At 67.7% G+C, this 57,671-nt stretch carries 44 protein-coding genes and 1 pseudogene (2 of these 45 cut by a window edge); 25 read left to right on the top strand and 20 right to left on the bottom strand.

Features of this window, described 5'->3' with window-relative positions; all coding sequences use genetic code 11:
• A protein-coding gene (locus OHA40_RS16650) for an NAD(P)H-quinone oxidoreductase (RefSeq protein WP_330233937.1) crosses the window boundary here: on the top strand, positions 1-115 show its final stretch. It extends 890 nt beyond the left edge of the window; 115 of the gene's 1,005 nt are visible here — the last part of the coding sequence; its start codon lies off the left edge, out of view; its stop codon occupies positions 113-115.
• Positions 116-143: 28 nt separating this feature from the next.
• Here OHA40_RS16650 and OHA40_RS16645 read toward each other — a convergent pair whose 3' ends face one another.
• Complete coding sequence (locus OHA40_RS16645; RefSeq protein WP_330233936.1) at positions 144-1,346, bottom strand: cysteine desulfurase-like protein; 1,203 nt, start codon at positions 1,344-1,346, stop codon at positions 144-146.
• A 251-nt stretch (positions 1,347-1,597) separates the two neighbouring features.
• Here OHA40_RS16645 and OHA40_RS16640 point away from each other — a divergent pair, with 251 nt between their 5' ends.
• From OHA40_RS16640 to OHA40_RS16610, 7 genes are all read left to right on the top strand, one after another.
• Positions 1,598-2,200: a bacterial proteasome activator family protein gene (locus OHA40_RS16640; RefSeq protein ID WP_330233935.1), complete on the top strand. Its 603-nt coding sequence runs from the start codon at positions 1,598-1,600 to the stop codon at positions 2,198-2,200.
• A gap of 228 nt (positions 2,201-2,428) precedes the next feature.
• Positions 2,429-3,310, top strand: a complete 882-nt coding sequence (gene wzm / locus OHA40_RS16635; protein ID WP_442944020.1) for a galactan export ABC transporter permease subunit Wzm/RfbD — start codon at positions 2,429-2,431, stop codon at positions 3,308-3,310.
• Between the two features lie 10 nt (positions 3,311-3,320).
• Positions 3,321-4,157 (top strand): galactan export ABC transporter ATP-binding subunit Wzt/RfbE, encoded by an 837-nt coding sequence (gene wzt / locus OHA40_RS16630; RefSeq protein WP_330233934.1) that lies wholly within the window; start codon positions 3,321-3,323, stop codon positions 4,155-4,157.
• A gap of 70 nt (positions 4,158-4,227) precedes the next feature.
• On the top strand, positions 4,228-5,142 hold the full coding sequence (glfT1, locus tag OHA40_RS16625) for a galactofuranosyltransferase GlfT1 (RefSeq protein WP_330233933.1): 915 nt from the start codon (positions 4,228-4,230) through the stop codon (positions 5,140-5,142).
• A gap of 219 nt (positions 5,143-5,361) precedes the next feature.
• Complete coding sequence (rsgA, locus tag OHA40_RS16620; RefSeq protein ID WP_330233932.1) at positions 5,362-6,408, top strand: ribosome small subunit-dependent GTPase A; 1,047 nt, start codon at positions 5,362-5,364, stop codon at positions 6,406-6,408.
• 56 nt (positions 6,409-6,464) lie between these two features.
• Positions 6,465-7,169: a hypothetical protein gene (locus tag OHA40_RS16615; RefSeq protein WP_330233931.1), complete on the top strand. Its 705-nt coding sequence runs from the start codon at positions 6,465-6,467 to the stop codon at positions 7,167-7,169.
• 143 nt (positions 7,170-7,312) lie between these two features.
• Complete coding sequence (locus OHA40_RS16610) at positions 7,313-8,164, top strand: SDR family oxidoreductase (RefSeq protein ID WP_330233930.1); 852 nt, start codon at positions 7,313-7,315, stop codon at positions 8,162-8,164.
• Between the two features lie 217 nt (positions 8,165-8,381).
• Here OHA40_RS16610 and OHA40_RS16605 read toward each other — a convergent pair whose 3' ends face one another.
• The gene (locus tag OHA40_RS16605; protein ID WP_330233929.1) at positions 8,382-10,289 is read right to left on the bottom strand and encodes a glycosyltransferase; all 1,908 of its coding nucleotides are present in this window, start codon (positions 10,287-10,289) and stop codon (positions 8,382-8,384) included.
• Positions 10,290-10,408: 119 nt separating this feature from the next.
• The gene (locus OHA40_RS16600; protein ID WP_330233928.1) at positions 10,409-10,960 is read right to left on the bottom strand and encodes a GtrA family protein; all 552 of its coding nucleotides are present in this window, start codon (positions 10,958-10,960) and stop codon (positions 10,409-10,411) included.
• Between the two features lie 147 nt (positions 10,961-11,107).
• Here OHA40_RS16600 and OHA40_RS16595 point away from each other — a divergent pair, with 147 nt between their 5' ends.
• The 3 genes from OHA40_RS16595 (at position 11,108) to OHA40_RS16585 (ending at position 14,714) form a co-directional block, all read left to right on the top strand.
• Positions 11,108-12,085 carry a glycosyltransferase gene (locus OHA40_RS16595; RefSeq protein ID WP_330233927.1) on the top strand — a complete coding sequence of 326 codons (978 nt, stop codon included), beginning with the start codon at positions 11,108-11,110 and terminating at the stop codon, positions 12,083-12,085.
• Positions 12,082-13,668 carry a DUF2142 domain-containing protein gene (locus OHA40_RS16590; protein WP_330233926.1) on the top strand — a complete coding sequence of 529 codons (1,587 nt, stop codon included), beginning with the start codon at positions 12,082-12,084 and terminating at the stop codon, positions 13,666-13,668. The genes OHA40_RS16595 and OHA40_RS16590 overlap by 4 nt, the downstream gene beginning before the upstream one ends.
• A gap of 338 nt (positions 13,669-14,006) precedes the next feature.
• Positions 14,007-14,714, top strand: coding sequence for a hypothetical protein (locus tag OHA40_RS16585; protein ID WP_330233925.1), 708 nt, complete (start codon positions 14,007-14,009; stop codon positions 14,712-14,714).
• A 184-nt stretch (positions 14,715-14,898) separates the two neighbouring features.
• On the opposite strand, the gene rfbB is transcribed toward OHA40_RS16585, so the two are convergent.
• On the bottom strand, positions 14,899-15,915 hold the full coding sequence (gene rfbB, locus OHA40_RS16580; RefSeq protein WP_330233924.1) for a dTDP-glucose 4,6-dehydratase: 1,017 nt from the start codon (positions 15,913-15,915) through the stop codon (positions 14,899-14,901).
• Positions 15,916-16,221: 306 nt separating this feature from the next.
• On the opposite strand from rfbB, the gene OHA40_RS16575 reads away from it, so the two are divergent.
• Positions 16,222-16,929: a hypothetical protein gene (locus OHA40_RS16575; protein ID WP_330233923.1), complete on the top strand. Its 708-nt coding sequence runs from the start codon at positions 16,222-16,224 to the stop codon at positions 16,927-16,929.
• A gap of 304 nt (positions 16,930-17,233) precedes the next feature.
• On the opposite strand, the gene OHA40_RS16570 is transcribed toward OHA40_RS16575, so the two are convergent.
• Positions 17,234-18,226 carry an alpha/beta hydrolase gene (locus OHA40_RS16570; RefSeq protein ID WP_330233922.1) on the bottom strand — a complete coding sequence of 331 codons (993 nt, stop codon included), beginning with the start codon at positions 18,224-18,226 and terminating at the stop codon, positions 17,234-17,236.
• 226 nt (positions 18,227-18,452) lie between these two features.
• Here OHA40_RS16570 and rfbA point away from each other — a divergent pair, with 226 nt between their 5' ends.
• Both rfbA and OHA40_RS16560 read left to right on the top strand, forming a co-directional pair.
• On the top strand, positions 18,453-19,325 hold the full coding sequence (gene rfbA / locus OHA40_RS16565; protein WP_330233921.1) for a glucose-1-phosphate thymidylyltransferase RfbA: 873 nt from the start codon (positions 18,453-18,455) through the stop codon (positions 19,323-19,325).
• A 2-nt stretch (positions 19,326-19,327) separates the two neighbouring features.
• On the top strand, positions 19,328-19,876 hold the full coding sequence (locus tag OHA40_RS16560) for a dTDP-4-dehydrorhamnose 3,5-epimerase family protein (protein ID WP_330234216.1): 549 nt from the start codon (positions 19,328-19,330) through the stop codon (positions 19,874-19,876).
• Between the two features lie 407 nt (positions 19,877-20,283).
• On the opposite strand, the gene OHA40_RS16555 is transcribed toward OHA40_RS16560, so the two are convergent.
• Positions 20,284-21,747, bottom strand: a complete 1,464-nt coding sequence (locus tag OHA40_RS16555) for an MFS transporter (RefSeq protein ID WP_330233920.1) — start codon at positions 21,745-21,747, stop codon at positions 20,284-20,286.
• Positions 21,748-21,832: 85 nt separating this feature from the next.
• On the opposite strand from OHA40_RS16555, the gene OHA40_RS16550 reads away from it, so the two are divergent.
• Entirely contained in the window at positions 21,833-22,261 is a 429-nt protein-coding gene (locus OHA40_RS16550; RefSeq protein WP_330233919.1) for a MarR family winged helix-turn-helix transcriptional regulator, read from the top strand.
• 18 nt (positions 22,262-22,279) lie between these two features.
• On the opposite strand, the gene OHA40_RS16545 is transcribed toward OHA40_RS16550, so the two are convergent.
• Both OHA40_RS16545 and OHA40_RS16540 read right to left on the bottom strand, forming a co-directional pair.
• Positions 22,280-23,158: a helix-turn-helix domain-containing protein gene (locus tag OHA40_RS16545; RefSeq protein WP_330233918.1), complete on the bottom strand. Its 879-nt coding sequence runs from the start codon at positions 23,156-23,158 to the stop codon at positions 22,280-22,282.
• 209 nt (positions 23,159-23,367) lie between these two features.
• Positions 23,368-23,949 carry a DUF4282 domain-containing protein gene (locus OHA40_RS16540; RefSeq protein ID WP_330233917.1) on the bottom strand — a complete coding sequence of 194 codons (582 nt, stop codon included), beginning with the start codon at positions 23,947-23,949 and terminating at the stop codon, positions 23,368-23,370.
• 433 nt (positions 23,950-24,382) lie between these two features.
• On the opposite strand from OHA40_RS16540, the gene OHA40_RS16535 reads away from it, so the two are divergent.
• The 3 genes and pseudogenes from OHA40_RS16535 to OHA40_RS34735 form a co-directional block, all read left to right on the top strand.
• On the top strand, positions 24,383-24,901 hold the full coding sequence (locus tag OHA40_RS16535) for a hypothetical protein (protein WP_330233916.1): 519 nt from the start codon (positions 24,383-24,385) through the stop codon (positions 24,899-24,901).
• A 229-nt stretch (positions 24,902-25,130) separates the two neighbouring features.
• Positions 25,131-27,317: a molybdopterin-dependent oxidoreductase gene (locus tag OHA40_RS16530; RefSeq protein ID WP_330233915.1), complete on the top strand. Its 2,187-nt coding sequence runs from the start codon at positions 25,131-25,133 to the stop codon at positions 27,315-27,317.
• A 623-nt stretch (positions 27,318-27,940) separates the two neighbouring features.
• Positions 27,941-28,417, top strand: a pseudogene (locus OHA40_RS34735) (pyridoxamine 5'-phosphate oxidase family protein); the annotation flags it as partial.
• A gap of 143 nt (positions 28,418-28,560) precedes the next feature.
• Here OHA40_RS34735 and OHA40_RS16520 read toward each other — a convergent pair.
• Positions 28,561-29,037: a GtrA family protein gene (locus OHA40_RS16520; protein ID WP_442944055.1), complete on the bottom strand. Its 477-nt coding sequence runs from the start codon at positions 29,035-29,037 to the stop codon at positions 28,561-28,563.
• 214 nt (positions 29,038-29,251) lie between these two features.
• On the opposite strand from OHA40_RS16520, the gene OHA40_RS16515 reads away from it, so the two are divergent.
• The 6 genes from OHA40_RS16515 (at position 29,252) to OHA40_RS16490 (ending at position 39,525) form a co-directional block, all read left to right on the top strand.
• Positions 29,252-30,727, top strand: a complete 1,476-nt coding sequence (locus OHA40_RS16515; RefSeq protein ID WP_330233913.1) for an FAD-binding oxidoreductase — start codon at positions 29,252-29,254, stop codon at positions 30,725-30,727.
• The gene (locus tag OHA40_RS16510) at positions 30,724-31,485 is read left to right on the top strand and encodes a decaprenylphospho-beta-D-erythro-pentofuranosid-2-ulose 2-reductase (protein ID WP_330233912.1); all 762 of its coding nucleotides are present in this window, start codon (positions 30,724-30,726) and stop codon (positions 31,483-31,485) included. The genes OHA40_RS16515 and OHA40_RS16510 overlap by 4 nt, the downstream gene beginning before the upstream one ends.
• Positions 31,486-31,693: 208 nt before the next feature.
• Positions 31,694-33,658 carry a galactan 5-O-arabinofuranosyltransferase gene (locus OHA40_RS16505; protein WP_442944054.1) on the top strand — a complete coding sequence of 655 codons (1,965 nt, stop codon included), beginning with the start codon at positions 31,694-31,696 and terminating at the stop codon, positions 33,656-33,658.
• 142 nt (positions 33,659-33,800) lie between these two features.
• Positions 33,801-35,654: a glycosyl transferase gene (locus OHA40_RS16500; RefSeq protein WP_330233911.1), complete on the top strand. Its 1,854-nt coding sequence runs from the start codon at positions 33,801-33,803 to the stop codon at positions 35,652-35,654.
• Between the two features lie 37 nt (positions 35,655-35,691).
• Entirely contained in the window at positions 35,692-39,036 is a 3,345-nt protein-coding gene (locus OHA40_RS16495) for an arabinosyltransferase domain-containing protein (RefSeq protein ID WP_330233910.1), read from the top strand.
• A gap of 330 nt (positions 39,037-39,366) precedes the next feature.
• The gene (locus OHA40_RS16490) at positions 39,367-39,525 is read left to right on the top strand and encodes a hypothetical protein (protein ID WP_169333839.1); all 159 of its coding nucleotides are present in this window, start codon (positions 39,367-39,369) and stop codon (positions 39,523-39,525) included.
• 85 nt (positions 39,526-39,610) lie between these two features.
• Here OHA40_RS16490 and OHA40_RS16485 read toward each other — a convergent pair whose 3' ends face one another.
• From OHA40_RS16485 to OHA40_RS16470, 4 genes are all read right to left on the bottom strand, one after another.
• Entirely contained in the window at positions 39,611-39,766 is a 156-nt protein-coding gene (locus tag OHA40_RS16485) for a hypothetical protein (protein ID WP_330233909.1), read from the bottom strand.
• 7 nt (positions 39,767-39,773) lie between these two features.
• A complete protein-coding gene (locus OHA40_RS16480) occupies positions 39,774-40,151 on the bottom strand; it encodes a type II toxin-antitoxin system VapC family toxin (RefSeq protein ID WP_330234214.1) in 378 nt (125 codons plus the stop codon).
• 35 nt (positions 40,152-40,186) lie between these two features.
• Positions 40,187-40,405 (bottom strand): type II toxin-antitoxin system CcdA family antitoxin, encoded by a 219-nt coding sequence (locus OHA40_RS16475; protein ID WP_330233908.1) that lies wholly within the window; start codon positions 40,403-40,405, stop codon positions 40,187-40,189.
• Between the two features lie 116 nt (positions 40,406-40,521).
• Positions 40,522-43,878, bottom strand: a complete 3,357-nt coding sequence (locus OHA40_RS16470; protein WP_442944019.1) for an arabinosyltransferase domain-containing protein — start codon at positions 43,876-43,878, stop codon at positions 40,522-40,524.
• A gap of 298 nt (positions 43,879-44,176) precedes the next feature.
• Between OHA40_RS16470 and OHA40_RS16465 the strand changes: the two genes are divergently transcribed.
• The gene (locus OHA40_RS16465; RefSeq protein WP_330233907.1) at positions 44,177-44,674 is read left to right on the top strand and encodes a peptidylprolyl isomerase; all 498 of its coding nucleotides are present in this window, start codon (positions 44,177-44,179) and stop codon (positions 44,672-44,674) included.
• A 69-nt stretch (positions 44,675-44,743) separates the two neighbouring features.
• Here the strand turns inward: OHA40_RS16465 and OHA40_RS16460 are convergent, their stop codons facing one another.
• The 7 genes from OHA40_RS16460 to OHA40_RS16430 all read right to left on the bottom strand — a co-directional run.
• Positions 44,744-46,288 (bottom strand): acyl-CoA carboxylase subunit beta, encoded by a 1,545-nt coding sequence (locus OHA40_RS16460; RefSeq protein ID WP_330233906.1) that lies wholly within the window; start codon positions 46,286-46,288, stop codon positions 44,744-44,746.
• Positions 46,285-51,534 carry a polyketide synthase Pks13 gene (pks13, locus tag OHA40_RS16455; protein ID WP_442944053.1) on the bottom strand — a complete coding sequence of 1,750 codons (5,250 nt, stop codon included), beginning with the start codon at positions 51,532-51,534 and terminating at the stop codon, positions 46,285-46,287. The genes OHA40_RS16460 and pks13 overlap by 4 nt, the downstream gene beginning before the upstream one ends.
• 219 nt (positions 51,535-51,753) lie before the next feature.
• On the bottom strand, positions 51,754-53,670 hold the full coding sequence (gene fadD32 / locus OHA40_RS16450; RefSeq protein WP_330233904.1) for a long-chain-fatty-acid--AMP ligase FadD32: 1,917 nt from the start codon (positions 53,668-53,670) through the stop codon (positions 51,754-51,756).
• A 190-nt stretch (positions 53,671-53,860) separates the two neighbouring features.
• On the bottom strand, positions 53,861-54,904 hold the full coding sequence (locus OHA40_RS16445; RefSeq protein WP_330233903.1) for an LLM class F420-dependent oxidoreductase: 1,044 nt from the start codon (positions 54,902-54,904) through the stop codon (positions 53,861-53,863).
• Positions 54,905-55,071: 167 nt separating this feature from the next.
• Entirely contained in the window at positions 55,072-56,076 is a 1,005-nt protein-coding gene (locus OHA40_RS16440) for a cutinase family protein (RefSeq protein ID WP_442944018.1), read from the bottom strand.
• A complete protein-coding gene (locus OHA40_RS16435) occupies positions 56,073-56,591 on the bottom strand; it encodes a DUF732 domain-containing protein (protein ID WP_330233902.1) in 519 nt (172 codons plus the stop codon). The genes OHA40_RS16440 and OHA40_RS16435 overlap by 4 nt, the downstream gene beginning before the upstream one ends.
• Positions 56,592-56,905: 314 nt before the next feature.
• Positions 56,906-57,671: the end of an alpha/beta hydrolase-fold protein gene (locus OHA40_RS16430; protein WP_330234211.1), read on the bottom strand. It continues 1,034 nt past the right edge of the window; the window shows 766 of its 1,800 coding nt (coding positions 1,035-1,800); its start codon lies off the right edge, out of view — the gene reads right to left on this strand; its stop codon occupies positions 56,906-56,908.

The following is a 57,671-nucleotide window of genomic DNA, read 5'->3' as shown; positions in this document are numbered from 1 at the left end:
CGTCGTCCCGGTCATCGCCGCGGAACTGCCGATCGAAGAGGCGGCCGAAGCCCATCGGCTGCTGGACTCCGGCGAGGTGTTCGGCAAAGTGGTTTTGCGGGTGAAGGAACTCTGAGCGGCTGCGTCGCCTCCGCTCGGACCGCTCACTCCAGCGCCAGCAGCGTCCTGCCGAGCTGATCGATCTCGAATTTCGTGGTGTAGGGCGCGAGGCCGATGGTGACCGCGCCGCCCTCGTCGTTGACGCCGAGCGCGTCCAGCAGCCTGCTGCCGCCGTGCACGCCGCTCACCGTACCGATGCGGTTGTCGGCCAGCTTGGCCGCGACCTTCTCCGCTTGCATGCCGGCCAGGGTGAAGCTGACGGTGGGGATTCGGGTGGACGCACGGCCGATCACGGTGAGGCTCGGAATCGAGTCCAGCACCGCCATCAGGTGCTCGAACAGCTCGTCGTGATAGTCCTGCAGCGAGGTGATCGACATCTCCAGGCGCTCGCGCCGGGTACCACGCGCCCGTTCGTCGAGCCCGGCGAGGAAGTCGATCGAGGTGGTCATGCCGGCGAGCAGCGCGTATTGGTGCCCACCCACCTCCAGCCGTTCGGCGCCCTTCGCATAGGGGTTCAGCGACATCGACGGGATCCGGTCCAGGAACGCCGGGTCGCGAAAGACCAGCGCCCCGATCTGCGGACCACCCCATGCCGGTGCGCTCAGCGCGACCACGTCGGCATTCAATTCATCGATGTCGATCAGCGCGTAGGGGGCGGCGCCGAACGCGTCGGCCACCAGTAGCCCGCCCACCTCGTGCACCCGGTCCGCGGCCACCCGCACTGCGGGCGCCGAGCCGACGATGGGTGAGGCGGCGGTGAGCGCGACCAGTCGCGCCGTGGGGCCGATCAGTTCCTCGAACTGCCAGGACGGCATCTCGCAGGTCTCGATCTCCACCTCGGCCCAGCGCACATGCGCGCCGTAGCGATTGGCGATGCGCAGCCACGGCGCGACGTTGGCCTCGTCGTCCAGCCGGGACAGCACGATGCCGGTGCCGAGCCCGAGCCGGGAGCTCAGTGATTCGGCGAGCCAGGCCAGCAGGACCGCGCGGTCGGGGCCGAGCACGACGCCCGCCGGATCACCGCCCACCAGATCGGCCACCGCCTCGCGGGCGGCGTCCAGGATCGCCGCGCTGCGCACCGCGGCGCTGGTGCGGCCGATATGCGAAAACGAAGAAGTTCGGAAACCCGTTGAGACGGCACGGGATACCGCATCCGGAACCAGCATGCCCGCTTGCGGGTCGAGGTGGATCCAGCCGTCGCCCAGGGACGGTATCAGGCCCCGAACCCTCGCGACGTCGTATGTCATGTTGGCCACTCTAAGGGCAGCGGGCGAGCCTGTGTAACCGCGTTCCCCTCAGCGATCCGGTGGGAGCACAGCAACCTGGCACTCAGCATGGCGACCGACTTTCGACAAATCCGAACCACACGACCCGAACAGAATAGAACGCCGAGGCCACGCCGCGGCGTCGACCGAGCAACCCCTGGCGAGCCCTCCATACGCTGGGCCGGGGAGCACCGGCTTAGCGCGTTCGCGGCGGACACGACATGATAGGGACCATGACGCACTCGGACGAGGCACCGGACCATATCGTCGTTGTCGGACCCGACGGCAGGCCGTTGGCTATCCCGGCGGCAGCCGGATCGGAGGCGCCCTACACCGCGCAGGTGGTGACCGACGATAATAAGGGCGACTCGGACGACCTGGACGACTCCGGCGAGTCGCTCGCCGACATGGTCGAGCAGCCCGCGAAGGTCATGCGGATCGGCACCATGATCAAGCAGCTGCTCGAAGAGGTCCGGGCGGCTCCGCTCGACGACGCCAGCCGGAATCGGCTCAAGGAGATCCACAAGTCCTCGGTGCAGGAGCTGGAGCAGGGGCTCGCCCCCGAGCTGCGGGAGGAGCTCGAGCGGCTCACCCTGCCGTTCACCGACGACGCCGTCCCGTCCGACGCCGAGCTGCGGATCGCGCAGGCGCAGCTGGTCGGCTGGCTGGAGGGCCTGTTCCATGGCATCCAGACCGCCCTGTTCGCCCAGCAGATGGCCGCACGCGCCCAGCTCGAGCAGATGCGTCAGGGCGCCCTGCCACCCGGCATCCACGCCACCGACCCGCGCGGCAGCCAGGCGAGTCATGTCACCGGTGGTTCCGGCCAGTACTTGTGAGACCGGCGACGCGCGTGTGCCACGCGGTGACGGGAAGCCGCAAGGGTAGTCTCGTGCACCGTGCCCGCCGCTGCCGCTCGCCCCGACTCCGCATCCGACCCGAGTGCGGTGCGTCCCGAAGAGAGCTCAGTTGGTTCCGATGACCAAGCGTGTACAGACGACAGCTCACCGACCTCCCCGACCGAGCACGTCGTGCGCTCCGGCGACGACTCGACGCAGGAGAATACGGTGAGCGCGGCCACGCCGGAGGCCGAGGCCGCACGCGCCGGGGCAACCGCGGCGAAGATCGTGCCGGACTCGCAGACGTTCCGGCGCGCGTTCCAGGACTTCGCGGGCGGATTCGCCCAGCGCGAGCTGTGGCTGTCGCTCGGCTGGCAGGACATCAAGCAGCGCTACCGCCGCTCAGTGCTCGGCCCGTTCTGGATCACCATCGCCACCGGTCTGCAGGCCATAGCGATGGGCGTGCTCTATGCGGCGCTGCTCGGCCAGCCGCTGCGGGAGTATCTGCCCTACGTGACGGTCGGGCTGATCATCTGGAACGTGATCAGCGCGAGCATCCTGGAAGGCTCGGAGGTCTTCATCGCCAACGAGGGCCTGATCAAACAGCTGCCCTCCGCGCTGAGCGTGCACGTCTACCGGCTGGTGTGGCGACAGCTGTTGTTCTTCGCCCACAACATGGTCATCTACTTGGTGATGCTCGCCGCGTTCGGCGTGTGGCGCAATCTCGGCCCGGCGACCCTGCTCGCCATTCCGGCGATCGTGCTGATCTTCCTCAATTGCGCGTGGGTGTCGATCGTGTTCGGTATTTTCAGCACCCGCTACCGCGATATCGCGCCGATTCTCGGCAGCACCACGCTGATGCTGTTCGTACTGACGCCGGTAATGTGGACGACCAAGACCCTGGAGTCGCAGGTCGGCACCGGCGACCGCGCCAAGCTCGCCGAGCTCGTACCGACGTTCCACTATCTCGAAATCGTCCGGGCGCCCCTGCTCGGCGACCCGCAGGAACTGCGGCACTGGCTGGTCGTCGGCGTGATCACCCTGCTGGGCTGGATCGTGGCGATCTTCGCCATGAAGCAGTACCGTTCGCGCGTACCGTACTGGGTATAGGAGCGCCCCGATGAGCCGTGTGAGTATCGAAACCCAGGAGGCGTGGGTCGAATTCCCGATCTTCGACGCCAAATCGCGGTCGTTGAAGAAGGCGTTCCTCGGCAAGGCCGGCGGCGCGATCGGACGCAACCAGTCCGACGTCGTCGTGGTCGAGGCATTGCGGGATATCACGCTCTCGCTGAAAGAGGGCGACCGAATCGGCTTGGTCGGACACAACGGCGCGGGCAAATCGACGCTGCTGCGGCTGCTTTCGGGCATCTACGAACCCTCCCGCGGAAGTGCGCGCATCCGCGGGCGGGTGGCGCCGGTCTTCGATCTCGGCGTCGGCATGGATCCGGAGATCTCCGGTTACGAGAACATCATCATCCGCGGTCTGTTCCTCGGGCAGACCCGCAAGCAGATGCTCGCCAAAATCGATGAGATCGCCGATTTCACCGAGCTGGGCGAATACCTGTCCATGCCACTGCGCACCTATTCCACCGGTATGCGGGTCCGACTCGCGATGGGCGTGGTGACCTCGATCGATCCGGAGATCCTGCTGCTCGACGAGGGCATCGGCGCGGTGGACGCGGAGTTCATGAAGAAGGCCAGGATCCGGTTGCAGTCACTGGTCGCGCGTTCCGGCATCCTGGTTTTCGCCAGCCATTCCAACGAATTCCTCGCGCAGCTCTGCGACACGGCCATGTGGATCGACCACGGCCAGATCCGCTTGCGTGGCGGGATCGAAGAAGTGGTGCGAGCCTATGAGGGGCCCGAAGCGGGGAATCACGTGGCGACTGTGCTGCGCGAAATGGAGGCCGAACGGGCCGTGGGAACCGAACGAGAATTGGAGCGGAATCAGGCATGAGTGGTCAGGCCCGGAGGCGGCAGCGAAGCGTGACCATGGAGGGCCCCGCTCATGCCAGAAAGGCCACAGCATGAGTGGTCAGGCCCGGGTCGGCTCGGACGCGCGCATCGTGGCGATCGTCGTCACGCACAAGCGCCGCGAGCTGCTCGCCGAGTCGCTGAAAATCCTTGCCTCCCAATCACGGCCGGTGGACCACCTGATCGTCGTCGACAACGGCAACGAACCGGAGGTCGCGGCCCTGGTCCGTGACCAGCCAGTGGAATCCACCTATCTGGGTTCGGCGCACAATCTCGGCGGCGCGGGCGGGTTCGCGCTCGGCATACTGCACGCGCTGAGCATCGGCGCGGACTGGCTGTGGCTCGCCGACGACGACGGCAGGCCCGAAGGTCCCGATGTGTTGTCCACCCTGCTGGATTGCGCGGACCGGCACGGGCTCGTCGAGGTGTCCCCCGTGGTCTGCGATATCGATGAACCCGACCGCCTCGCGTTCCCGCTGCGCCGTGGCGTGGTGTGGCGGCGGCTGCGCTCGGAACTCGGCGACGAGGACTTCCTGCCCGGTATCGCCTCGCTGTTCAACGGCGCGCTGATCTCCGCGAAGGCGGTCGACGTGATTGGCGTGCCGGACCTACGCCTGTTCGTTCGCGGCGACGAGGTCGAGGTGCATCGCCGCTTGGTCCGCTCCGGCCTGCCGTTCGGCACCTGCCTGCAGACGGCGTACCTGCATCCCAACGGTGCGGCCGAGTTCAAACCGATCCTCGGTGGCCGGATGCACACCCAGTACCCCGACGACCCGGTGAAGCGTTACTTCACCTACCGCAACCGCGGCTACCTGATGTCCCAGCCCGGTATGCGCAAACTGCTGCCCCAGGAATGGATCCGCTTCTCCTGGTTCTTCCTTGTCACTCGCCGCGACCCGGCGGGCCTGCGCGAGTGGTTCCACCTCCGCTCCCTCGGCCGCCACGAACAGTTCGGCAAACCCGAGTGATCACCAATCGGTGAGGTCGGATATTCGGTTGCGCGGGTGAGGGGCTGGGTGCAAGGGTAGGGCGACTGCGAGAGAAGCAAGGAGGTGTGGACCGTGACGAGGAACGTTCGGATTGTCGTGTCCGGGCGCGCTACGCATGCCGCCACACGAAACTCCTGCTCATTCTCCACTCGCTGAACCCTGGTCGGGTTCTGCGCCCGACGAAGGATTCCTTCAATCATGGTCGACTACGACCTTCTCGTCCCGTATGGCTGGACCGAAGCCGTTTCCAACCGCTACGCCTCGATGATCGAGGAAGGCCGGGTACCCGCGCGGGTCATCCGGATGGACCGCAGCGAATGCGACGTGGCCACGCCGAGCGGGCTCGCCCGCGCCCGCTGCCCACGCGCGGATTCCGAGCTCAGCGGGCTGTGCACAGGCGACTGGGTGAGCATCGATACCGATTCGGCCGTGCGGCAACTGCTTCCGCGCCGGTCGGCGATCGTGCGGTCCTCGGTGTCCGGCCGGTCGCAGGGCCAGGTGCTCGCCGCGAACGTCGACACCGTCCTGATCTGCACCGCCGCCGACGGTGACGTGGACCTCGGCCGCATCGAGCGGATGCTCGCGCTGGCCTGGGAAAGCGATGCTCAGCCGATCGTGCTGCTCACCAAGGCCGACACAGCGGCCTATCTCCCGCTCGACGAAGTGCGCGCGGTCGCGCCAGGCGCGTCCGTGCTCGCGGTGAGCGCGAATACCGGCATCGGGCTCGACGTGCTCGTCGCGATGCTGGAGGGGACCGTCGCGTTGATCGGACCCTCCGGTGCTGGGAAGTCGACGCTCGCCAACGCATTACTCGGTGCGGAGATCTTCGCCACGAACGCGGTCCGCGGCGCGGACAAGAAGGGCAGGCACACCACAGTGCACCGGGAACTGCGGCCGCTGTCCGGCGGTGGCACGCTGATCGATACGCCCGGACTGCGTGGCGTCGGACTGTGGGATGCCGCCGAAGGCATCGAGAAGACGTTCAGCGACATCGAATCCCTTGCCGCCCAGTGCCGTTTCGGCGACTGCGCACACCACGGAGAACCGGGATGCGCGGTGCGGGACGCGATCGACAACGGCGAGTTGACTCAACGCAGGCTGAACAGTTACCGCAAGCTGGCGCGGGAGAACGAGTGGATCCAGGCGCGCACCGACAAGCGGTTGCAGGCCGAACGCGAGCGGGCCTGGCGGGACATCACCAAGCAGCATCGCAAGATGTTCCGGGAGCGGAACTCGCGGCGCTGACTGCCCCGGGGCACGGTAGGGTCGCCCTCGCACTGTTCGCTATCTGGGAGGGATAGATGAGTCAACCCGGCGGGTACCCGCCTCAAGGCCAGCAGCACGGGCAATGGTCCGGACAGCCGGCATTCGGTCAGCAGCCGCCGGTCGGCCAGTACCCGCCCCCGCAGGCGCCTGCGCAGTACGCGCCGCCGCCTGCGGGGCAGCAGCATCCGAGCCAACCGCATCTCGTGCAACCGCAGGCCGGGCAACCCCCGTACGGGCAGCCCGCGCCCCAGTTCGGCCAGCCCGCACCGCAATACGGCCAGCCGCAGCCGTACGGTCAACGGGCGCAGTTCGGGCAGCCCCAGCAGTTCGGGCAACCGCAGGGCTACGGTCAGCCCGCCGATCCGCCGGGCATCACTATCGACGCCTCGTACTCGGGCTGGGCGTTCCTGCTCGCGTTGACCAAGCCGAAGATCCTGGTGAACGGCCAGCGGGTGCCCAACACCCGCTGGGGCGCGAACCACATCCCGGTCGGTCCGGGCCAGTACCACGTCCGGGTCACCACCCCCTGGCTGTTCGACATGGGTCCGGCCGACGTGACCGTGCCGATCACCGAGGGACAGGCCACGCGCTTCTACTACAAGGCACCCGTGGTGATCTTCCTCAACGGCGCGATCGGCCCGGGTCCGCAGAAGGCGCCCGGCATGGTGTTCCTGTACATCGTCTGGGCATTCACCGGACTGATGATCCTGCTGAACATCCTGACGCTCGCGACGCTCTGAACCAGAGAGGGCACCGGGATACCGGTGCCCTCTCTTCGCAGACCCTATGCAACTGATTGCATAACACTCGGGTTTACGCTTAGTGTGCAAGCGCGCGACACCGCGGCCGTACCGTCCGCGGCACACACGAAGGAGCAGGTCACATGACGGAATCGGGATCCAAGCCGCTAGCGGGCCGGACGATGATCATGTCCGGCGGCAGCCGCGGTATCGGTCTGGAGATCGCCAAACGGGCCGCGGCCGATGGCGCCAACATCACCCTGATCGCGAAGACCGACCAGCCGCATCCCAAGCTCCCCGGCACCATCCACACCGCCGCCGCGGAACTCGAGCAGGCGGGCGGGCAGGTGCTGCCGTTCGTCGGCGATGTCCGCATCGATGAGTCGGTGGCCGAGGCCGTGCGCCAGACGGTCGAGCGGTTCGGTGGCATCGACATCGTGGTGAACAACGCTTCGGCGATCGATCTGTCACCCACCGATGCGCTGCCGATGAAGAAGTACGACCTGATGCAGGACATCAACTGCCGAGGCAGCTTCCTGTTGTCCAAACTGAGCATCCCGCATCTGCGCGAATCGGCGAAGGCCGGACGCAACCCGCACATCCTCACCCTGTCCCCGCCGCTGAACCTGGACCCGAAGTGGGCAGGCATGGCGCTGGGCTACACCATCGCGAAGTACGGGATGTCGCTGACCACACTGGGTCTGGCCGAGGAGCTGAAGAGCGACGGCATCGGCGTCAACTCGCTGTGGCCGCGCACCACGATCGCGACCGCGGCGGTGCAGAACCTGCTCGGTGGCGAGGAGATGGTCGCCACCTCGCGCACCCCGGACATCTACGCCGACGCCGCCTACCTGGTGCTCACCTCGCCGAGCAAGGAGACCACCGGCAACTTCTTCATCGACGACGACGTCTTGGCCGCCCACGGCATCACCGACCTGGACAAGTACCGCGTGACCCCCGGCGACGCCCCCCTCACCACCGACCTATTTCTCTGACCAGTGGTAGCCGCACACCTCCCGGGTGTGCGGCTACCACCGAGCAATTGATTACCCAACGCAGCAACTGATCTCGCACGCGCATGGGTAACTCGGCTAGCCCGCCTCTCCGCGTCTTCAGGCCGGACTTGCGTGGCACGAAGCCGGCGTTGGCGGCCAGCGACAGGGGACGGCGCGAGTCAGCCCGTCCCCCACGAGTTACCCATGTACCGCGAAATCAGCTGTCGCCTTTGGCGATACCGTACAACCGTTCCCAATTGGTGCGGCCGGTGAGTTCCGGCATGGCGGCGCGGTACTGGGCCTGCACGGTGGGTAGTTCGCGGCGCAGTCGACGCAGCACGCGCAGGGTGCGGCGCAGCAGCTGACGGGCGCGGGCCTTATCCCGCTTGCGCACCCGCACGCCGGACTGCGACGCGTCGGTGACCACCACGTGGTCGAACAGCGAGACATGCCACCAGTAGGCGTCTTCCCTGGTGACGCCGATGACGCCGGGCTGGGTGCGGCCGAACCACTGGTTGATCGCACGCTTGATCAGCACCAGCAGCACGCGGCTGGGTTCGCCACCGGCACGGCGCAATTGGATATCGGCCGAGCGGACCGGCGGCGTCGCGGCCGGGTGCTTGATCGTCTCGGGGTAGTCGGCCCGGCTGGTGCGCGCGGCGGCGAGGGCCTCGATACCGCCGTCTTGCAAGACCTTCGGACCCTTCAGGAAGTCCTCGATGCCCTGCAAGGTGGTGTGCACCAGGCCGTACTGCATCGCGACCAGTTGCTCGGACAGTTCGCGGAACAGCTTGCGGGTGATTTCCTTGGCGTCCAGATCCGTGTGCAGCGAGCCGACGATCAGCGAGTTTCGCGTGCTGAAGTAACGCGCCCAGTCGTCGTAGTCCTTCCAATAGAAGTCCGCGTGCCACACCGCGGCGTTGGGCAGCGTGACGGTGACGAAGCCGTGCTCGCGCGCCCGGATGCCGTACTCCACGTCGTCCCATTGAAAGAAGATCGGGATCGGCAGCCCGATCTTCGCGACCACCTCGGCCGGGATCAAGCAGGTCCACCAGGCGTTGTAACCCGCGTCGACGCGGCGCTCCTGGCTCTTCTTCAGCATGCTGGTGTTGCGCAGCGCCTTCGGCACCTTCTGCCCGTGCCGCAGCCGATGCAGGTGCACCTCCTCGGCGCCGACGTTGAGGTAGTCGGGGTTGAGCAGGAACAGCATCTGCGCGCCGACCAAGGTCGGCTCCACCGTCAGGTTTGCGAAGGCGTTGAGCCGCAGCACCGTCTCCGGCTCGCACAGGATGTCGTCGTCCATCAGGATGACGTCGGCGTGCTCGTTGACCGCGGATACCTCGTAGAGGCCGCGGGTGAAGCCGCCCGCGCCGCCCAGGTTGGGCTGGCGGATATAGCGCAGCTTGTCCCCGAGGACCGGCGCGACCTCCTGATAGCGCGGCCGGTTCTGGACCAGGTCGGTGCCCTGGTCGACGACGTACACCGCATCGATCGCCGCGAGCACGGTGGGGTCGGACGACAACGCGGCGACGGTCTCGGCGCAGTCCTCGGCCCGGTTGAAGGTGCAGATGGCGATCGCGACCGGTCGCACGTGCTCGGGCGCGACGGCGGTCCAGGTGAGTTCCGCGATACCGAGCGCGCCGCCGATGGCGTCGAATTCCAGCCAGAGCGCGCCGCCGTCGACGTACTGGTCGAGCGGGGCGGTCAGCGTCACCGGGCCGCTCGCGTCGACCTGCGCGGTGGCGATGATCCTGCGGTGACCGGCGATGTCGGAGGCGACCAGCCGGATCTTCGCCTTCGCGACGACGTCGAGCACCACGGTGACCCGGACTTCGGTGACCGTGGTCCAGCGCTGCCAGTAGCTGGCGGCGAACCGGCCGAAGTAGGTGTTGGTGTGCGCGGTCGCGCCCTTGTCCAGTCGCAGCGTTAAGCGTTCTCTCTGCGAGCCACCCTTGACGACGGCGTAGAGCTCGTCGCTCACCCTTTCCGACGGACCGGTGAAGATCCCGCGCTGTAACACGAGCCGGTCCGGCGCTCGATGGTCGGCGCGCAGTGCAGCAGGCGCGTCAGCGGCCGTCGAGCGATCGTTTGTTTCGGTAACGGCCTGGGTAGCCGACTGATCCATGAAATCCTCGGAATTCTCATTGTGCCGGACGGGACAGACACGCCCCTGGATGCCTTCACGGCGGGGGTGAGGATATCAACCGGCCTCTCGGCGTGCCCGCCGTGCAACCACGCCGTCCCTTACTCGAAGTATTGCTGAACATTCGCCGATCCGTTGTCCGCGGTGTTGCCCGCACGCTCGCGAGCACCCGTGAAGACGAATTTGTCGTAGGCCCAGTAGCGGAAGACCACGGCCACGATCTGCCCGATGAGGGTGCCGGAGATGTTGTCCGACAGCGGGCTGGACAGGTCGAGCAGGTAGCGGGAGAACCCGAGACAGCCCAGTTGCAGGCCGATCGCGACGACGTTGAACACCGCGTACAGCAGGTACTCGCGCCCGGGGTTGTCGGTCTGCTTGTGCGCGAAGGTCCACCACTTGTTGCCGAAGTAGGTCACCACGGTTGCCACCGCGATCGCGATGATTTTGGCGGGCAGTGGGTAGTGATAGAGCAGACCCTCGCCACCCCAGAACACCAGGAGGTTGTACGTGCCCGCATCCACCAGAAATCCGATCGCGCCGACGACGAGGAAAGCGCCGCCGCGGCGTAGCGCGGTGAGCACCTTGCGGACGAGCGATCCGGTCTCCTGGGTGCCGGGCTCGGCTGCGGGTGCGGTGGACTCACGGGATGGCACGGCCCGACGGTACCGCAGCCCGGCCGAACCGGACCCGAGGGCGAATTCCGGGCCCGCACCCGGTGAGGTCGGCCACGCAGCCACGGCGGGTTCCCTGTACCCTCCCCGTGTTCCCACATTCAGCACCGATCGCGAGGATTGACCGGGGTGGACTCCACCGAGCTTCGTATTGCCGCCGTGGTTCCGTGTCACAACGAAGAGGCTTCGGTCGCCAAGGTCGTCGCCGACCTACAAGCCGCCGTGCCGGGAATCGTCGTCTACGTCTACGACAATTTGAGCACGGACTCCACCGCCGAACGGGCCCGCGAGGCCGGAGCGATCGTGCGGCACGAGCACACCAAGGGCAAGGGCAACGTGGTGCGCCGCGCCTTCGCCGACATCGAGGCCGACGTCTACTTGATGATCGACGGCGACGACACCTACGAGGCGTCGGCCGCGCCGCTGATGATCAAAACCCTGCTGGACGGCCCCTATGACCACGTGCTCGGCGTCCGCAAACAGGACGAGGGCGGCTCCGCCTACCGCACCGGACACGAGACCGGCAACAAGGTGCTCAACGGTGTGGTCGGAAAGGTGTTCGGCGAGAACGTCGAGGACATGCTGTCCGGCTTCCGGGTGTTCTCCCGCCGCTTTGTGAAGAGCTTTCCCGCGGTCTCCCGCGAGTTCGAGATCGAGACCGAGCTCACGGTGCATTCGCTGCACCTGCGGGTGCCGCAGACCGCGGTGCCGGTCGACTTCCGCGACCGTCCCGCGGGCAGCGAGAGCAAGCTGCGCACCTACCACGACGGATTCAAGATCCTCGCGCTGATCATCGGGCTGGCCAGGCATGAGCGGCCGGTCGCGTTCTACGGTTTGTTCGGCACGCTGAGCTGGCTGGTCTCGATCATCCTGACCATCCCGATCGTGATCGAGTTCTACAACACCCATGAAGTGCCGCGCTTCCCGACCCTGTTCCTCGGCTTCACCCTGCTGCTGCTCGGCAGCCTGGCCTGGACCGCAGGCCTGATCCTGGACGGCATCCGGCGCTCCAGGCACGAAGCCGCGCGCCTGGTCTACCTGCGGTACACGGCGGTGGGCGCGAACAGCAACGGTGGTGCCGCCCGCGACGGCGGAGCCGGGCGTTGACGACGGCGGATCAGACCGCGACGCCGGAGCAGGAACTAGCCCCTCCGACCGACACCGCACCGCTACCCGCGACCGACACCGCACCGCTACCGGCGGCCGATAGCTCAGCGGCGACCACTGCAGGCCGGTCCGTGCAGAGCTTCGCGCGCCGAGCCGTTGCGCGCCTCGGCGGAGCGACGCTCGCCTTCACCGTGCTCGCGGCGGTCTTCGGTGGACTGTTCACTGTGCTCACCCCGCCGTTCTGGGGTCATGACGAGATCACCCAGTTCGGCCGCGCCTACCAGGTCGCGCACGGCGGATTGCTGCCGCAGCGGATCCACGACGACCGCGGCAACGCCTACGGCGGCGACGTTCCGTCCAGCATCACCGCGCTGATGGGCTACGCCCTCAAGGACTACACCACCAACCCGGACGAGCCCGACCCGATGGTGGAGAACCCCGCCCGCTACGAGCAGTTGACGAGCACCGCGGTGTCGGACGCCGCGGAACCGGTCTGGTTCACCAATACCGCCGCTTACTCGCCGGTGCCCTACATCCCGGCCGCGATCGGCATCCGGCTCGGCGAGTTGTTCGGGCTCGACGTCGGCGGCATGCTCCTGATCACCCGGCTCGCCGGGTTGGCGGCCTACCTCGCGGTGGTCGGCTTCGGCCTCTACGCGCTGCGTGCGCACCGGGTGCAGTGGCTGGCGTTCACCGTCGCGGTGCTGCCGATCGCGGTGTTCCAGGCGGGCACGGTCACGGCCGACACCATGACCAACGCGTTGGCGATCCTCGTCTGCGCGCTGCTGGTGAAGGCTCTGTTCCTCGGCGAGCGACTGGGCCGGATGGAGATCGGCGCCCTGCTGGCCGCGACGATCCTGCTGCCGGTGAGCAAGCCGACGTATGTGCTGCTCGCGATGCTCGTCGTGCTGGTGCCAGCGGACCGGTTCGGGTTCACCGGCTGGCGGCGCTGGATTCCATGGGTCTTCGCCGCGACGGGCGCGCTCGCTTTCGCGGTGTGGATGAAGATCGCGGCGCCGACCGGCGATGGCATGGGCTTGATGCGGCCGCAGCACCAGTGGCGCTCGGTGCGACCCGGTGACCAGCTCAGTGGCATCCTCGGCGACCCGCCACAGTTCGTGCACGTACTCGGCGAGAGCATCGCGCTGCGCGACCAGCGCTGGTTCAGCCAGTTCTTCGGCGAACTGGGCTTCGCCTACATCGACGTTCCCGCCCTCTCGATGCTGGCCTGCCTGCTCGCGTTCGCGGTGAGCCTGGGCATCTCCGAGCGGATGAACGCCGCCGCCTTCCGCCGCACGCTGATAGTCGCGCTCACCGTGGCGGCGAGCGTGGCGATGATCTACGTGACGCTCTACATGTCGTTCACGCCCGTCGGCTACTACATCGTCGACGGTGTGCAGGGCCGCTACTTCGTGCCGCTGGCGATCGTCGCGTTCGCGGTGCTGCTGCGCTGGATGCCGTTGCGGCTCACCGATACCGCAGGCAAGACCCCGACAGTGGGTCCGGCCGTCACCGTGATCGTGACGACGAGCGCGGCGCTCATCGCGGCGGCGGCGAAGTACTACACCGTCGTTTGGGGCTGAGCGGCAACGAGATTCGGCCGCGGATCCGACAACACCTCGATACCGCTGACCAGGTCGTTTGCCTGGTCGAGGTCGGGGATTCCGCAAAGATGGCGACAGACTCTGGAGACGGCGCCGCAGACGTAGACCAGGCAAATCATGTGATATGCATCACATGATGGCAAGGGAAGTCCGTGCTCTCAGGCGCGGAAACCTAAGCGAGCGTGGGCATTAGACACCGCCGGGAATCACAAGATCGAATGGGAGTCAATCACAACCAGATCACAATCTGGCCACGGTTGGTTTAGGTTTCTGGCTTGTCCAGTCCCCCGAACGCTTCAGATCGAGGTTCCAAGCAAATGCTGATGAGGAAATTCGCCGCGACGTCGGCACTTTTGATCGCCGCCCTCGGCGTCACCGCCGGCACCGTCAACGCGGCCCCCGAAGCCGACAACGGCGCGGTGAACTTCACCGCTCGCACGACCGACACCCAGTCCATCATCACTACCGATGCCGGATCCATGGTCATCGAGGACGGTGTCTTCAAGGTCAAGGCCGCCAATGGCAACGTACTGACGGCCACCCCGCTGACCTTCCGGCTGGACGACTTCGAGTTCCCGATCGCCGCCGACATCTCCGACCGCACCGCGACCCTGACCCCGCAGCTCGACACCGCCCACGCGACCTACAAGCCGGTCGCCCTGCCGTACGAGGACAAGGCGCCGTGGAAGACCGAGTACGACCGTGAGCAGGCCGCCTGGTCCCGCTTGACCAGCACCATCTCCATGGGCGCCGCCGTCGGCACCCTGGTCGGCGGCATCGGCGGCGGCGCTGTCGGCTGCATCCTCGGCGGCATCGCCGGCGCCACCGTCGCCGCCGCCACGATCGTCGGCCTTTTCGGCCCGTTCATCCCGGCCGCGGCCATCGGCTGCCTCGGCGGCATTATCGCGGTGGGCGCCCTGGGCACCGTCGCGGGCCAGCTGCTGGTCACCGCCCCGGTCGCGATCGGCGCTGCGATCCAGTACTTCACCACGATCAACCAGCCGTTCACCCCGCCGGCCAAGTAATCCACAACTTGGCGTGCACAACAACTGAAAACGAACGGGGAGTCCCGCCCGCGCACCAGCGCGGGCGGGATTTCTTTACGTGCGACCGATTTGATCCCGGCCGATCCTGATCGCGGCGCTGGTCGAGGCCACCTCGGAGCACCACCCGTCGACTGGGGCTCACCCGCAACGGCATTCAGCCGGTTCAGTCTCCGGCCGCGCTGAGCGTCCGCTCGCCTGCCGCGCGATAGGAGCGCTCGGTGTCGGCCTTGACCGGCCGCCACCAGGATTCGTTGTCCCGGTACCACTGGATGGTCGCCGCCAGCCCGGCGCGGAAGTCCGCATAGCGCGGCTGCCAGCCGAGTTCGGTGCGCAGCTGCGTCGCGTCGATCGCGTAGCGCTGGTCGTGACCGGGCCGATCGGTGACGTGGTCGAAGTCGTCGGGATCCCGGCCGAACTCCGCCAGGAGCAGCCGCACCACCGACTTGTTGTCCAGTTCCCCGTCGGCGCCGATCAGGTAGGTCTGCCCGATCCGGCCGCGGCGCAGGATGTCCCACACGGCGCGGTTGTGGTCGTCTACATGGATCCAGTCGCGCACTTGGTCCCCGGCGCCGTAGAGCCGTGGGCGGATCCCGTCGATCAGGTTGGTGATCTGGCGTGGGATGAACTTCTCCACGTGCTGGTAAGGCCCATAGTTGTTGCTGCAGTTGGAGATCGTGGCCCGCACTCCGAACGAGCGGGTCCACGCGCGCACCAGCAGATCGCTCGAAGCCTTGGTGGCCGAGTACGGGCTGGACGGGTTGTACGGCGTTGCCTCGGTGAACGCGGGGGCGTCCGGCGCCAAGTCGCCGTACACCTCGTCGGTCGACACGTGGTGGTAGCGCACATCGTGGCGGCGCACGGCCTGCAGCAGCGAATAGGTGCCGACGATATTGGTCTGCACGAACGGCCAGGGCTCGGCGAGGGAGTTGTCGTTGTGCGACTCGGCGGCGAAGTGCACCACCGCGTCGACGCCGCTGACCAGATCGTCGACGAGGTCCAGATCAGCGATGTCGCCGTGCACGAAATCGATGCGGTCGGCCACCGGATCGAGCGAGGCCCGGTTCCCGGCATAGGTCAAGGCGTCGAGGACGGTGACGGTGGTATCGGGATGGTCGGACACGGTCTGCTGGACGAAGTTCGCGCCGATGAATCCGGCTCCGCCGGTGACGAGCAATCGCACCCCATGACTCTACGTCGGGAGCGATCGCTCCGACGACGGACTCGGAGCCTGCGCTGCCGAGCAGCTAGTCACGATTTCAATCTGTGACCTTCGTCTCATTTGATTCCCAGCTTTGAGAACCGCGAGTCTGGTTTGTTCCAGTAAACCCCGGTCAGCGCCCACATTTCTACAACCCCACCAAGCCGCGAGTCTGTGCGGTGAACAAAATTTGAATAAATAGTCACAGCCGGTTCACCACTCGTTAGCTGCTCTAGATTTTGCTCGTGTAGTCCCCTCCGAACGCTTCACATCGAGGTTCCAAACAAAATGCTGATGAGGAAATTCGCCGCGACGTCGGCGCTGTTGATCGCCGCCCTCGGCGTCACTGCCGGCACCGTCAATGCGGCCCCCGAAGCCGACAACGGCGCGGTGAACTTCACCGCGCACGCGACCGACACCCAGTCGATCATCACGACCGATGCCGGTTCCATGGTCGTCGAGGACGGTGCCTTCAAGGTCAAGGCCGCCAACGGCGACGTGGTCGCCGCCACGCCGCTGTCCTTCCGGGTGGACGACTTCGAGTTCCCGATCGCGGCCGAGATCTCCGACCGCACCGCCACCCTGACCCCGCAGCTCGACATGGCGAAGGCGACCTACAAGCCGGTCGCCCTGCCCTTCGAGGACAAGGCGCCGTGGAAAACCGAGTACGACCGTGAGACGGCCGCCTTCAACCGCATGAAGGACACCATCTCCACCGGCGCCACCATCGGCGCCCTGGTCGGCGGGCTGAGCGGCGCGGCCGTCGGCTGCGTGCTCGGCGGCATCGCCGGCGCGACCGTCGCGTCGGCGACCATCGTCGGCCTGTTCGGCCCGTTCATCCCGGCCGCCGCCATCGGCTGCCTCGGCGGCATCCTCGCTGTCGGCGCCCTCGGCACCCTCGCGGGCCAGCTGTTCATCACCGCCCCGGTCGCGATCGGTGCTGCGATCCAGTACTTCACCACGATCAACCAGCCGTTCAACGCGCCGGCGAAGTAATCCACGGCTGAACGCGCATAACTGAAAAACAACGGAAGCCCCGCCGCGCAACCGCGCGGCGGGGCTTCCGCTATTTCGCAGGCCTTGACATAAGATGAACAAACGCTTAACAACATGAAACGGGATTACTTTCAGACCCGTGACCTGCCCTCTCGAATATAGGTAACTTCGATTCGGAAATAAATCACGATTGCGAATACCAGTCGATCGATGGCAGATCGCCCGTCGGCGAACGAGTCCGCACAGACGCGAGCCCCGTCCCGTCCGAATGCGGGGCGGGGCTCGCCTGGGAGAGGCCGGGCGGTCAGGCCGTCCGCGCCTGCTGGTCGTCCGCGATGCGGGCCCGGAAGAACCGGGAAACCCGCGCCAGCGCCGCCCTGCTCTCCGGCAGGTTGGGCGCCATGCTCATGAAGGCGTGCACCTGGCCGCGCCACAGCTCCAGCGCGTTCGGCACGCCTGCCGCGGTGAGCCGCTGCGTCATCAGCTCGCAGTCGAACCGCAGCACCTCGTCTTCAGCGGCGATCAACAGCACCGGAGGAAGACCGGACAGCGCCGCGTTCACCGGCGACAGGGCCGGATCGAGCATGCCGTCGACCTCGGCGCCGATGCGCACTACCGCCTCCAACGCCGACAGCGGGATGTATGGATCGCGCGTGACGTTCACGTAGTCCCGCTTCGCGCCGTAGTCCAGATCCAGCAGCGGGCTCAGTCCGACCAGCCCGGCCGGCGCGGGCAGGCCCGATTCCAACGCGCGCAGCGCCGTCGCGAAAGCGAGGTATCCGCCCGCCGAGTCGCCCGCGAAGACGATTCGCGCAGGATCCGCGCCGTGCCGCAGCAGCCATCGGTAGGCGGTCAGGCAGTCCTGTACCGACTGGTCGATACGCCGACCGGGCAACTGGCGATACTCGACATTGACCACCGGCAGTCCGGTGCGGCGGGCCAGGCTCGCCGCGATCGGACGGTGGCTGCGGGTGTTGCAGATCGCGAAACCGCCGCCATGCGTGTAGAGCAGTGCGCCGTGCCGCAGCGCACGCGCCGCCCCGGCCGGACGGATGATCTCCAAGTGGAAACCATTGAGCGACACCTGCTCGCGGTCGATGCCGCGCGGCTCGGGACGCAACCGCGCCAGCCCGTTCACCGTGGCCGCGCCGAACGGGATGGTCGCCTTGGTCACCGGGAAGGTCCGCAGCACGGGACGCACCACACCCAGGCAGGTCGCCAGCAGCAAGCGTGATTGCGCGCTGGGGCCCTCCGGATTCATCACCACGCCGGGCTCGCCGTCTCTGGTCGCCACCATCGCGCACCTACTTCACACTGGCGCGCCGAGTCACGACCGGACCGGGGTCGCCCAGGCGAGCTGTCGGCGCTGACATCTCACACGGTGACTTCTCAGAACACCATGCACACGTGACCTACGCAAGAGAATCGCCGGAAGCAGGGGGAAACGAAACGCCCGTAATCGAATTGAGGGCTACTCGGAACCTCATCGAATCCCGGCGCCGCGAAACTGGCAGACTCCAAGCATGCGCGGAATCATCTTGGCGGGCGGCACCGGCTCCCGGCTGCACCCGATCACGCGCGGGGTGAGCAAGCAGCTGGTCCCGGTCTACGACAAACCCATGGTCTACTACCCCCTTTCCACGCTGATGCTCGCGGGGATCAGGGACATCCTGGTGATCACCACGCCGGAGGACGCCGAGGCGTTCATGCGGCTACTCGGCGACGGTAGCCAGTTCGGCCTGTGCCTCGATTACGTGGTCCAGCCCGAGCCCGACGGTCTGGCGAGGGCGTTCGTCCTCGGCGCCGATCACATCGGCAACGAAAGCGCCGCACTGGTACTCGGCGACAATATCTTTCACGGCCCTGGGCTGGGCACCAGTCTCAGCCGCTTCCACGGGATCGACGGCGGCGCGGTCTTCGCCTACTGGGTGTCGGACCCGACGGCCTACGGCGTCGTGGAGTTCACCGAGGGCCGCGCGGTGTCCATCGAGGAGAAGCCGAAGGCGCCCCGCTCGAACTACGCGATTCCAGGGCTGTATTTCTATGACAACGACGTCGTGGAGATCGCCCGTTCGCTGCGTCCGTCGGCGCGGGGTGAGTACGAGATCACCGATATCAATCGCGCCTACTTGGAGCAGGATCGGCTCCGCGTGGACGTGCTGGCCCGCGGCACCGCGTGGCTGGACACCGGCACCTTCGATTCGCTGCTGGACGCGGCCAATTACGTGCGCACCATCGAAGAGCGGCAGGGCCTGAAGATCGCCGTTCCCGAGGAAGTGGCCTGGCGGATGGGCTTCATCGACGACGAGCAGCTGCGCACACTCGCCGAACCGCTGGTCCGCTCCGGCTACGGCCGCTACCTGCTCGAATTGCTCGAACGCGGACGGGACTGGTGAGCATGGAGTTCCGAGAACTCGCGGTGCCCGGCGCGTGGGTGATCACCCCGCGCCAGCACGGCGACGATCGCGGCATGTTCCTCGAAGGGTTCAAGGCCTCGGAGTTCGAGAAGGCGACCGGGCGGCAGTTCGACCTGAGGCAGGTGAACTGCTCGGTGTCGGCGGCCGGCGTGCTGCGCGGCATCCACTACACCGAGGATCCGCCGGGCCAGGCGAAATACGTGACCTGTGTGCGCGGTGCGTTCCTCGACGTGGTCGTCGACCTGCGCCGCGGCTCGCCGACCTACGGACGCTGGGACAGCGTGCTGCTCGACGACGTCGACCGGCGCTCGGTGTTCCTGTCCGAGGGCCTCGGGCACGCGATCCTCTCGCTAGAGGACGGGTCTACGGTCACCTACCTGTGCTCGCTGGAGTACCAGCCTGAGTTCGACCGCGATCTCGATGCCTTCGACCCCACGCTGGGCATCGAGTGGCCGCGGATCGGCCGCGACGGCAACGAACTCACCTTCATCCGCTCCGCGAAAGACACTGTGGCCCCACCGTTCTCCTGAGCCGCATAAGAGGCGCAACCGGGACGTAGTCCGTCCGAAGCCCGCGCCGGGCCGAGCGAAGACTCGACGCAACCCGCTCATGCGCCGGGCGCAGCCGCTGGAGCGCCGGGCCGAGCGAAAGCTCGAGGCAGCCGCTGGAGCGCCGGGCCGAGCGAAAGCTCGAGGCAGCCGCTGGAGCGCCGGGCCGAGCGAAAGCTCGAGGCAGCCGCTGGAGCGCCGGGCCGAGCGAAAGCTCGAGGCAGCCGCTGGAGCGCCGGGCCGAGCGAAAGCTCGAGGCAGCCGCTGGAGCGCCGGGCCGAGCGAAGGCTCGAGGCAGCCGCTGGAGCGCCGGGCCGAGCGAAGGCGAGGCAGCCGCATATGCCGAAGCGCCGCCACCCGGTGCGGTGACGGCGCTCGGCATGCGGTACTCAGCCGACGAGTTCCAGCTCCTTCGTCTCGGCCGTCTGCTCCTGCCTGCGGAACTTCGGCGCGAAAGCCAGCAAGGCGACGAGCGCGCCGACGATCGACACGCCTGCGGCAAACTCCAGACCGGGTCGGTAGGTGTCGAGCATCCCGGCCGCCGAGATGTCGGCGTGCGCGCCGGAGGAGATGATCGCCGTGGTCACCGCGAGCACGATGGCCGCGCCGACCTGCATGGAGGTCTGCAGCACACCCGCCGCCAAACCCTGCTCGTCGTCATCGATGCCATTGGTGGCCTGGATGTTGATCGCGGGGAAGCCGACCCAGCCGATGCCGATGAGCAAGACTGCCGGCAGCAGCATCGTCAGGTACGACGGCGCGGTGTCCAGCCGGAGGAACAGCAGGTACCCGACGGCCATCACAGCCATGGTGACCGCGATCACCGCTCCGGTGCCGAATCGATCGACGAGCTTGTCGGAGAAGAACGCCGACAGCACGACCAGCAGGCCGACCGGCAGCAGCGCCATCGACAGCTTCAGCGGCGACCAGCCCAAGGTGTCCTGCATGTACAGGGTCACGATGAACTGCCAGCTGAAGTAGGAGCCCGCCACCGCGACGATCGCCAGGCTGGCGCGCACCAGCGAGGACTTGCGCAGGATGCCCAAGCGCACCAGCGGGTAGCGCACCCGCTGCTCGGTCACGACGAACCCGGCGAACAGCGCCACAACGGCGACGAACGAGCCGATCGTGCGCAGCGAGGCCCAGCCTGCCTCCGGCGCGGAGACAACGGTGTAGACCAGCAGCAGCATCGCGGCGGTGGACAGCAGCGCGCCGAGGATGTCGTGGCCGCCTTCCTCGGCGGGCTTGTCCTTCGGCACCAGCACGTAGGCGGCGGCCAGCGCGGCGAGCGCGATCGGCACCGGAAGCAGGAACGTCCAGCGCCAGCCGACTCCGGTCATCAGACCACCGAAAAGCAGGCCCATGGAGTAACCGCCCGCGCCGAACACGGTGTAGATGGACAGCGCCTTGTTCCTGGCCGGTCCCTCGGCGAAGTTGGTGGTGATGATGGACAGGCCGGTCGGCGCGGTGAACGCGGCGGCGAGGCCCTTGACGAAGCGGGTGAGGATCAGCAGCGGCCCAGAGTTGACCAGGCCACCGGCCAGCGAGGCGACGGCGAACACCGCGAGCGCGATCAGGAACACCTTGCGCCGCCCGAGCAGGTCGGCGGTGCGTCCGCCCAGCAGCAGGAGACCGCCGTAACCGAGCACGTAGCCGCTGACCAGCCACTGCAGGGTGGAGGTGGACAGATCGAGTTCCGCGCCGATGGACGGCAGCGCGACACCGATCATCGAAACGTCGAGACCGTCGAGGAACAGCACGATGCACAGCGTGATCAGCATGCCCCAAAGCCGGGCGGACCATCTGGTCGGATCGGTCGCCGGGGCGGCCGAGAGCGTTGCTGGTGAAGTCATGCGGAGTAGATTACATGCGCCTGCATTAAATGCCAACACATTTAATGCAATTGCATACGATGCTGCTGACCACTAAGATGGGGCCATGTCGAAGCCGTCCACGGTGAACACAGCCCAGTGCAGCGACGCGCCGACCGGGCTGGTCGACGAGTGGCGTGCGCTGCTCGACCGACACGCGGCGGTGAGTTGCGCGCTCGAGAAAGCACTTCAGGGCGGGCATCGCATCGGACTCAGCGAATTCGAGACGTTGGACCGACTGGTCGACGCGAACTGCGGCGACTACCGCATGAGCGACCTCGCCGGCGACATCTATCTGAGCCAGAGTGCCCTGTCGCGCGCCGTGGCCCGGCTGGAGCGGGACGGCCTGGTGCGGCGCACCATGTGCGCCGAAGACCGCCGCGCCGTGTTCGTCTGCCTGACCGACAAAGGTCGCGAGGTCTACGAGCAAGCACTGCCGACCCATCGCGCCGTTTTGAGCGACACGTGGGACTCGCCGGGCCCCGCGAAGTGCTGACCCTCGCGGCGTGATCAGCTACGGGAGCGACGCGCGCACGTCCTCGATGCCCGCGCGCGCGTCGACCGTCACCGTCTCGATACTCGCGAAAGCCGTGCGGAATCGCGTGGTCTCCGGCTCCTTGTCGAGGTAGATCGGTCCGGTGAACGCCTCCACGTACACAACAGGCGGTTCGGGCAGTTCGCCGGACTGCACCTCCGGGAACTCCAGCAGCACGAACCGGCCCGAGTTCATCCCGTCGTGATAGCCGCAATCCATGGGTACCAGGCGAATGCGGACGTTCGGCAGATCGCACATGCGGCGCAGGTGATCGAGCTGCTCGGCGGCCACCGTCGCAGATCCGATACGCCGCAGCAACACCGGCTCGTTGAGCAGCACGTCCAATCGCAGTGGTGCGTCGGCGCGGGTGACCAGCGCTTGCCTGGCCTGACGCAGCCGCACCCTGCGGTCCACCTCGTCGGTGGACAGTTCCGGATGTGCCGCCGTGAGTACCGCGCGGGTGTAGCCCTCGGTCTGCAGCAGGCCCGGCACGAGTTCGTTCTCGTAAGTGAACAGCCGGGCGGCCGCCTCCTCCAGCCCGATATAGACCTCGAAACCCTCCGGGATGACGTCGCCGTAGGCCGTCCACCATCCCCTGGCTTTGGTGTCGCGCGCCAACGCCGTCAACGGTTCGAGCAGTTCCGGCGGCGCGCCGTAGACCTTGCACATCGCTTCGACGTCAAGACTGCGCAGCGAGGTTTGGCCGGTCTCGATCCGCCAGATCTTCGCCTCCGACCACTCCAGCTGCTGCGCGGCCACCCGCGTGGTCATTCCGGCTCGGTTGCGCAGATCGCGTAGCTGGCGGCCGAGCTGCCGCCGCGGCATGGTCGAACCGGTCGTCCCCTGCGGTAAACCCATATTTCCCCCCTTCTAGCCGTACACCGGCCACGTTACGACAGATCACGTCCGGTCGGCGGCGCGGCCCTTCTCGGACACCCACGGTGGATGTTCCGGGTATCCGAACAGCATTGTTCACAGCAAAACTGACACCGGTCACTGCACGTGTCTCAGTCAGGTCGGTGTCACTTCGGCGCCGAACCGCGCCCGCGCAGCGTGTTTCGCGCTGCCTACCTGCGCGGCGTGCGCTTGCGAAAACGCCAGAACTGCACCGCCCGAACGTCTTCGGAAAGCTGGTTCACCGGCTCGGCCACGTCGGCCAGCGCCTGGAACAGATCGTCGGCCAGCTCGCTGATGTGCTCCACCCTGGTCGCCAGACGCGAGGCGTTGACCAGGAATTCGAGCATCAGGCGCACGGCCGCCGCAATGGTCAGGCCGAGCGGAACCCCGAGCAGCGCGGCGAGCACACCGAACACCGCCGATACCCGCCACATCGAGACGGTCAGCGCGATCGGCGCGGCGAAGGCGAACACCAGCCCGAGTATGTAGGCCAGCGGCAGTAGCGTCCGGGTGGCCGGACGATGAAACTGCACGTCGAGTAGGGCGCGCGCCGCCGCGGCGCTCCACTGCATGAAGGCCCGCGGGCTGCCGAACGGCTCGGCGATTTCCTCTTCGTCTTCGGGCTCGTTGCGGGAGAACCGCTTGCCCGCCGACTCCTTCCACGCGATCCATCGCGACTCGGCCTCGAATTCCCCCGCCTCCATAGGCTCGCCGCCTGCGGGCGCTCCGGTGCCGTTCGATTCATCGCTCATACTGCTGTCCTCGATCGTCCTGCGCGAGCCTTCCGTGCCCACACGGGCTGCCGCTTCCAGGATCGACGCTCATGCTGTCTCCCCTTCGGCTCGCGCGCCCTCGGTGGTTGCCCGGGCCGCCTCCGGGCCTGACGCTCATGCCGAGAATCCTCCTCGTTCGCGGCGGCGGGATCCAGCCGGAAACGCGGGGGGACCGGGAAGTTTTCGCGCAGGCAACATCAATCACACCATCCACAGCAGTCTCACAGTGTCGGTACAGCGAGCAGCCAGGTCGGCAGCCGAAAGTAGCTGCGTGGCAACAGCTGCGAGCTGGGGCCGGACGTCGGCGGCACCTGACCGGGCACTCTCGAAAATGAGACCTAGGCGACACTTCGGAAATTTGTTCCGAAGATCGCGTAACGCTCCCGGCGGCCGCTGGCGATACGCCCCATGAATGCAGGACCCAGAGATCTACCGGGGAATGGAGAAGACAGTGCGCACCACGTTTCCGACTTCCGTCTCGGCGGCTGAGATGACCGCCGCTGCGCAGGACTACAACCAGCGCGGATGGACGGTCGCCGAAACGGCCAACGGTCTGAGCCTGATCACCGACGAGGACTTGTCCGGCATCGAGGTCACCGGCGAACTGGCCGGCGAGGTCCGCCGCTTCCTGCGCGCGAACAACCTGTCCGGCCCCGTGATCGAGATCCCCGGCGCGGAGCGTCGCGAGGTTCACCTGGTCACCGGTGTCCGGAAGGCCGCGATGGCGCTGCAGGCGCTGCGCGAGGCCGGTGCCACCGTGTACAGCGACGGCGCGGGCATCCCGCTGCCGCCCACCCAGCTCTCGGCCGGCTCGGCCCACTGGGGCATCGCGCCCGCCGAGGCCCGCTGGGTGCCGCCGGTCGTCGCGATCGCCGCCGCCGTGCGGGCGGCCTGCGCATCGCGCCGCGCGAAGCTGACCATCGCCTGCTGAAATACGCCGTCCGTCCGGGGGCGCCGTCCGTCCGGGGAACACCGTTCGGGGGGCAGTTCACCTGCTGCTGATCGTGGGCCGGGACCGCGCTGACCGGCCTGTTTGCGACCGGTATCCGTCTCGGCGCTCTGGATCCCCACCCCAGAGCGCCGCCGGGTGCCGGTCGTTTGGCGTGGGTGGATATCGAGCGTTCTCTTTTCAGTTCCACCGCCGGACGCCAAGATGAGGTATGGCCCCGATCACCCAATCGCGCAATCTGCTACGGACCTGCCCGCTCTGCGAGGCGGTGTGCGGACTCGAGCTCACCCTGGACGCCGATGACCATGTAACCTCCGTCCGCGGTGACCGGAACGACCCCTTCAGCAAGGGGTTTCTCTGCCCGAAGGGGGCCAGCTTCGGACATCTCGACGAGGACCCGGACCGGGTGACCGAACCGCTGATCCGCGACCGCGCCACCGACACTTGGCGCACCGCGTCCTGGGACGAAGCGTTCGACTACATCGCGGAACGCTTCCCGGCCGTCGTGGCCGAGCACGGGAACCAGTCAGCCGCGGCCTACTTGGGCAATCCCAATGCCCACACCGTCGCGGGCGCGTTGTATCTGCCGATTCTGCTGCGCGCGTTGGGCACCAGGAACATCTACTCCGCGAGCACCGCCGACCAGATGCCCAAGCAGGTGGCCAGCGGGCTGATGTTCGGTGACCCGCTGACCGTGCCGGTGCCCGACCTGGACCGCACCGACTATCTGCTGATGCTCGGAGCGAACCCGCTGGAATCCAATGGCTCGCTGTGCACCGCACCGGACTTCCCGGGCAGGTTGAAGGCGTTGCGGCGTAGGGGCGGCCGCTTCGTCGTAGTCGATCCCCGGGTGACGCGCACCGCGAAACTGGCCGACGAGCACCTGTTCATCCGTCCGGGCAGCGATGCGTATCTGCTGTTCGGCATCGTGCACACGTTGTTCGCCGAGCAGCTGGCCGACGTCCGCGTCGAGGTCACCGGGCTGGACGACTTGCGCGCGGCCGCGATGGCATTCGACCCGGAAACGGTGGCGACCCGCACCGGTGTGCCCGCGTCCACGATCGTGCGGCTGGCCCGCGAACTCGCCGCGGCGCCGACCGCGGCCGTCTATGCTCGAATCGGCACCTGCACCGCAGAGTTCGGCACGATCACACAGTGGCTCGTCGACGCGATCAACACGCTGACCGGCAATCTCGACTCTCCCGGCGGCGCGATGTTCGCCACGGCGGCCGCGGGCGGCATCCCACGCACCCGACCGTTTCGCACCGGGCGCTGGACCAGCCGGGTTCGCGAGCTGCCCGAGGCCATGGGCGAACTACCCGTCGCGACGCTGGCCGATGAGATCACCACGCCGGGCGAGGGCCGGATCCGCGCCCTGGTGACGATCGCCGGGAACCCCGTGCTGTCCGCCCCCAGCGGCGCGCGCTTGGACGCCGCGTTCGCCCAACTGGACTTCATGGTGAGCGTCGATCGGTACGTCAACGAAACCACCAGGCACGCCGACGTGATCCTGCCGCCGCCGCGACCGACGCAATCGCCGCACTACGATTTCGCCTTGCTGCAGTTCGCCGTGCGCAACTATGCCCGCTACTCGCGTCCGCTGGTGCCATTGGGTGACCGGCCTTCGGAGCCCGCCGTCCTGGCCCGTCTCGCGGCTGCGCTGACCAGCCGGCCGCACGACGGCTCCGACGGCACCGACCCGCTCACCGCCGTGGACGAGCTGGTCATCGCGGGTCTGCTGCACAAAGCCGGGCTCGCGGACCGGCGCGGCGAGCTGATCGGCGAGAACAGCACCGAGCAGCGCATCGACCTGATGCTGCGGCTCGGGCCGTACGGGGAATGGAACGGCGGCACGCTCAATCTGCAGATGCTGCTGGACAACCCGCACGGTATCGACCTGGGCGCGCTGCGACCGCGCCTGCCCGGGGTGCTCCGGACGGCGACGGAGCGGGTGGACCTGGCTCCACAGCCGCTGCTCGACGACGTGGCGCGGATGCGGGAGCGGCTGGGCGACGCGGCACCGGAGATGGTCTTGATCGGGCGACGCCAGCTGCGGTCCAACAACAGCTGGATGCACAACATCGCGCCGCTGGTGAGCGGATCGAATCGCTGCACGCTACATATCAATCCGGCCGACGTAGAGCGACTCGGGCTCGGCGACCAGGCTGTGGTGAAGTCCGCCGCCGGAACGCTGACGGTTCCGCTGGAACCGACCGATGCCATCATGCCCGGAGTGGTGAGTCTGCCGCACGGCTGGGGCCACATCGACAGTGCGCAAACTGTCGCCCGCGCACACGCGGGGGTCAATGCCAATGTGCTCACCGATGATTCGGTGGTCGACGTGCCCTCCGGCAACGCCGTTTTCAACGGGGTCCCGGTCACCCTGAGCTGTGTTTGATTTGCAGCGCCTGCGTCGCGGCGTGTTCGCGGCTCTGTTTGATTTGCAGCGACTTCGTCGCTGCGTGTTCGCGGCCCCTTTGTGGCTCGCGTCCGAGCGACCGCCGCTGGCGACTTCGTCGCGGACGCGGCGGCCGCTCGGACGCGAGCCGGGCCGCGAACGGTAGATGCTCGGTCTCGCTTCGCTCGAAAATCGGAGTGGGGCCGATGGGTTGCGTGCCGCGGTATTTGCGGTATCGGGGTTGAACCGCCCTCAGGGGTTCTCTGCGGACGGACCTGCTCGCTCTTCATGGCACACACAACGCCACTCGGACATGAGCTGGGCAGCTGGGCAATGCTCGACCTCGCTGTGCTCGAGAAGTGGGGCGGCGGTGCGACTGCGTAGCCAGCAATCATGAGACCCAGATCTTCGCGGCTGGCGGACAATTGAACGAGCCTAGACAATCCCGGCCGGTCGGCTTTTAGCTAATCTTCCGAAACCCTTGCGCCACGGGTCGATTCAGTGCATTCTCAACGTTGATTTCGAAGTTTTGCCGTGTGGTTTTCATCTAAAATTGGCGAGGTGCGACCGCGGTTCGATGTCGAGCCTCGTGGATCCTGATTCCAGCGACCAGAGGGGCGGAGATGCCCGGTACACACAGCGGCGGCTACGGCGAGCGCGAACTGCAGGAAAGATACGGCACGCAGGACCGAGCCCAGCGGTTCTACGACGATCAGGTGCTGAACCGGCTCAATGCCGAGATGATCGAATTCATCGGCCGGATGGATATGGCCTTCATCGCCACCGCGGACCGGCAGGGCGAATGCGACGCGAGTTTTCGTGCCGGACTTCCCGGCTTCCTGCACGTCATCGACGAACGCACGATCACCTACCCGGAATACCGTGGCAATGGCGTGATGGCCAGTCTTGGCAACATCCTGGAGAACCCGCACGTCGGGATTCTGCTGATCGATTTCGTGCAGGATCTCATCGGACTGCACATCAACGGTTCGGCACGGATCGTCGCCGACCCCGCGCTGCGCGGGGCCGTGACCGACTTACCGTCCAACCACAAGGGCCGGATCGCGCAGCACTGGGTGGTTGTCGACGTCGAAGAGGCGTACATCCACTGCCGCAAGCACATCCCGCACCTGGTCCCCGCCGCACGGGAGCAGCGCGAATGGGGCACCGACAACATCCGCGCCAAGGGCGGCGACTACTTCGGCGCCAAAGCCCGGAACCACGAAGCCGGCCGAAGCCATGCTCACCCGCTGACCGCTTCGGACTCCGCATCCGATCGATCGGTCCCGATCTTGAAGATGACCAGGCGCTGGACAACGAAGTTGATCACCGTCGCGGTGCCCTGGGCGACGACGAAGGCCAGCGGCTGGCGCCACCAGACCTCGTCGAAGGCGTGGTAGAGCACCGCATTGATGCCGACCTGCACCGCGAAGGTGAGCGCGTAGAGCGCGACGACCGCGAGGAAGCGGATCCGGCTGGGCGGTGCCTGGAAGGTCCACCGGCGATTGATCAGGTATGCCGTCGTGGTGCCCGCCACGAAGCCGATCGACTTGGCGACGCTGACCGGTAGGCCGACCAGGTTGAGCAGCAGGCTGTAGAGCCCGTAGTCGACGACGGCCGAGAACCCGCCGGTGAGGGTGAACCGAAAGATCTGTGTCTTGAGGTCGACATCCGTGCTGTGTCCGACTCGGCGCTCCCGGGGCCCTACGTGGTTACGCACGCTGCCTCCTTCGGGCCCGTCGCTCGCGCCGGCGGGCTCGTCGACCAACGGCAGCTCGGCCGGAAGCGGCAGGTGGGGTTCGGCTTGCACGCCGACGAGCGTAGCGCCGACCGGGTCGCGACATGGATTCGGTTCTAAACCGACGTGTACGTCACTACCCGTGGGTATAGCGACCGCGACCGGATCCGGCGTCATACCTGTAGCCTCTATGCCGATGTCCACGAAAGCTCCGACCGCCACCACGACAACCGGGAACGGCGCCGGCGTCACGAACGACGGCTCCGAAGCGCGGAACGCGTTCACCCTTCCGACGCGTACCCGCACGTTGACCGGGTGGGGTCGCACCGCACCCACCTCCTCCGAAGTGCTCTCGACCAGCGATCCCGAACTGATCGCGAAGGCAGTCGCCATGGTCGCCGAGGACAACGACGGCAAGCCCGCCCACCTGCGGCGCGGCGTGATCGCACGCGGCCTCGGCCGCTCCTACGGCGACCACGCGCAGAACGCGGGCGGGCTGGTCGTCGACATGACCGCGCTGAACAACATCCACCGGATCGACCGTGATACCCGGCTGGTGGACGTGGACGGCGGCGTCAGCCTGGACCAGCTCATGAAGGCCGCGCTGCCGTTCGGGCTCTGGGTGCCGGTGCTACCGGGCACCCGCCAGGTGACCATCGGCGGCGCGATCGCCTCCGATATCCACGGCAAGAACCATCACAGCGAGGGCAGCTTCGGCAACCACGTGCGCTCGATCGAGCTGCTCACCGCCGACGGGCAGGTGCAGCACATCACGCCGAAGCGCAACGCCAAGCTGTTCTGGGCGACCGTCGGCGGCAACGGGCTCACCGGCATCATCCTGCGCGCGACCATCGAGATGGCGCCGACGGAGACCGCCTACTTCCTCAACGACGGCGTCAAGACCACCACGCTCGACGAGACCATCGCGGCGCACAGCGACGGCAGCGAGGCGAATTACACCTACTCGAGCGCCTGGTTCGACGTGATCAGCCCGCTGCCCAAGCTGGGCCGGGCCACGATCACCCGCGGCAGGCTGGCGAAGCTGGACGAGTTGCCGAAGCGGCTGCGCAGCAAGCCGCTGAAGTTCGACGCACCGCAGCTGATGACGGTGCCGGACATCTTCCCGAACTGGACGATGAACAAGCTGACGCTGATGTCCATCGGCGAGGCGTACTTCCGGATGGGCGGCAATTACACCGGCAAGGTGCAGAACCTGACGCAGTTCTATCACCCGCTGGACATGATCGCGGAGTGGAACCGCGGCTACGGTTCCAACGGGTTCCTGCAGTATCAGTTCGTGGTGCCGACCGAGGCGGTCGAGGAGTTCAAGCGGATCATCATCGACATCCAGGCGTCCGGGCACTACTCGGCGCTGAACGTGTTCAAGCTGTTCGGCCCGGGCAACCAGGCCCCGCTGAGCTTCCCGATGCCGGGCTGGAACATCTGCGTCGACTTCCCGATCAAGCCGGGCCTCAACGAACTGGTCGGCGAGCTGGACCGGCGGGTGCTCGAGTTCGGTGGGCGGCTGTACACGGCGAAGGACTCACGCACCACCGCGGAGACCTTCCACCAGATGTACCCGCGGATCGACGAGTGGATCAAAGTCCGCCGAAGCGTCGATCCCACAGGCGTTTTCATGTCCGATATGGCGAGAAGGCTGGAGCTGCAGTGATCAATGCCGTTGGTAACCCGCAGTCGATTCTCCTGCTGGGTGGCACCTCGGAGATCGGCTTGGCAATTTGCGCGGAGTACCTGAAGAAGGGGCCCGCGCGCATCATCCTCGCGGCGCTGCCCGGTGATCCGCTGCGCGAGGGCGCGGTCGCCCAGATGAAGGCCGCGGGTGCGAGCCAGGTCGATGTCATCGATTTCGACGCGCTGGACACCGACAGCCACCCCAAGGTGATCGACGCCGCGTGGGACGGGGGCGATGTGGACGTCGCCATCGTCGCCTTCGCGCTCGACGGCGACCCCGAAGAACTGTGGCAGAACCAGCGCAAGGCGGTGCAGGTCGCCCAGATCAACTACACCGCCGCTGTCTCGGTCGGCGTGCTGGTCGGCGAGAAGATGAAGGCGCAGGGCTTCGGGCGGATCATCGCCATGTCCTCCGTGTCCGGTGAGCGGGTACGGCGCTCGAACTTCGTCTACGGGTCGACAAAGGCCGGGCTGGACGGTTTCTACCTCGGTCTCGGCGAGGCGCTGCGCCCGCACGGCCCGCGCGTGCTGGTGCTCCGGCCCGGCATGGTGCGGACCAAGTTCTCGGCGCACGTCAAAGAGGCCCCCCTCACCGTCGACAAAGAGGACGTCGCGGTGCTGGCGGTTTCGGCCTCGCAGAAGGGCAAGGAACTGGTCTGGGCGCCGGGCACCTTCCGCTACGTGATGATGATCCTGCGGCACATCCCGCGTTCGATCTTCCGCAGGCTGCCCATCTGATCGATCAGTTTCGGACCCGGTGCCCGCGTGATCCTCGATCGCGCGGGCACCTATCGTCTGACGGAGTCGACCCCAGTGAATCCGGAGGCGCCATGCGAGTAATCGAGTGCGACGAGCGCGGAGCGGTCCGTTGAGCACGGTCACCGCGACGGGCGAGGCGCCGCCCCGATCCACCGATCCGGACCCGGCAGCAGGGCGGACGGCGCTGCTGGTGCGGCAGATCGCAACCGGCCTCGGGGAGGCCGCACTCGCGGCGATCGTCGCCGCCGTGGTGGCCGCCGTCGGGCTCGTCGCGTTCTCGATGGTGCAGTGGCCAGCCTTCAACTCCTCGAACGTGACGCGGGCGCTGACCACGGTAGGACAGGTCGCCGCGGCGGCGTTGCTCGCGGCGGCGATCGCGTTGCTGCGACTGCACAAGTGGCCGTGGGTGGCGAAACTGCTGTCCTGGGTCGGGATTTCGACGTTCGTCACGGTCACGCTGGGCATGCCGCTCGCGGCGACCAAGCTGTACCTGTTCGGGGTCTCGGTCGACCAGGAGTTCCGCACCGAGTTCCTCACCCGGCTCACCGACTCCGCCGCGCTGCGCGACATGACGTACGCCCAGCTGCCGCCGATGTACCCGGCGGGCTGGTTCTGGATCGGCGGGCGGGTGGCGAATCTGCTCGGGATGGACGGCTGGGAGGTGTTCAAGCCATACGCGATCGGGTTCCTCGCGGTGGCCGCGGTCGTCGCGCTGGTGCTGTGGTCGAAGCTGATTCGCGCGGACTGGGCGGTGGGCGTCACGGCGGCCGGCACCGCGGTCACGCTGGCGTACGCCGCGCCGGAGGCATACAGCGCCGTCATCGTGCTGCTGCTCCCGCCCGCGCTCGTGCTCGCCTGGGGCGCGCTGTACCGGCCACTGGAGCAGGTCCGGCCGGGCATGACGGAGCAGGAACCCGAGCCGCACACTGCCGGTGGCTGGGGCGCGGTGATCGGCACCGGGCTGATCCTCGGCTTGGCGGCCACCTTCTACACCCTCTACTTCCTTGTGGCTGCCTTCGCGATAGGCCTGATGGGCCTGCTGGCGGCCGTGCTCGCGGTGCGTGCGCAGCGCGCCGCCGACCATCCACGCCGTACCGCCGCGACGGGCACTGATCGTTCCTGGCGCGCGGCGGTGCCGCCGCTGGTGCGTCTGGCGGTGATCGGGGCGATCGCCGGACTGATCGCGCTCGTCGTGTGGGCGCCATACCTGGCGAAGGCGCTGCGCAGCGCCACCCCGAGTTCCGGTACGGCCCTGCACTATCTGCCGGAAGCGGGTTCGGAGCTGCCGCTGCCCATGTTCGAGTTCTCCCCGCTGGGTGCGCTGTGCCTGATCGGCACGGTGTGGCTGGTGCTGCGCGCCGCGTCGTCGCGCCGGGCACAGGCGTTGGGGATCGGGGTTGCGGCGATCTACTTGTGGACGCTGCTGTCCATGGCGGCGACGGTGGCGGGCACCACGTTGCTGTCGTTCCGGCTGGAGCCGGTCTTGCTGGTGCTGCTCGCGGTCGCGGGCACGTTCGGGTTCGTGGAAGGTGCGCGGGCGATCTACCAGGCGTTGAACGAGCCCGCCCGGTTCCGGCTGGTAGCGATCGTCGTCGCGACGGTCGCGGCACTGGCCTTCACCCAAGAGATCCCCCACATCCTTGCGACGGAAATCACCACCGCCTACACCGACACGGACGGCGACGGACAGCGCGCCGACAAACGGGCGCCCTCTGCGGTCTCGTTCTACCGCGACGTGGACGCGGCGCTCACTGCGCAGACCGGACGCCCACGCTCGGACACGGTGGTACTCACGGCCGACACCAGTTTCCTGGCCTTCTACCCGTACCTCGGCTTCCAGGCGCTCACCTCGCACTACGCCAACCCGCTCGCCGATTTCGCGGGCCGCGCGGCGACGATCGAGCGCTGGAGCAAGCTGAAGACGCCGCAGGAGCTGCACGACGCCCTGGCGACCAGCCCGTGGCGGGCGCCGGACGCGTTCCTGTTCCGGCGCAGTGGCGACGCTTACACGTTGCGACTGGCCAAGGACGTGTACCCGAACGACCCGAACGTGGCGCGCTACACGGTGAGCTTCCCCGAGGAACTGTTCGCCGACCCGCGCTTCACCACGAGCGATATCGGCCCGTTCACCCTCATCACGGTGCGCCGCTGACCGGTTCCTCGCCGGAAGCCGCGACCTGCGCGGAGGTTGAACCCGCCGCGCAGTGGATAACCCCTCCGTTTGTGGGTCCACGCACGGCGTGGTCGGTAACGGTGGGCGGCTGAACCAGCGCTGGCGAGGAGAGATTCTGCACGTGACACAGACACAGGACGTCGAAACTGCCGAGTGGGCGGAATCGGCGGTCGCGGCCACGACGACGGGCGGAGTGCGCACCGAACCTGTGCGCACGCGGCGGCTTCTACGCATCCGGTTCAGTGGCGCCGATCTGCTCGTCGCCGTCGGCTATCTGGCGCTGGCCGCCACGGTGCTGTCGGGCCAATGGCGCAACACCGACAGCGGGTACCTGATCAAAAGCGGTCAGGACCAGACGATGTGGGAATGGTTCTTCGCGGTCACCGCGCACGCGGTGGCCAACTTGGCGAACCCGCTCGGCACCGACCTGCAGAACTTCCCGGCCGGGGTGAACATGATGGCCAATACGGCCATGTTCGGCGTCGGCGTGCCGCTCACACCGGTCACCCTGCTGTTCGGGCCCACTGTCACGTTCGTGCTCGTGCTCACCCTCGGCCTGGCCGGGACGGCGTTCGCCTGGTACCGGCTGTTCCACCGTGAACTCGTCGACGCGCGGGCCGCGGCGGTGATCGGCGGCCTCTTCTGCGGCTTCGCCCCCGGGATGATCTCGCACGCGAACGCGCATCCGAATTTCGTCGTCCTGCTGCTGCTCCCGGTCATCGCGGGACGAGTCATCCGGATGGCGCGGCAGGCGGGCGGGATCGGACCGGATCGGCCGCGCAGGCGGGTTCGTGACGCGGTGGCGCTGGGACTGCTGGTCGCGCTGCAGATCGCGCTCGGCGAGGAACCGCTGCTGATCTTCGCCCTCGCCTTCGGACTGTTCGCCCTCGTCTACTACCTGCACACACCGGGCGCCGCGCTGCGCGTCGTACGCGGGGTCGCACCCACCCTCGCCCTGGCGGCGATGATCACGCTGGCGCTCACCGAGATTCCGCTGTGGTGGCAGTTCTTCGGTCCGCAGAGCTACCGCTCGATCGACCACGGCCCGATGGGCAACGATCTCCAGGCGATGGTGCAGTTCCCGTCCGAATCATTGGGCGGTGTATTCGCTCCCGGCCAGAACGTGGCGATCAATCCGACCGAGCAGAACGCGTACTTCGGGTGGCCGCTGTTGCTCTTCGTCGTCCTGACGGTGGTGCTGCTGTGGCGCGACCGGGTGGTGCGGGCGGCGGCCGTGGTGATCGCGGTCTTCGGGGTGCTGTCGCTGGGCACGGTCGCCACCATCGGCAAGCAGCCCACCGGCATCGATCTGCCGTGGCGGTGGGCCGAACAGGTGCCGCTGCTGAACACGGTGCTGGAGAGCAGGCTGAGCATGGCCGCGATCCCGGCCATCGCGGCGGTACTCGCGCTGGCCATCGAACGTGCGGTGACGACCTGGCGGCAGTCGGAGGCGGACTGGCAGCCGCTGGCCTGGTTTGCCGCGGTCACGTGCGCGCTGCTGCCGCTGACTCCGACCATCCTCCCGGTGATCGATCGGGCGCCGACACCGGATTTCTTCGCCGACGGAACGGTCCGGCGTTACGTCGGAGCCGGCTCGGTGGTCATGGTGCCGCCGCCGCGACCGCCGGACGCGCGGGCGCTGCGCTGGCAGGCCGACGCCGATTTCTCCTTCCCGCTGGCGGGCGGCTATTTCGTCGGACCGACCGGCGCCACCAAGAAAGGCATCTACGGCCCGGAGACCCGCCCGACCACCGCACTGCTGGTGCAGGCGCAGGACACCGGGGTGGTGCCGCGGATCGACGCGGACACCCGCGCCCGCGCGCTGACCGACCTGCGGTTCTGGCAGGCCGACGTCTTGGTGCTGCCACCGACCGCGAACGGCGACGTGCTGCGGGAAACCGTCACACAGCTGCTCGGATTCGCACCGACCCGGGTCGAGGACGTCTGGCTGTGGGACGTTCACACGCTGCGGTAGTTCGGGTCACACCGGGCGGTAGCTAGCATCAACCACCGTGCGACCGGACCGAGCTTCTCGAGCGTTCACCCGTAACCGATGGATCGCCCTCGTCTCAGGGCTCCTCGGCTTCCTCTTGGCATTGCTGACCCCGCTGTTGCCGGTGCGACAGGACCGGGCGAGCCTGGACTGGCCCCAGTCCGGCGCGACGAGCGTGGCGGCGCCGTTGGTGTCCTACGAGCCCCTGCGGTTCAGCGCGACGCTGCCCTGCTCGCTCACGGGAGCGGTCGGCGCGGGCACCATGCTCTCCACCGTTCCGATGGCGTCCGGCCAGGCGGCGACCAAGGGCTTGGTCGTCTCGGTGGCCGACGGTGTGCTCTCGGTGGTGCTGCGCGATGTTCCGCTGCTGTCGGCGCCACTGGCCGAGGTCGGGTCCTGCGCGACGCTCACCGTCGAGTCCACCGCGGCCGCGACGACCGCGGAACTCACCGGGGTGTCCAGGCAGGACGGGACGCCGTTCCGGTCCACGGTGGGGCGGGACATCCGGCCGCAGGTGGTGGGCGTGTTCACCGACCTGGACGCCGGTCGTCTGGACGGCGCGCGGGTGCAGGCGGACATCGACTCCCGCTTCTCCTCGACGCCGACGCCACCGAAATTGGCGGCGATGATCGCCGCCGCCGTGTTCACGCTGATCGCACTGGTCGCACTGCATCTGCTCGACACCAGCGACGGCCGCAGGCCGCGGCGGTTCCTGCCCGCGCACTGGTGGCGGGTCACGCCCGCGGACGGCGTGGTGCTCGGCACGCTGGTGCTGTGGCACGTCATCGGAGCCAACACCTCCGACGACGGTTACATCCTGAACATGGCGCGTGCCTCGGAGCACGCGGGCTATATGGCGAACTACTACCGCTGGTTCGCGGTACCCGAGGCTCCGTTCGGATGGTCCTACGAGGTACTTGCATGGATGTCCGGGATCTCGGACGCCAGTCTCTGGATGCGCCTGCCTACCTTGGCGGCCGGAATCGTCTGCTGGCTGGTGATCAGCCGGGAAGTGCTGCCGCGGCTCGGCGCGCGGGTGCGGCGCAACAAGGTAGCGCTGTGGACGGCGGGATTGGTGTTCCTCGCGTTCTGGCTGCCCTACGACAACGGTCTGCGTCCTGAGCCGCTGATCGCGGCGGGCGCGCTGCTCACCTGGTGCTCGATCGAACGCGCCATCGCCACCGGCCGACTGCTGCCCGCCGCGGTGGCCGTTCTGATCGCCGCCTTCTCGCTTGCGGCCGGCCCCACCGGCCTGATCTGCATCGCGGCGCTGATCGCGGGTTCGCGTCCGGTGCTGCTGATCCTCGTCAAACGTGCGCGCGGCGCCGTGCCGACGCGGACCGGGCCGGACGCCGACGCGGCCGCCGCCGGTTCCGCAGGCGCCGCCGCCGCGGTGAACGCCCGCGCCGACGTGCGGAAGCCGTCCCGAGCGGGCACGGTCTTCCGGCTCGCGGCGCTGCTCGCGCCAGGACTCGCCGCGGGAACGCTGGTGCTCATCGTGATCTTCGCCGACCAGACCCTGGCGACCGTGCTGGAGGCCACCAGGGTACGCGCGATCGTCGGCCCGAACGTGGCCTGGTTCGACGAGCGCACCCGCTGGGACTCGCTGCTGATGCTGTCACCGGACGGCTCGCTGGCGCGGCGGTTCGGCGTGCTGGTGATGCTGCTGTGCCTGCTGGTCTGCGTGTTGCAGGTGCTGCGCAAGGGACGCATTCCCGGCACCTCACGCGGCCCGTCGGTGCGCATTCTCGGCATCGTGTTCGCATCGCTGTTCCTGATGATGTTCACCCCCACCAAGTGGACGCATCACTTCGGCGTGTACGCCGGACTGGCTGGGTCGCTCGCCGCGCTCGCGGCGGTCGCTGTGGGCACCACCGGCATTCGCTCGCCGCGCAACCGCTCGCTGTTCGCGGCCGCGGTGCTGTTCCTGCTCGCGGTGACCTTCACCGGGTCGAACGGGTGGTGGTACGTGTCCAGCTACGGCGTGCCGTGGTGGGACAAGGCGCCGCTGATCGCGGGCAAGGGACTGTCCACGCTGTTCCTGGGGCTCAGCGGCGTCGCGTTGCTGGTGGCGATCTGGCAGCACTATCGCGAGCCGTATCGGCGGGAGAGTGCCACCGCGCCACGTCGTTTCGATCGGTGGGCCTCGGCGCCTTTGACCATCGCGGCTGCTCTGCTCGTGATCTTCGAGGTCGCCTCGCTGACCAAGGCCGCGGCCACCCAGTATCCCGCGTACTCGATCACCAAATCGAACGTGGAAACGGTACAAGGCGATTCGTGCGCCATGGCCAACGAGGTCCTGGTGGAAACCGACACCGCGGACTCGCAGTTGCAGCCCTACACCGGCGCACCCGCGGACGGATTGTCCGCGCAGAATACGGGATTCACGCCGAACGGGATCGCTCGCGACCTCACCGCCGACGCCGAGGAGACGGTCAGCGGTGGCGCGAACTCGGTGGAGAAAGACTCCGACAACAAGACCACCAAGACCACCGGCGCCGGCACCGGTGGCGGCACCAGCGAGCAGGCAGGCGTCAACGGCAGCACCGTCGCGCTGCCGTTCGGCCTGGACCCGGCCAAGACGCCGGTGCTCGGCAGCTACCAGGACAGCGAGCAGCAGCAGGCAAAGTTGACCACGCAGTGGTACCGGCTCGACCTGACCGACAGCATGCGCTACGACCCCGCCTACCGGGTGCTCGCGATCGCCGCGGCGGGCCGCATCCGGTCGGTCGACGCCGACGGTGTCCTCACCTACGGGCAGGAACTGCATCTGGAGTACGGCGTGCGCGACCAGAACGGGGATGTGCGCACACTCGGCTCGATCGATCCGCTCGACATCGGACCCGCGCCGTCCTGGCGCAACCTGCGCGTGCCGCTGGACCAACTGCCTATCGAGGTGAATGCGGTACGGCTGGTCGCGATCGACAACGACATCACCCCCAAACAGTGGCTGGCCGTCACCCCGCCTCGCCTGCCCAAACTGGCCACCCTGAATTCGATAGTCGGATCGCAGGACCCGGTACTGCTCGACTGGCACGTCGGCCTCGCCTTTCCGTGCCAGCGGCCGTTCGACCACAAGGACGGCGTCGCCGAGATCCCCAACTGGCGGATCCTGCCCGACCGCGTCGGCTCCGACGCCTCCAACGCCTGGCAGGACGACATCGGCGGTGGACCCCTCGGCTGGACCGGCCTGCTGCTGAAGTCGCAGACCGTCCCGAGTTATCTCGACCGCGACTGGACGCGGGACTGGGGTTCGCTGGAAAGATTCACCCCGTACGACCCGAACGCCGGACCCGCCACCATCGACGTCACCGTCGAGACCCGCAACGGGCTGGCCAACGACGACCCCATCCGAATCCGCTGACCAACTGCGGGGCGCACGAAACGTGCGCCCCGCGTTGCTGTTACGGCGCATTCGGCTCGGTCTGTCAGGCCACTGGCACGTTTGGAGCCGTGCGGCTTTCGGTGCGCCGAGGGAGCGGTCCGCTTCGACTACGCACGGGACTCAGGCCTTGTGCAGCGAATCGTCAGCGCCGTGGAAGCTGGGCAGTTGCCGCACGGATGGACGATTACTCGGCGAGCAAGGGCTACGACAACGCCGGACCGAAAACCGGTTGTACGGTCTGAAAACATGCTCCCACCTGTGGCGATGCATCGCAGGACGAATCGGCCTCGTGGCCTTAATCTGGGATTTATGACAACGGCATTCGATGATATGGATCTGCGCGATCTTGTCGGACTGCTCAGCGAAGAGGAACAACGGGAGCTGCGGCCTGCGGTGCTGCGGGTGCTCAACCGCCTCCCCTCGCAAGAGGTGCTCCGGCGCGAGCTCGGGCTTCGTCTGAAGGTCTGAGCGCCCGGTATCGCACCGGAAACAAACGGCAGGGCCGCCGCGCAGGGATTACCTGCGCGGCGGCCCTGTGTTCGGGTATGGGCTCCTAACCTGTACTCAGCTCGCCGAAAGCGACGTCGATGGGTATCGGCACGTCCACCGTCAGTCGACGAGTATGCAGGCACACAAGGTGATACCGGCCTTCGGAGAGCCGGTACTCGTCGATCTGCTCGATTCCGTCGCCTGGCTCGGTGAGAAACACGATGAGCTCATTCTCGCTGTTCCACCACAGCGCGGATGTCCTCGGCACGCGAGGATGCTCGAGCCAACCGTGCGTCCGTCGTGACCAGCGGCATGTCCAGCTGTTCGGCAAGTTCGACATAGAGAGCGTCGGTCAGCCTGATCGCAGCCCGCCGAGCCCAAGCACCGATGGTCAGGTTCAGTAGCGGATGGCGCGTCAGTGGCGCGCGGGCGAGGCGGCTGAGCGCGGTCTCGACGTCGGTGTCGGTCAGCTCGCCCGCTCGGTTCAGTCGCCCCAGTGCGGAGAGAACTTCGGCGTCGAAGTGGGCTGGGACATGCATGACCGTCGTCGTTATCCTCGCGCTTACGGCGGACGTGCGATCGTTGCGCACAAGGACATCGACCATGGCGCTGGCATCGAGAACGATCTGTTCGGAATCGGTCACCGGCCGAACTCGTCCCGCGCGGAATCGAGGGCGGCAAGGATGGCCTCATGCGATACCACGGGGCGGTCGTCTTCGACCTCGGCCAGCCAAGCCGAGGTCGCGTTCTTTTCCAGTTCCGCGAGAATCGCGGCCTGTGTCAGCGCGGACACGTTGAGCCCCCGTTCACGGGCGCGCTCAGCCAGTTCGTCGGGAACATACACATTGAGCCGAGTCATACGCCAACTATACACACTTGAGTGTGTATAGTTGGCTGCGGGCGATGTGGCGGATGGCCGCCGCGCAGAATTGTCAGCAGCGCAGCGGCCGCGTATTCGGGGTAGCCGAATGGGTCTCAGAACACCCGCAGCTGGCCCGGCGACCACAGGCCCGACCTGGTCGCCGTTCCGGTGTCGAGTTCGGCCGGGACCGCGTTGCGGTCGTACCGGTCGTAGCGCTCCAGCGAACCCCAGTCGCGCGCCCAGTCGTTCTCGAGATAGGTCGGCACCGTCACCGACTTCGCCAGCATCTGGGCGAAGCCGAGCGGACCGCCGAACTCCTCGGCCTGCCAGGTGTTGGTGGAGCTGATGGCCAGTGGGCGGTCCGGCAGGATGCGGTAACCGGGCACCTCGGCCACGCCGTTCTCGTGGTCGAACGGCCGCTGGCACGGGAACTGCAGACCCACCGCCCAGTCCAGCAGGATCGGCTGCTGAGAACCGAGCACGCTGTTGAGCGATTGCAGCTTCGGCATCCGCGGCGGGGTGAACGCCAGCCACTGGTCACCGATCAGGATCGGGTCGTTCGCGACGATGCGCACCGTGTCGGCGTCCGGCGCGATCTCGTCCAGCGGCACGCGCAGATTGCGCCAGGAGGGGAACGGACCGATATCGCGCGGCAGGTAGGTGCCGAGCTTCTGCACGCTGCCATCGGGCAGGCGCTTGCCGTAGTCGACGGTCAACGACTGGCCGTACTTCATCGCGCCGGTGTCGTCGAAGGAAAGGATGCGGCCCGCGGCCGAGATCACCACCAGCGGTGTGTCCGCCGAACGGGCGGGCAGCTGGTACCAGCTCGAGGTGACGCTCGCGGGCTGCTGCACGCCGTTCTGGTAGCTGCCGAGGATCGGTGTGGTCGCCGGGTCCAAGCCGAACGGAAGGGCGACGGTGCTGCCGTTGACGCCGCGCGCGCCCTGACCGCCGCCGGTGCCCGCGCTCTGGCCTTCGGCGAACGCGGCGCCGACCGACTGGGTGGAGGTGTTGCCGGTGCCCGGCTTCACCTCGACGCTGTCGGCGGACAGATCGTTTGGCACGCCGTTCGGATCGAAGCCGATCGGGTCGACACCGGCCAGCGGATCGGCCGGATCGGTCGGCGGATGCGCCGGATCGATGATCGGCTCCAGCCTGCCGCCGTTCGGGTCCGGTTCCACCAGCACGTCGTTGGCCAGGCCGCAGGTGCTGCCGCCGAGCGCGTCGATGTTCGAGCGGGCCAGCGAGTACGCCGGATACTGCGACACCGCGCCCTTGACCAGCGAGAGCACCTCCAGCGCCACCATCGCCGCGGCGACCACGGTCAGCGGGATCGCGGCGAACCGGCGAATCCGTCTGCCCCGCGCCGTCTTCGCCGACGGCTGCGGCTCGGTGTAGTCCTCGCGCAGCGCGTACCAGGCGACCAGCGCGAGTGCCAACCCGAACAGCATGAGCATCAGCGTGTTCGACTGGTAGCCGTACAGCGAGATCCGCTTGTCGAACCACGGCACGCCGAAGCTGGACACATACCAGTAGCCATTGATGCCGGAGAAGGCGACCGCGAGCACGAACAGCAACCCGGCCAGGAATATGGCCCGGTTCTTGCGCGCCCGCAGTGCGCTCGCCGAGACCGCGACCGCCGTGACCGCCGCCAGCGAGCCCGCGATACCCGCGTACGCGCCGAAGTGGTGGGTCCACTTGGTCGGGTTGAACATCATGAAGAAGATCGTTCCGAAGACCACGCCCATCAGCCGCCAGGTCGGCCCGCTCGCGATGCCGGGCACCTGCCTGCGCCGCAGCAGCACCAGCATGGTGGTGAACAGGCACAGCAGCATCACCAGGAAGGCGAAGCGGCGCGACAGCGAGCCGTCGACAGTCTCCACGAAGAGGTAGTAGTAGCGCAGGTAGTCCTCATACCAGGCGAGGTTCGGCCCGGTCACTTGGCGCACCCGGTTGGCCTCCTGGATGCCCGAGAAGGTCTGATCGCTGTAGACCACCGTGAGCACGAGGAAACCGGCCGCGGCGATCGGCGCGAGCAGCGGCAGCGTCGAACCCCACCGCCCGATACCCTCGGCGGCGAAATGCCGGTGCTTGCGCACCACGATGCGCACCAGCGGCCGAATGCCGGCCAGCAATGCCGCGACGCACATCAGGCCCGTCGGTGCGGCCGCCAGGGTGAACGCCGCCACCAGCACGGCGACCGCGGCGGGCAGCAGTCGACCGGTCGCGATGGCCCGCTCGAGCGACACCCAGGTCAGCAGCGCGCCGAGCGCGACGATCGGCTCGGAGCGCAGACCGTTGTCGAACGGCAGCCAGAACGCCAAGAACACCAAGCCGCCGGTCCACAGCGCCACCTTGCTGGTGCGCACGCCGCGGCCGAGGCGCGGCACGACCTCACGGCTGATCACCAGCCAGCACAGGATCGCGCACGCCAGCGCGGGCAACCGCACCCACGGGCTGGCCGTGGAGATCTCCGAGAAGACCTGGATCACGTAGTAGTACCAGCCGAATGGCGCCTCCGGCACGCCGTACCAGCGGAAGTAGTTGGCCATATAGCCCGCGTGCGGCGCCACCCGCACCATGCTGAGGATGTAGCCGTCGTCGGAGGTGTTCGCACCCGCGAAATGCCACAGCAGCAGCGTGCCGACCACCGCACCGTCCGCCCAGGTCGGCTTCAGCCAGTTCGCCGGGAGGAACCGGCGGTGCCCGCGCCCGTCACCGCTGTCGAGCCGGGCCAGCACCGCCAGCGCTACCAGCGTGCACAGCACCGCCGCGATCATCGCGATCAGCTTGATCGCGGTCGGGTTGGAGGAGAAGCGGGTGTCCACGTTCATGTGGAACGCCAGTCCGGCGGGCGCCGCGCCCTTCAGGTCGGAGAACACTCCGACCACCTGTGGCCGGAGATCGCCGCTCAGCTGGCCCTCCACCGGCACCGTCACCGTCTCGGGTGGCCCACCCTCGACCGGCCGCTCGACCTGCCTGGTGAGGCCGTTGAACACCGCGTACGTGCGCTCTGCATCCGAGCTGATGCTCAGCGACGTGCACTCGCCCATCCGACCGCGGTCCGCCGACACCACGACCGCGTTGCGGTCGATCACGTCCACCGAGTTCTCCGAGACCCGCACGAACATGGCCTCCAGCGCGGCCCGGTCGCCCTGCGGCGGCGCGGTGGCCAGCAGCATGCCACCCCGCTCGGGCAGCTGGGCGATCGTGTCGCACGGAATCGTCGCCGTGAGGTCGATCGGGACCTGCGACATCAACGGCGCCTGCACGTTGCCGAGCGTTCCGCCCTGCGGCCAGTTCAGCGCCGCGGTCGTCTGGGTGACCGGCAAGAACGGTGTCGCCAGCGCGAACAGCGCGCCGAGCAACCCGGCGACCAGCGCGATCAGACGCGCGGTCCGGAAATCGTTCGGTTTCACCGCCGGGGCGGCGGGGGGTTTTGTCAGAACAGCGGTAGCGGCGTCGGGCACGGTTGGCAATGCTAGCGGTCTCCCCCAGCTCTCCGGGTCTTTAGGGCATACCAGTCACATGGTGGCGGATCAGCGTTGAGGTCGCGCGTCGGGCGGTGCTCAGGTTTGCGCGTGTCCGGCCAGTTATCCAAAGTTATCCAAAGCCATGACCGGGCCAACTGATTTCGCAAGAACATGGGTAACTCACCGGGAACGCCCAAAACCCCAGCGGCACCCAACGCAGGACCTGAACGCAAACCCGCGCCACCCAACTTGTACGGCCTAAAGACCCGGAGAGGCGGCGTGGCAAGGTGGGGGTATGACCAAGGTGAATCTCTCGACGAACTACGGGCCGATCGTCCTCGAGCTGGATGATCAGAAAGCGCCGAACACGGTGCGCAATTTCGTGGACTACGTGGACTCCGGCCACTACAACGGCACGATCTTCCACCGTGTCATCCCCGGTTTCATGATCCAGGGTGGCGGCTTCGAGCCCGGCCTGCGCCAGAAGGGCACCAAGGACCCGATTCAGAACGAGGCGAACAACGGACTGAAGAACACCAAGTACACCGTCGCGATGGCGCGCACCAACGACCCGCATTCGGCCACCGCGCAGTTCTTCATCAACATCTCCGACAACGACTTCCTCAACCACTCCGCCCCCAACCCGGCCGGCTGGGGCTACGCCGTCTTCGGCGCGGTGACCGAAGGCACCGACGTGGTCGACAAGATCGCGGCCGTCGCCACGTCGTCGGCGGGAATGCACCAGGATGTGCCGGTCGACGACGTCGTGATCGAATCCGTCAGCGTCGGTTGATCTTTCGACACACAAGACGCGAATCGGGCCGCACCCCAACGGGTGCGGCCCGATCGTGTTGCGGTGTCGCTACAGCGGCAGCAGGTGGTGCTTGCGCGGGTTGCGGACTGCGGCCTTGTCCCGCAACAGCTGTAGCGCCCTGCGCAGCTCCAGCCGAGTCGTCGCCGGCTCGATGACCGCGTCGATGTACCCACGCTCAGCGGCCACCCACGGCGTCGCCACGGTGGCGTTGTAGAAGTCGATCATCTGCTGGCGAATCGCCGCCCGCTGCTCCTCCGGCGCCGCCTCGATCTGCTTAGCGCCGATCAGGCTGACCGCGCTCTCGGCGCCCATCACCGCGATCCGCGCCGTGGGCCAGGCCAGGTTCACGTCGGCGCCGAGCTGCTTGGATCCCATGACGGCGTAGCCGCCGCCGTAGGACTTGCGGATCACCACGGTCACCTTCGGCACCGACGCCTCGACGTAGGAGAACAGGAACCGGCCGCCGCGCTTGATGACGCCGATCTTTTCCTGTTCCACACCAGGTAGGAACCCGGGCGTGTCGACCACGAACACCAGCGGCAGCTCGAACGCGTCGCACAGCCGCACGAAATGCGCCGCCTTGTCCGACGCTCGCGCGTCCAACGCGCCCGCGTACACCATCGGCTGGTTGGCGACCACGCCGACGCTGCGTCCGTCCACGCGGGCGAAACCGGTGACGACGTTGCGGCCCGCGGACGCGCCGACCTCGTGGAACGCGCCGTCGTCGAAGATCCGCAGCAGGATGTCGTGCATGTCGTACCCGGCGTTGTCCGAATCCGGGACGATCGAGTTCAGTTCCAAGTCACTGTCGGTGATCTGCGGCTCCAGGCCGGGATTCACGATCGGCGCCAGCTCCTGGCAGCTGGTCGGCAGAAAGCTCAGGTACTCGCGCACCCACGTGAACGCGGCCGCCTCGTCCTTGGCGACGTGGTGGATGTTGCCGTACTCGGCCTGGCTGCGCGCGCCGCCGAGCTCCTCCAGGCTCACATCCTCGCCGGTGACCTCGCGGATCACCTTCGGACCGGTGACGAACATGTACGCCTCATCGGTCGCCACCACCACGTCGGTGTTGATCGGGGCGTACACGGCGCCGCCCGCGCACTTGCCGAGGATGATCGAGACCTGCGGGACCAGACCCGACAGCGGCTCCTGGCGCCGCCCCAGCTCCGCGTACCACGCCAGCGAGGTCACCGCCTCCTGCACGCGCGCCCCGCCGGAATCGTTGATACCGACCACCGGGCAGCCGACTTTGGCCGCGTACTCCAGGAGCCCGGCCACCTTGCGGCCGAACATCTCACCCACCGAACCGCCGTAGACGGTCTGGTCGTGCGAGAACACCGCGACCGGCCTGCCCTCGACCAAGCCGTGCCCGGTGACGACGCCATCGCCGTAGAGCGCGGCGGGATCACCCGGTTTGCGCACCAGCGCACCGATTTCCATGAAAGTGCCCGGATCGAGCAGCATGTTGATCCGTTCGCGGGCGCTGGGGATCCCTTTCTTCGCCCGCTTGGCCACCCCCGCTTCACCCGCAGGCTCCTGCGCTACTTCCAGTCGCTTGCGCAGGTCGGCGAGTTTTTCGGCAGTAGTGCTCACTTGGCCCCTTTCGCCTCGATCGCGGCGAGCTTCGCGGTCAGGTCGGCCCCGATCTTCCCGATCCGCGGTTCATCGATGATCTGCAAGTGGTCGCCCGCAACGTGGACGACCTCCAAATTCGGGATGTACTCGTCCCAGCCGCCGTTGGGCAGCCGGTCGGCGAAGCGCGGCTCCAGCTCGATCATCCCGTCGTGATAGCGATCGGCGAGGTAGAGCACCACATTGCCCTCGTAGTGGGACGGTTGGGTCTTGGCCAGCTCACGGCTCTCGATCCACGAGGTGCGCTGGTGTTCGAGCACACCGCCGGGAATCTTGGTGCCGCTGATCTTGATCAGATCACTGATCATCTTGAACTGCTCATTGTCGGAGGCCGCGGCCAGTGTCTCCAACTGTTCGCGGTCCAGTTCGCCGTCGACGCCGTAGGTCTTCTTCGCGAACACCTGATAGCGCTCGATCCGGCGCACGCGCTCCTCGGGACTGTTGTCCTCGCCCTGCGTCGGGATGGCCAGGTCGATCAGGCCGACCACACGAACGTCCGCGCCCTCGGCACGAAGCAACTGCGCGGTCTGCATAGCCAGCACCGCACCCAGCGACCAGCCGTACAGCACGAACGGACCGTCACCCTGAATCTTGCGGAGCTCAGGAAGGTACTGGCGAGTTCGTTCCTCGATCGAACCATCGACCCGCTCCAAGCCGTACATCGGCGTTTCGGCAGGCAGTCGTTTCAACAGCGGTTCGTACACCAGCGTGTTCCCACCCGAAGGATGGAACACGAACACCGGCACGGCGGCCGAGCCCTCCGCGCGCGGCCGCAACGGACGAACGAAACCGTCCACATCCGCGCCGCTGTCCTGCAGGTCGCGGACGATGTCGGCGAGCTGCTCGATGGTCTCGCAGTCGAGCACGTCATCGACGGTGACCTCGGCCTTGACCCGCTCGGTCAGGCGCGCGGCCAGCTTCTCCGCGGTGTCCTCGTCGAGGATCGGCAGCGTGTTGAAGATGCCCTTGGCGGACTTGCCGGTGACTACCGCCCAGGTGGCGAAGGTCAGTCGCTCGGCGGCGTCGCGCGGCGGGACGTCGTCCTCCGCGGCGGCTGACGCCTGGCCGCCGAAGACCGCGGCGGGTGTGGCCGGAGCCGCCTGCACCGGCGCGGGCTCGGCAGTCGGTTGCGCCGCAGGAGCCGTGTCATCTTCGGAAGACGCTTCCGAGGTCGCGGCGGGAGCCGCATCGGTCGCGGGCGCAGCGGTTTCCGGCGTGGCCTTGCCGGGCGTTCCCGTGTCCGGCGACGTGGTCGCAGCACCCGCCACCGCGGCGATGGGGTCGGCGCCGGTGGCCAGCGCCTCCCTGGCCGCGGCCATGAAGTCGGCGTCGACGGCCAGCTCACCCGATCCGCCCGCGGCCTTGTCGGCGGCCTGCTGGTCGGCCATCGCCTGCACCTCGTCGCGGTGCTCGATGGCGTAGCGCAGCACCTTGCCGACCTCGTGCAGACTCGCGTCGCGCACGGCCTGGACCTGCAACTGCGGGATGTCGAACTCGTACTCGACCCGGTTCTTGATGCGCATGGCCATCAGTGAATCCAGGCCGAGTTCCATCAGCGGGATCTCCATCGGGAGATCTTCGACCGCGTAGCCCATGGATTCCGCGACGATCAGCGCGAGCCGCTCCTCCACGGTCTGCGTGCCGTTCGGATCCCACCGCTCGCCGAAGGTCTCCACGATCTCGATGTCGGCGGCACTCTGCGTCTCCGCGGACGCCGCAGGAACCGGCTCGGCTACAACGGGTTCCGGAAGCGGCGCGCCGGAGGTCACCACGGCGTCGAACACCAGCCGGAAGCTGTTGCCCTCCTTGGCGTGCACCTGCACCGAGGCGCCGCCGAGGTGCGGAGTGAGCGTGGTGGTGAGCGTGCCCGTGGCCGGGATCGGCGCATGAGGGATCGACGCGCCCAGCGACACATCGCTGAGTACCTGTGCCGCCGCGGCATCGACCAGCGCGGCGAGGTCGGTCACCGAGGACGCCTGCACCTCCCAGACGTGCCTGCCATCCGGCAGGGCGACGTGCGCGCCGGGGACCCGGCTGCTGCCGCCCACGGACATGCTGGCTTTCGGCCAGTACTCCTTGCGCAGGAACGTGGTACGCGGAATATCGGCGTGGTCACCCGTGCTCAGCAGCGAGGGCAGATCAACCTTGTGCCCGTGCACGTAGAGCTGGGCGAATGCGGCGAGCACGCCCGCGGACTCGTCCTCCTTGCGCTTGAGCGTCGGGATGAGCTGCGCGTCGTGCACGCCCGCAGCGAAGGTGGTGCCCAGCACCTGCATCAGCGCAACGGAGTTCGGCGCCAGCTCCAGGAAGGTGGTGTGCCCCGCGTTCACCGCGAGCTTCACCGCGTTGGTGAAGTACACGCTGTGGCGCATGTTCTTGACCCAGTAATCCTCGTCGTGGACCGGGTCGTGGCCGGGACGGAAGAACTCTTCCTTGTGCACGGTCGAGTACAGGCCGGCCTTCAGCCCGGTCGGCTCGATCCCGGCCAGTTCTGCGGCCAGCTCACCGAGGAGCGGATCCATCTGGGAGGTGTGGCCCGCGCCGCGGGTCTGCAGCACGCGGGCGAACTTGCCCGCCGCCTCCACCTGCGCGACGATCGCCGCGACCTGCTCCTGCGGGCCGCCGATCACCGTGTTGGTCGGCGCCGCGTACACCGCGACCTCGACATCCGGGTAGTCCGGCAGCAGGTTCGCGACGTCCTCGGCGCTGTATTCGATCAGCGCCATGTTGCGTACGTCGTCGTCGCTGATCATCTGCTCGCCCTCGCCCATCAGGCGGGAACGGGCGCAGATCACGCGGACCGCGTCCTCGAGGTTCAGGCCACCGGCGATGTACGCGCCCGCGACCTCGCCCATGGAATGGCCCACCACGGCTTCGGGTTCCGCGCCGTGCGCGCGCAGCAGCGCGGCCAAGCCGAGCTGGATGGTGAAGATGCCGACCTGCGAGGTGCCGACGTCGTAGTCCTGGCTGTCGTCCAGGAACATCTCGCGCACCGAGTATCCGGCCTCATCCTGCACCAGTTCGTCGACCTCGTCGACGGCCTTGGCGAAGATCGAGTTCTCCAGGTAGAGCTGCTTGCCCATCTTGCGGTGCTGCGCGCCGAAGCCGGCCAGCACCCACATCGGGCCCATGGCGGCGGGCGCGTCGGCGGTGAACACACCGGTGCCCGGCTTGCCCGCCGCGATCGCGCGCATTCCGGCGACCGCCTCTTCGTGCGTCTTGGCGAGCACGACGCCGCGTGAACGCCAATGGCTGCGCTTGGCCAACGACCGCGCCACGTCGGCCAGCGGGGTCCGCGCGCCAGCCTCGGATTCCAGCCAGTCGGCCAGCTCGGCGGCGGCGCGTCGGCGCCGCGAGGGAAGGTAGCCCGACACCGGCAGGATCAGCGGCAGGGGCTCGGTGCGCTCGGCGGTCCATTCGGCCGGGGGCGCATCGACGTCGGCGACCTCGGCAGCCACCGCGACGGCGGCCACCTCGGCCGCGCCGAGGACGGCGTCGGCTTCCGCGACCGGGTCGGTGGTCTCGTCGTCCAGCACATCCTCGCCCAACTGCGTCTCGAGCTCGGCGAACGGAGCCTGCGTCCGGCCTGCGACGGTCGGCAGGTACTCCTGGACGACGACGTGCGCGTTGGTACCGCCGAAGCCGAAGCCGGAGATGCCGATGGTGGCCGTGCCGCTGTAGCGCGGGAACTCGGTGGGCTCGGTGACGACTTTCAGGTGTGCCTGGTCGAACGGTATGTACGGGTTCGGTCCGGCATAGTTGATGTTCGGCGGAATGACGTTGTGCTGCAACGCCATGAGCACCTTGGCCAAGCCGGCCGCACCCGCGCCGGACTCCAGGTGGCCGAAGTTCGTCTTCGCCGAGCCGAGCAGCGCGGGCTTGTCGGCCTCGCGGCCGCGACCGACCACACGGCCGAGCGCGTCGGCCTCGATCGGGTCGCCGAGCAGCGTGCCGGTGCCGTGCGCCTCGATGTAGTCGACGGTGGACGGCGGGATGCCCGCGTCACGGTAGGCGCGACGCAGCACGTCGGCCTGCGCGTCCGGATTCGGGGCGACGATGCCGTTGGAGCGGCCGTCGGAGTTGACCGCCGAGCCCTTCACCACACCGAGGATGCGATCGCCGTCGCGCTCGGCGTCGGCGAGCCGCTTGAGCACCACCAGACCGGCGCCCTCGGACCGCACCATGCCATCGGCGTCCGACGAGAACGCCTTGATCCGGCCGTTCTTCGCCACCGCGCCGACGGAATCGAAACCGAGCGTGGCCATCGGCGCCAACAGCATGTTCACGCCGCCCGCCAGCGCCAGATCGGCGTCACCGTTGCGCAGCGCGCGCACCGCCTGGTGCACGGCGACCAGCGTGGACGAGCACGCGGTGTCGATCGCGACGGAGGGGCCGCGGAAGTCGTAGAAGTAGGAGATGCGGTTCGGGATAATCGACGACGAACTGCCGGTCAAGCCGTACGCGGCGGCCGAGGCGGGTGTGGACGGGTCGTCCGCGCCGAGACCGAGCGCGGCGATCAGCATGAAGTCGCTGGTAGAAGTGCCGATGAAGACGCCGACCTGCTCGCCCTTGAGATCGCTGGCCGGAATCCTGGCGTGTTCCAGAGCCTCCCAGGTCAACTCCATCATCAGGCGCTGCTGCGGGTCGACCCGCTCCACCTCGAGGGGCGACATCGCGAAGAACTCCGCGTCGAAGCCCTTCACAACCTCTTGGTCGAGATAACCACCGCGCGTGTTGCCCTCGGCGATCGCCTTGGCCGCCATCGGGTCGCTGGAGAACTCCTCCCACCTGCCCTCGGGCAGTTCGCGGATCGCGTCGCCGCCGCCGATGAGGAACTGCCACGTCGACTCGGGCGTGCTGCCCGCGCCGGGCAGGCGGGTCGACAGACCGACGATGGCGATGTCGTGTGCCTCGCCCGGCGTGTAGCCCGCGGTGTAGAAGGCGTCATCGGACGAGTCCGCGGGCGCGTCCGGCTCACCGTTGATGATCCGCTCGGCGAGTGCGGCGATGGTCGGATGCTGGTACACGATGGTCGCGTTCAGCATCACCCCGGTCAGTTCCTCGATCTCACCGCCGAGCGCGATGGCGTCGCGCGAGGCGAGCCCGAACTCCTCCATCGGCCGGTCCACGGTGATCTGCTCGATCGGCTGTCCGGTCGCGTCGGAGACCCAGCGCCGCAGCCACTCACGCAGCTCCGCCACCGACATGTCGATCTGCCCGCCGCCCTTCGCGGACTCGGCCGGGGCCGCCGCGTCGGTGACGGGCTCCGCGGGCGGGGTATCGGTCGTCTGGGTGGGCGTGCCCTCGTTGTCAGCCATCAATTCCTCAAGCTACCTGTCTGCGTACCGGGCGTACCGTGAATCGACGCTCGGCGTGGGAAGGTCGGCGCCGAGCATCAATGGTCGGTCCGAGGCCGCCCTTGGCAATTACTCTTCCGGTGCATCGGGGAAGGCTTGCTGGGTGTAACCACCCCGCAGTGTTCCCTCCAGATAGGCCGCCCGGCAGGCTCGCCGGGCGATCTTGCCGCTGGACGTGCGCGGAATCGAGCCCGCGGGCACCAGCAGCACGTCGCGGACGGTCACGCCGTGGCGCTGCGAGACCGCCGCGCGCACCGCGTCGGCGATCGGCAACGGATCGGCCTTGCCCGCGCCAGGACCGCGCTCGGCGACGATGACCAACTGCTCGGAGGCGTCGTCGGCGTCGAACTTCAGGCCCGAATGGCTGCCCTGCTCGAACACTTCGGCCGGGAGCTGGTTGGCGGGCACCGAGAACGCCGCGACGAAACCGGGGCGCAGTGCCGTGCTGGCTTCCTGCGCGGAGTACTCCAGGTCCTGCGGGTAGTGGTTGCGGCCGTCCACGATCACCAGGTCCTTGACGCGGCCGGTGATGTAGAGCTCGCCCTCCAAGTACACGCCGTAATCGCCGGTGCGCATCCAGTTCGCATCCGGCTCGGTGCCTTCGGCGTGACTGCCCTCGGGCAGCCGGTGGGTGACCTTGTTCCGGAACGTCGTCGTGGTCTCGTCCGGACGACCCCAGTAACCGATGCCCATGTTGTTGCCGTGCAACCAGATCTCGCCGACCCGGCCGTCGGACAGCTCGCGGCCGCCGCCCTCGGCTTCCACCGATTCCGGATCGACGATCGTCGCCCACTGCGAGAGCGCGACGTAACCGCAGGACACCTGCGCGATCGCGTTCTCGTGACCGGGGTCGACCTTCACCATGCGGCCGGCATTGAGCTCTGTGCGGTCGACGTAGGTGACCTTGGCCTCGTCCTCGGCCTTGGTGGCGGAGACGAACAGCGTCGCCTCGGCCATGCCGTAGCACGGCTTGATGGCGGTCTTGGGCAGGCCGTAGGGCGCGAACGCCTCGTTGAACTTCTTCATCGACGATGTGGTCACCGGCTCGCTGCCGTTGATCAGACCGATGACGTTCGACAGGTCCAATGACTCACCGTGCTTCGGCAGGCCGCGCACCGCGGCGTGCTCGAAGGCGAAGTTCGGTGCGGCGGCGAAGGTTCCGGCGCCGTCGGAGACCGCGGCCAGCTCCTTGATCCACCGGTAGGGGCGGCGCACGAACGCGCTCGGCGACATGATGGTGATGTACTTGCCGCCTACCGCGGGCAGGATCACCGTCAGCAGGCCCATGTCGTGGAACAGCGGCAGCCAGGTGACGCCGCGCGAGTTCCAGTCCAGGTTGATCGCGTCCACCATCTGCAGCAGGTTGGTGCCGACCGCACGGTGGGTGATCTCGACACCGGCCGGGACCCGGGTGGAGCCCGAGGTGTACTGCAAGTAGGCGATGTCGTCGATGGCGATGTCCGGGCGCACCCAGCTCTCGCCGACGCTGTCCGGGATCGCGTCCACCGCGATGATGCGCGGGCGCTGGGCGGCGGGCAGCGCGCGGAAGAACTGCCTGACCCCGGCCGCGGAGGAGCTCGCGGTCAGGATGGCCGCGGGCTCACAGTCACCGAGCACGGCGCGCAGCCGATCGGTGTGGCCCGGCTCGTCCGGGTCGAACAGCGGGACCGAGATGGTGCCCGCGTAGATCGCGGCGAAGAAGGAGATCACATAGTCCAAGCCCTGCGGAGCGAGGATCGCGACCCGGTCGCCCGGGTTGGTCACCTGCTGCAGTCGAGCGGCCACCGCGCGCAGCCGGATACCGAACTCACGCCACGTCAGCTCCTGCGCCTCGCCGTCGCGCTCGCGCGAGTAGTCGATGTAGCGATACGCCAGGGTGTTCGCGTCGTTCCGAGTGTGCTTCTCGACGTGATCAACCAGGGTGTGATCCTCGGGAATTCGGATGTTCCCGGTTTCGTCCAGGTAGTCGTCGAAAGTCTCTTCCATTCCTTCTTCTCCTCCGAGGCACACGCAGCAAGACGGCGAGATCGCCGCTATTACCTGTGAGGCCCCGACTCGCTTTCGCCCGCGGGTGCTCCAAGTGCAGAGCCAGCCTGCAGATTTTGTGCGGTCTGCGCGGTGACCGCTTATCGGCTAGATGTACTCAAACCAGAGTCATGTTACAGAGAAGACCGGCTCACTCGTCCCGCAGCAGGGGAATAACGGGGGCGAACGCGTCCATCTGGGTGGGGAATACACCGACGTAGGACATCGAGGTGAGTTGCCGCACACGCCTGATCTGCTCGGCGATCTCCTCGAACGTGCCGATCGCCACGTAGGGCGAGTTCAGGATGTCCTCGACGGACAGCTGAACGTCCACCTCGAGGTTGGGGTGCAGTCCCTTGTCCAACGCCGACAGCGCCATCTCCGCGGTCTTCTCGCGATCGTCGGTGATCACGATGGCGGTGATGGCCCAGTTCAGCTCGATGTCGGCGAACCGGTCACCGGCGGCCTCCTTGATCAGATTCACCTTTTCGATGGCCTTCTCGATGGTGATGCCGGAGAGCAGGCCCTTGCCGTTCTTGGTGGTCACCGGAACGACGGAGACGATGTCGGCGTGCTTGGCGGCCAGGCGCAGCATCTTCGGGCCGCCACCACCGGTACAGATCGGCGGGCGCGGGCCCTGGCGTGGCCGTGGGGTCCCCTTGACACCGCGCACCTGGTAGTGCTTGCCCTCGAAGGTGCACTCCTGGCCGCGCAGCAGTACGTCGAGAATGGTCAGCGCCTCGTCCAGCTTCTCCAGCCGGACGCCGGGCGACTCGTAGGGGATACCCGCGTTCTCGAACTCTTCCTTGATCCAGCCGGCGCCGAGGCCGACCTCCAGCCTGCCCTTGGACAGCACATCGATCGTGGCCAGGTCCTTGGCCAGCACGACGGGGTGGCGGAAACCGTTCGCCAGCACCGATGTGCCGAGGCGGATCTTCTCGGTGGCTTGGGTCAGCGCCCCGAGCGCGGCGATCGGGCCGATCTGCTCACCGAGGTGGTCCGGCACGACGAACGCGTCGAAGCCGTACTCCTCGGCCTGCTGGGCGGTCTGGACGAACTTGCGGGCACCGCCCTCCTGCTTGTTTCCCTCGCCGGCCGCCGCGAAGCGGAACGGGCGCAACGGAGTGCCCAGCGCGGTCAACGCAGCATCCGCGTCGCGGCTCGCCGTGGTGGCCGGTGCGGCGGCTTCTGTCATGAACTCATGCTCCTGGCTGTAAGGAAATACGGGCGCGACACCCGCCCGAGGTCTGCTGCGGCGTTGCCCGGCGTCGCGATCATCAGCGCACTTTACAGCGTGCTGCCCAACTCGAGTTGCCCTTGTCACGCCAACCGGGTGCGGGGTATCTCACGGACTGTGCATTCTCACGAGTGCGCGGGATGCGGTGCGGCCTCGATGAGGCCGACTGCCCAGTTGACCGTCCACTGTGTCGAGGTGGCGCCATCGGGGTCGACGACGAAGCCGTTGTAGAGGGCGTGCACCGGGTTGCCCGCCGCGCGGACCAGGGCGTTCACGCTGCCCACGAGGTTGAACGGGCTCAGCGCCTCGCGCGGGGCGTCGCAGATCAGATCGCCGGGCGCGCACATGGTGTAGGTGCGGTCGGCGAGCGCGCCGAAGCCGCCTTGACGCGGACCGGTCATCGTTATGCCGGGCACATTCAACCCGCGCAACGCGACTTCGGCACCCACGCCGGGTGGCGGCGTGCCGACCTGGATCGCCTGGCCGGGGCCGGTCTCGCCGGTACGCCGCCCATCGGCGATCAACGCCACGCCGAGCACCGAATCGGCGGGCACGGGGCCCTTGCCCGCCCCGATCTGCGCGGCGACGTCACCCGCTATCACCGCGCCCTGGGAGAATCCCGCGAGCACATAGGTGGTCAGCGGACACTCCTGATGCCGGGCGGCCATGGCATCGACCATCCGCTTCGTGCCCTCGGATCGGCTGTTGTTGTAGGACTGCTGTCCGTCCGGCGGGATCGCGATCGGGTTGGAGAACTGCGCGACATACGGAACCGTGTACACGTCCAGCCGCTCCGCCGGGAATTGCTGAGCGACCGGGCCGGAGATGTTGAGCATCAGCGACAACGGGTTGGCGGTCGGGTTGTGCGGATCGTCGTAGCTGTTCGACTCCCAGGTGCCCGGCACCGAGATCATCTGCACGTCGGGACAACTCGCGGGCTGCGAGGTCGGCCGCTCCGGCGGCTTCGGCCCAGGAGCGGGCGGGCGCAACCGCCCCGCGAGCAGGTACCACAGCAGCAGGACGACGAGGACGATCAGCACGATCACGCCGATCGCGATCAGGCACCCGCGTGGGCGCGCCGTGGACGTCGGCTTGGACCGACGGGACGCCGAACGGACACGCGAACTCACTGGCAGTACGTCGCGCGCGCGGTCGAGATGTAGATCTGTCCGGCCTTCTCGACCGGCATCTTCGACGGGTCGAACGCCGGGTCGGAACCGGCCATGGCGTTCACGAAGGTCATCAGATCCTGGTCGGACGCGCCCGCGGCGGTGCCCTGGCAGACGTACGCGCCGATGCTCAGCGCGATATCCGGGCTGGACGGGGTGATGCCCTGCTTCTCCAGCTCGGCGAGGAAACGCTTGTCCTTGTCGGAGAGGTTCGAGGTATCCGGCGGCGGGACGGCTTCGGTCGGCACCGGCTCCGGACGCTCGGGCGCCACCGTCGTGGTGGGCTCCTCCGGCGCGGGGGCGGGCACCCCGGTATCGGCGGGCGGCGTCACGGCAGGCGACTGCGCCGCCGTCGTGGTGCGGGTCGGAGTCGGCGTGCTCGTCGCGGTCGAATCATTGTCGCCACACGCGGCGAGCAAGCCGGTCGCGGCGATCGCCGCAACCACGCCGAATACCTTTCCACGGGTCCGATGCATGAATTCTTGTCCTCCTGTGTCTAATTTTGCAGCGCCTGCGACGCTGCGTGTTCGCGGCCCCCGTCTGGCTCGGGTCCGAGCGGGCGTGCGCATGCGCTTCGCCCACTCGGACCTGAGCCGGGCCGCGAACGGTGCTCGTAAGACTCGCACCCGACCGGGCTGACACGTCTTGGGATCGAGCGGTTTGTGGCTCAGCCTTGAAGAGTACGGACTCGACCGAGTCCGCGCTTCGCCCCCTCGGACCCGAGCCGGGCCGCGCACGGGTGATGCCCGGTCCCGCTTCGCTCGGAATCGGTGTGGTTCGGCCGCCCGATTCAGATGCCGTGGACTTCCGGTTTGCCGTTGCGCACCGTGATGAACCCGGCTTGGAAGTTCTGCTGAATGCCGCCAGGAATGGGAAATTCGTCGCTGATCGGATAGCCGAGTTTGCCGTTCTCGTAACCGATCCCGCGCCAGGCGTCCAGCACCGGGCCGTTGCGGACCGCCCAGGCTCCGGACAGCGGGCTCCAATAGATGTTGCCGCCCTCGAATCGGCTGAACCGCCCCAAATCCTTCAGCGGCTGTTCCTCCGCGGCCGGGAAGCCGAGCGGGCTGTTCTCGTAGCCCAGCTGGGCGTACTTGCCGAGGATCATGCCCTGGACGCGGCGCACGCCGTTGGCCTGACTGTAGTAGAACGGGCCGTTCTCGAACGCCTGCACCGCGCCGTCCCGGTGCGGCGTCTTGACCTCCGGTGCGCTGGGATAGCCCGCCGGGCCGCGCTCGAAGCCCTGCTTGCCCCACTCCTCCAGGATCGCGCCGCGGACGGCCTGCGCGCCCGTCTGCGGCGTCCAGTACAGCGAACCGTGCTGGAAGGTCTGCAACCTGCCACGACCGTCCTCGAGCGCGCGCTCGTCGCCCGTCGGCAGCCCCAGCGGGCCGCCGGGGCCCATAGCGGCCTGGTAACCAGCGGCGATCATGCCGCCGACCGGATACGCGCCGCTGCCCGGCGCGAAGAAGACCCGGCCGCCTGTGAAGTCCTGGGCAGTGCCACCGGCCACCTGGTACTCGGCGGTGAGGCACTCACCGAGCCAGCCGGTCGCT

The sequence above is a fragment of the Nocardia sp. NBC_00508 genome (genome assembly GCF_036346875.1).
Taxonomy (GTDB): Bacteria; Actinomycetota; Actinomycetes; order Mycobacteriales; family Mycobacteriaceae; genus Nocardia.
This window is presented reverse-complemented; position numbering and strand designations above follow the sequence as displayed.

Bases quoted from the DNA above. Each gene is read 5' to 3' on its own strand.
- wzt (WP_330233934.1), top strand. From the start codon at position 3,321: ATGAGCCGTGTGAGTATCGAAACCCAGGAGGCGTGGGTCGAATTCCCG.
- OHA40_RS16490 (WP_169333839.1), top strand. From the start codon at position 39,367: ATGACAACGGCATTCGATGATATGGATCTGCGCGATCTTGTCGGACTG.
- rsgA (WP_330233932.1), top strand. From the start codon at position 5,362: ATGGTCGACTACGACCTTCTCGTCCCGTATGGCTGGACCGAAGCCGTT.
- OHA40_RS16570 (WP_330233922.1), bottom strand. From the start codon at position 18,226: ATGGTGGCGACCAGAGACGGCGAGCCCGGCGTGGTGATGAATCCGGAG.
- OHA40_RS16610 (WP_330233930.1), top strand. From the start codon at position 7,313: ATGACGGAATCGGGATCCAAGCCGCTAGCGGGCCGGACGATGATCATG.
- OHA40_RS16535 (WP_330233916.1), top strand. From the start codon at position 24,383: ATGCAGGACCCAGAGATCTACCGGGGAATGGAGAAGACAGTGCGCACC.
- OHA40_RS16545 (WP_330233918.1), bottom strand. From the start codon at position 23,158: ATGGGTTTACCGCAGGGGACGACCGGTTCGACCATGCCGCGGCGGCAG.
- OHA40_RS16435 (WP_330233902.1), bottom strand. From the start codon at position 56,591: ATGCATCGGACCCGTGGAAAGGTATTCGGCGTGGTTGCGGCGATCGCC.
- OHA40_RS16575 (WP_330233923.1), top strand. From the start codon at position 16,222: ATGCTGATGAGGAAATTCGCCGCGACGTCGGCGCTGTTGATCGCCGCC.
- OHA40_RS16445 (WP_330233903.1), bottom strand. From the start codon at position 54,904: ATGACAGAAGCCGCCGCACCGGCCACCACGGCGAGCCGCGACGCGGAT.
- OHA40_RS16480 (WP_330234214.1), bottom strand. From the start codon at position 40,151: ATGGTCGATGTCCTTGTGCGCAACGATCGCACGTCCGCCGTAAGCGCG.
- OHA40_RS16540 (WP_330233917.1), bottom strand. From the start codon at position 23,949: ATGAGCGATGAATCGAACGGCACCGGAGCGCCCGCAGGCGGCGAGCCT.
- OHA40_RS16605 (WP_330233929.1), bottom strand. From the start codon at position 10,289: ATGGATCAGTCGGCTACCCAGGCCGTTACCGAAACAAACGATCGCTCG.
- OHA40_RS16475 (WP_330233908.1), bottom strand. From the start codon at position 40,405: ATGACTCGGCTCAATGTGTATGTTCCCGACGAACTGGCTGAGCGCGCC.
- OHA40_RS16560 (WP_330234216.1), top strand. From the start codon at position 19,328: ATGGAGTTCCGAGAACTCGCGGTGCCCGGCGCGTGGGTGATCACCCCG.
- OHA40_RS16465 (WP_330233907.1), top strand. From the start codon at position 44,177: ATGACCAAGGTGAATCTCTCGACGAACTACGGGCCGATCGTCCTCGAG.
- OHA40_RS16585 (WP_330233925.1), top strand. From the start codon at position 14,007: ATGCTGATGAGGAAATTCGCCGCGACGTCGGCACTTTTGATCGCCGCC.
- OHA40_RS16640 (WP_330233935.1), top strand. From the start codon at position 1,598: ATGACGCACTCGGACGAGGCACCGGACCATATCGTCGTTGTCGGACCC.
- OHA40_RS16645 (WP_330233936.1), bottom strand. From the start codon at position 1,346: ATGACATACGACGTCGCGAGGGTTCGGGGCCTGATACCGTCCCTGGGC.
- OHA40_RS16530 (WP_330233915.1), top strand. From the start codon at position 25,131: ATGGCCCCGATCACCCAATCGCGCAATCTGCTACGGACCTGCCCGCTC.
- rfbA (WP_330233921.1), top strand. From the start codon at position 18,453: ATGCGCGGAATCATCTTGGCGGGCGGCACCGGCTCCCGGCTGCACCCG.
- OHA40_RS16615 (WP_330233931.1), top strand. From the start codon at position 6,465: ATGAGTCAACCCGGCGGGTACCCGCCTCAAGGCCAGCAGCACGGGCAA.
- pks13 (WP_442944053.1), bottom strand. From the start codon at position 51,534: ATGTCGGTGGCGGAGCTGCGTGAGTGGCTGCGGCGCTGGGTCTCCGAC.
- glfT1 (WP_330233933.1), top strand. From the start codon at position 4,228: ATGAGTGGTCAGGCCCGGGTCGGCTCGGACGCGCGCATCGTGGCGATC.
- OHA40_RS16550 (WP_330233919.1), top strand. From the start codon at position 21,833: ATGTCGAAGCCGTCCACGGTGAACACAGCCCAGTGCAGCGACGCGCCG.
- OHA40_RS16515 (WP_330233913.1), top strand. From the start codon at position 29,252: ATGTCCACGAAAGCTCCGACCGCCACCACGACAACCGGGAACGGCGCC.
- OHA40_RS16555 (WP_330233920.1), bottom strand. From the start codon at position 21,747: ATGACTTCACCAGCAACGCTCTCGGCCGCCCCGGCGACCGATCCGACC.
- fadD32 (WP_330233904.1), bottom strand. From the start codon at position 53,670: ATGGAAGAGACTTTCGACGACTACCTGGACGAAACCGGGAACATCCGA.